50 protein-coding genes, 2 other RNA genes and 2 pseudogenes (1 of these 54 only partly in view) are annotated in these 57671 nt (G+C 66.0%); 32 read left to right on the top strand and 22 right to left on the bottom strand.

Annotated elements, in window-relative coordinates:
• The 9 genes from XCC_RS00495 to XCC_RS00455 form a co-directional block, all read left to right on the top strand.
• Positions 1–1316: the 3' portion of a TldD/PmbA family protein gene (locus XCC_RS00495; protein WP_029217041.1), read on the top strand. The gene continues 313 nt to the left of window position 1, outside the view; 1316 of the gene's 1629 nt are visible here — the last part of the coding sequence; its start codon lies beyond the left edge, outside the window; its stop codon occupies positions 1314–1316.
• An 848-nt stretch (positions 1317–2164) separates the two neighbouring features.
• Positions 2165–3799, top strand: a complete 1635-nt coding sequence (locus XCC_RS00490) for a TldD/PmbA family protein (RefSeq protein ID WP_016944725.1) — start codon at positions 2165–2167, stop codon at positions 3797–3799.
• A gap of 14 nt (positions 3800–3813) precedes the next feature.
• Positions 3814–5148: a TldD/PmbA family protein gene (locus tag XCC_RS00485; RefSeq protein WP_011035351.1), complete on the top strand. Its 1335-nt coding sequence runs from the start codon at positions 3814–3816 to the stop codon at positions 5146–5148.
• Positions 5145–5966: a DUF4159 domain-containing protein gene (locus XCC_RS00480; protein ID WP_011035350.1), complete on the top strand. Its 822-nt coding sequence runs from the start codon at positions 5145–5147 to the stop codon at positions 5964–5966. Before XCC_RS00485 ends, XCC_RS00480 begins: the two co-directional genes overlap by 4 nt.
• A gap of 286 nt (positions 5967–6252) precedes the next feature.
• Positions 6253–7245, top strand: coding sequence for an AAA family ATPase (locus XCC_RS00475; RefSeq protein WP_011035349.1), 993 nt, complete (start codon positions 6253–6255; stop codon positions 7243–7245).
• A gap of 13 nt (positions 7246–7258) precedes the next feature.
• Entirely contained in the window at positions 7259–8155 is an 897-nt protein-coding gene (locus XCC_RS00470) for a DUF58 domain-containing protein (protein WP_011035348.1), read from the top strand.
• A 148-nt stretch (positions 8156–8303) separates the two neighbouring features.
• Positions 8304–9485 carry a BatA domain-containing protein gene (locus tag XCC_RS00465; RefSeq protein WP_011035347.1) on the top strand — a complete coding sequence of 394 codons (1182 nt, stop codon included), beginning with the start codon at positions 8304–8306 and terminating at the stop codon, positions 9483–9485.
• A complete protein-coding gene (locus XCC_RS00460) occupies positions 9482–11746 on the top strand; it encodes a membrane protein (RefSeq protein WP_043877679.1) in 2265 nt (754 codons plus the stop codon). The genes XCC_RS00465 and XCC_RS00460 overlap by 4 nt, the downstream gene beginning before the upstream one ends.
• A 148-nt stretch (positions 11747–11894) precedes the next feature.
• Positions 11895–13649: a hypothetical protein gene (locus tag XCC_RS00455; RefSeq protein WP_011035345.1), complete on the top strand. Its 1755-nt coding sequence runs from the start codon at positions 11895–11897 to the stop codon at positions 13647–13649.
• 77 nt (positions 13650–13726) lie between these two features.
• On the opposite strand, the gene XCC_RS00450 is transcribed toward XCC_RS00455, so the two are convergent.
• Positions 13727–14365, bottom strand: a complete 639-nt coding sequence (locus XCC_RS00450) for a class I SAM-dependent methyltransferase (RefSeq protein ID WP_011035344.1) — start codon at positions 14363–14365, stop codon at positions 13727–13729.
• 196 nt (positions 14366–14561) lie between these two features.
• The gene (locus tag XCC_RS00445; RefSeq protein ID WP_162274428.1) at positions 14562–15380 is read right to left on the bottom strand and encodes an EcsC family protein; all 819 of its coding nucleotides are present in this window, start codon (positions 15378–15380) and stop codon (positions 14562–14564) included.
• Between the two features lie 147 nt (positions 15381–15527).
• Here XCC_RS00445 and XCC_RS00440 point away from each other — a divergent pair, with 147 nt between their 5' ends.
• Positions 15528–15986, top strand: coding sequence for an SRPBCC family protein (locus tag XCC_RS00440; protein WP_012436914.1), 459 nt, complete (start codon positions 15528–15530; stop codon positions 15984–15986).
• A gap of 15 nt (positions 15987–16001) precedes the next feature.
• Here XCC_RS00440 and proP read toward each other — a convergent pair whose 3' ends face one another.
• The 6 genes from proP to XCC_RS00410 all read right to left on the bottom strand — a co-directional run bounded on the left by proP (position 16002) and on the right by XCC_RS00410 (position 22456).
• Positions 16002–17492 (bottom strand): glycine betaine/L-proline transporter ProP, encoded by a 1491-nt coding sequence (gene proP, locus XCC_RS00435; protein WP_011035341.1) that lies wholly within the window; start codon positions 17490–17492, stop codon positions 16002–16004.
• Positions 17493–18307: 815 nt separating this feature from the next.
• On the bottom strand, positions 18308–18640 hold the full coding sequence (locus XCC_RS00430; RefSeq protein WP_011035340.1) for a thioredoxin family protein: 333 nt from the start codon (positions 18638–18640) through the stop codon (positions 18308–18310).
• Between the two features lie 15 nt (positions 18641–18655).
• On the bottom strand, positions 18656–19054 hold the full coding sequence (locus tag XCC_RS00425; RefSeq protein ID WP_011035339.1) for a host attachment family protein: 399 nt from the start codon (positions 19052–19054) through the stop codon (positions 18656–18658).
• 105 nt (positions 19055–19159) lie between these two features.
• Entirely contained in the window at positions 19160–20275 is a 1116-nt protein-coding gene (locus XCC_RS00420; protein WP_043877678.1) for an alpha/beta hydrolase, read from the bottom strand.
• A 218-nt stretch (positions 20276–20493) separates the two neighbouring features.
• A complete protein-coding gene (locus XCC_RS00415; protein ID WP_011035337.1) occupies positions 20494–21534 on the bottom strand; it encodes an AI-2E family transporter in 1041 nt (346 codons plus the stop codon).
• A 487-nt stretch (positions 21535–22021) separates the two neighbouring features.
• Positions 22022–22456: an NUDIX hydrolase gene (locus XCC_RS00410; RefSeq protein WP_011035336.1), complete on the bottom strand. Its 435-nt coding sequence runs from the start codon at positions 22454–22456 to the stop codon at positions 22022–22024.
• Positions 22457–22688: 232 nt separating this feature from the next.
• On the opposite strand from XCC_RS00410, the gene XCC_RS00405 reads away from it, so the two are divergent.
• The 3 genes from XCC_RS00405 to XCC_RS00395 all read left to right on the top strand — a co-directional run bounded on the left by XCC_RS00405 (position 22689) and on the right by XCC_RS00395 (position 24829).
• The gene (locus XCC_RS00405) at positions 22689–23345 is read left to right on the top strand and encodes an SDR family oxidoreductase (RefSeq protein WP_011035335.1); all 657 of its coding nucleotides are present in this window, start codon (positions 22689–22691) and stop codon (positions 23343–23345) included.
• A 111-nt stretch (positions 23346–23456) separates the two neighbouring features.
• The gene (locus tag XCC_RS00400) at positions 23457–24521 is read left to right on the top strand and encodes a M4 family metallopeptidase (RefSeq protein WP_043877677.1); all 1065 of its coding nucleotides are present in this window, start codon (positions 23457–23459) and stop codon (positions 24519–24521) included.
• Positions 24518–24829, top strand: coding sequence for a protealysin inhibitor emfourin (locus tag XCC_RS00395; protein WP_011035333.1), 312 nt, complete (start codon positions 24518–24520; stop codon positions 24827–24829). Before XCC_RS00400 ends, XCC_RS00395 begins: the two co-directional genes overlap by 4 nt.
• An 875-nt stretch (positions 24830–25704) precedes the next feature.
• Here XCC_RS00395 and XCC_RS00390 read toward each other — a convergent pair.
• Positions 25705–26145, bottom strand: a complete 441-nt coding sequence (locus tag XCC_RS00390) for an SRPBCC family protein (RefSeq protein WP_011035332.1) — start codon at positions 26143–26145, stop codon at positions 25705–25707.
• 157 nt (positions 26146–26302) lie between these two features.
• Here XCC_RS00390 and XCC_RS00385 point away from each other — a divergent pair, with 157 nt between their 5' ends.
• Positions 26303–27430: an HDOD domain-containing protein gene (locus tag XCC_RS00385; protein WP_012436907.1), complete on the top strand. Its 1128-nt coding sequence runs from the start codon at positions 26303–26305 to the stop codon at positions 27428–27430.
• 143 nt (positions 27431–27573) lie between these two features.
• On the opposite strand, the gene XCC_RS00380 is transcribed toward XCC_RS00385, so the two are convergent.
• Entirely contained in the window at positions 27574–28446 is an 873-nt protein-coding gene (locus tag XCC_RS00380; RefSeq protein WP_227971866.1) for a PIN domain-containing protein, read from the bottom strand.
• A gap of 561 nt (positions 28447–29007) precedes the next feature.
• On the opposite strand from XCC_RS00380, the gene XCC_RS00375 reads away from it, so the two are divergent.
• Positions 29008–29235 carry a response regulator transcription factor gene (locus XCC_RS00375; RefSeq protein ID WP_016944716.1) on the top strand — a complete coding sequence of 76 codons (228 nt, stop codon included), beginning with the start codon at positions 29008–29010 and terminating at the stop codon, positions 29233–29235.
• A gap of 134 nt (positions 29236–29369) precedes the next feature.
• On the top strand, positions 29370–29558 hold the full coding sequence (locus tag XCC_RS00370) for a CsbD family protein (RefSeq protein ID WP_011035328.1): 189 nt from the start codon (positions 29370–29372) through the stop codon (positions 29556–29558).
• Between the two features lie 397 nt (positions 29559–29955).
• Here XCC_RS00370 and XCC_RS00365 read toward each other — a convergent pair whose 3' ends face one another.
• The gene (locus XCC_RS00365) at positions 29956–30582 is read right to left on the bottom strand and encodes a dihydrofolate reductase family protein (RefSeq protein WP_011035327.1); all 627 of its coding nucleotides are present in this window, start codon (positions 30580–30582) and stop codon (positions 29956–29958) included.
• A gap of 164 nt (positions 30583–30746) precedes the next feature.
• Between XCC_RS00365 and XCC_RS22595 the strand changes: the two are divergent.
• The 6 genes and pseudogenes from XCC_RS22595 to XCC_RS00340 form a co-directional block, all read left to right on the top strand.
• Positions 30747–31108, top strand: a pseudogene (locus XCC_RS22595) (XVIPCD domain-containing protein); the annotation flags it as partial.
• A gap of 399 nt (positions 31109–31507) precedes the next feature.
• Positions 31508–31729: an XAC0095 family protein gene (locus XCC_RS00355; RefSeq protein ID WP_012436902.1), complete on the top strand. Its 222-nt coding sequence runs from the start codon at positions 31508–31510 to the stop codon at positions 31727–31729.
• Positions 31730–31750: 21 nt separating this feature from the next.
• Entirely contained in the window at positions 31751–32506 is a 756-nt protein-coding gene (locus XCC_RS00350) for a hypothetical protein (RefSeq protein WP_227971862.1), read from the top strand.
• A complete protein-coding gene (locus XCC_RS00345) occupies positions 32503–33951 on the top strand; it encodes an XVIPCD domain-containing protein (RefSeq protein WP_019237075.1) in 1449 nt (482 codons plus the stop codon). Before XCC_RS00350 ends, XCC_RS00345 begins: the two co-directional genes overlap by 4 nt.
• A gap of 177 nt (positions 33952–34128) precedes the next feature.
• Positions 34129–34575: a hypothetical protein gene (locus tag XCC_RS22300; RefSeq protein WP_040940284.1), complete on the top strand. Its 447-nt coding sequence runs from the start codon at positions 34129–34131 to the stop codon at positions 34573–34575.
• A gap of 98 nt (positions 34576–34673) precedes the next feature.
• Complete coding sequence (locus XCC_RS00340) at positions 34674–35513, top strand: XVIPCD domain-containing protein (protein WP_011035323.1); 840 nt, start codon at positions 34674–34676, stop codon at positions 35511–35513.
• 426 nt (positions 35514–35939) lie between these two features.
• Here the strand turns inward: XCC_RS00340 and XCC_RS00335 are convergent, their stop codons facing one another.
• The 4 genes from XCC_RS00335 to XCC_RS00320 all read right to left on the bottom strand — a co-directional run bounded on the left by XCC_RS00335 (position 35940) and on the right by XCC_RS00320 (position 39129).
• On the bottom strand, positions 35940–36854 hold the full coding sequence (locus XCC_RS00335; protein WP_138922015.1) for a hypothetical protein: 915 nt from the start codon (positions 36852–36854) through the stop codon (positions 35940–35942).
• 53 nt (positions 36855–36907) lie between these two features.
• Positions 36908–37912 (bottom strand): ParA family protein, encoded by a 1005-nt coding sequence (locus tag XCC_RS00330; protein ID WP_235439337.1) that lies wholly within the window; start codon positions 37910–37912, stop codon positions 36908–36910.
• 611 nt (positions 37913–38523) lie between these two features.
• Positions 38524–38874: a winged helix-turn-helix transcriptional regulator gene (locus XCC_RS00325; protein ID WP_011035320.1), complete on the bottom strand. Its 351-nt coding sequence runs from the start codon at positions 38872–38874 to the stop codon at positions 38524–38526.
• Between the two features lie 54 nt (positions 38875–38928).
• The gene (locus XCC_RS00320; RefSeq protein ID WP_162490372.1) at positions 38929–39129 is read right to left on the bottom strand and encodes a hypothetical protein; all 201 of its coding nucleotides are present in this window, start codon (positions 39127–39129) and stop codon (positions 38929–38931) included.
• Between the two features lie 62 nt (positions 39130–39191).
• Here XCC_RS00320 and XCC_RS00315 point away from each other — a divergent pair, with 62 nt between their 5' ends.
• The 3 genes and pseudogenes from XCC_RS00315 (at position 39192) to XCC_RS00310 (ending at position 40673) form a co-directional block, all read left to right on the top strand.
• Positions 39192–39791, top strand: coding sequence for an NAD(P)H-dependent oxidoreductase (locus XCC_RS00315; protein WP_043877675.1), 600 nt, complete (start codon positions 39192–39194; stop codon positions 39789–39791).
• A 5-nt stretch (positions 39792–39796) separates the two neighbouring features.
• Positions 39797–39892, top strand: a pseudogene (locus tag XCC_RS22715) (oxidoreductase); the annotation flags it as partial.
• A gap of 262 nt (positions 39893–40154) precedes the next feature.
• Positions 40155–40673, top strand: a complete 519-nt coding sequence (locus tag XCC_RS00310; RefSeq protein WP_228442240.1) for a hypothetical protein — start codon at positions 40155–40157, stop codon at positions 40671–40673.
• 70 nt (positions 40674–40743) lie between these two features.
• Here the strand turns inward: XCC_RS00310 and XCC_RS00305 are convergent.
• A non-coding RNA gene (locus XCC_RS00305) (sX9 sRNA) lies at positions 40744–40818 on the bottom strand.
• 180 nt (positions 40819–40998) lie between these two features.
• Here XCC_RS00305 and XCC_RS00300 point away from each other — a divergent pair.
• Complete coding sequence (locus tag XCC_RS00300) at positions 40999–41376, top strand: hypothetical protein (protein WP_011035316.1); 378 nt, start codon at positions 40999–41001, stop codon at positions 41374–41376.
• Positions 41373–41690 (top strand): hypothetical protein, encoded by a 318-nt coding sequence (locus XCC_RS00295; RefSeq protein WP_011035315.1) that lies wholly within the window; start codon positions 41373–41375, stop codon positions 41688–41690. Before XCC_RS00300 ends, XCC_RS00295 begins: the two co-directional genes overlap by 4 nt.
• Positions 41691–41756: 66 nt before the next feature.
• On the opposite strand, the gene trhA is transcribed toward XCC_RS00295, so the two are convergent.
• Positions 41757–42419, bottom strand: a complete 663-nt coding sequence (gene trhA / locus XCC_RS00290) for a PAQR family membrane homeostasis protein TrhA (RefSeq protein ID WP_029216929.1) — start codon at positions 42417–42419, stop codon at positions 41757–41759.
• A gap of 281 nt (positions 42420–42700) precedes the next feature.
• Between trhA and XCC_RS00285 the strand changes: the two genes are divergently transcribed.
• The 3 genes from XCC_RS00285 to XCC_RS00275 all read left to right on the top strand — a co-directional run bounded on the left by XCC_RS00285 (position 42701) and on the right by XCC_RS00275 (position 48054).
• The gene (locus tag XCC_RS00285; protein WP_011035313.1) at positions 42701–43849 is read left to right on the top strand and encodes a Fic family protein; all 1149 of its coding nucleotides are present in this window, start codon (positions 42701–42703) and stop codon (positions 43847–43849) included.
• Positions 43850–44071: 222 nt separating this feature from the next.
• Positions 44072–46567 carry a DEAD/DEAH box helicase gene (locus XCC_RS00280; RefSeq protein WP_019237057.1) on the top strand — a complete coding sequence of 832 codons (2496 nt, stop codon included), beginning with the start codon at positions 44072–44074 and terminating at the stop codon, positions 46565–46567.
• Positions 46564–48054, top strand: a complete 1491-nt coding sequence (locus XCC_RS00275) for a ribonuclease H-like domain-containing protein (RefSeq protein WP_011035311.1) — start codon at positions 46564–46566, stop codon at positions 48052–48054. The genes XCC_RS00280 and XCC_RS00275 overlap by 4 nt, the downstream gene beginning before the upstream one ends.
• A 184-nt stretch (positions 48055–48238) precedes the next feature.
• Here the strand turns inward: XCC_RS00275 and avrBs2 are convergent, their stop codons facing one another.
• Positions 48239–50395: a type III secretion system effector avirulence protein AvrBs2 gene (gene avrBs2 / locus XCC_RS00270; RefSeq protein ID WP_011035310.1), complete on the bottom strand. Its 2157-nt coding sequence runs from the start codon at positions 50393–50395 to the stop codon at positions 48239–48241.
• Positions 50396–50533: 138 nt separating this feature from the next.
• Entirely contained in the window at positions 50534–51691 is a 1158-nt protein-coding gene (locus XCC_RS00265; RefSeq protein ID WP_011035309.1) for an ROK family protein, read from the bottom strand.
• 105 nt (positions 51692–51796) lie between these two features.
• Between XCC_RS00265 and XCC_RS00260 the strand changes: the two genes are divergently transcribed.
• On the top strand, positions 51797–54460 hold the full coding sequence (locus tag XCC_RS00260) for a TonB-dependent receptor (protein WP_372357255.1): 2664 nt from the start codon (positions 51797–51799) through the stop codon (positions 54458–54460).
• 10 nt (positions 54461–54470) lie between these two features.
• Positions 54471–55259, top strand: coding sequence for a DUF1868 domain-containing protein (locus XCC_RS00255; RefSeq protein ID WP_011035307.1), 789 nt, complete (start codon positions 54471–54473; stop codon positions 55257–55259).
• Between the two features lie 418 nt (positions 55260–55677).
• Here the strand turns inward: XCC_RS00255 and XCC_RS00250 are convergent, their stop codons facing one another.
• From XCC_RS00250 to XCC_RS00240, 3 genes are all read right to left on the bottom strand, one after another.
• Entirely contained in the window at positions 55678–56808 is a 1131-nt protein-coding gene (locus XCC_RS00250) for a saccharopine dehydrogenase NADP-binding domain-containing protein (protein WP_011035306.1), read from the bottom strand.
• Between the two features lie 103 nt (positions 56809–56911).
• Positions 56912–56988: non-coding RNA, sX9 sRNA (locus XCC_RS00245), on the bottom strand.
• A gap of 61 nt (positions 56989–57049) precedes the next feature.
• On the bottom strand, positions 57050–57586 hold the full coding sequence (locus XCC_RS00240) for a hypothetical protein (RefSeq protein ID WP_029217089.1): 537 nt from the start codon (positions 57584–57586) through the stop codon (positions 57050–57052).
• Positions 57587–57671 lie beyond the last annotated feature (85 nt).

Below are 57671 nucleotides of genomic sequence, written 5' to 3'. Positions count from 1 at the left end.
CGCTCACCAGCGATGGCGTGGCCACCGCCACGCGGCAGGCAGTGGCGATCGCCAAGGCGAATGCGCGGCTGGGCGGTACGCCGGTGCAGCTGGCGCCGGTGACACCGGCCGGGCAGGTCAGCTGGAAGACACCGATCAAAAAGAACGCAATGGAAGTGCCGCTGCAAGACAAGGTGGCGCTGTTGATGGACGTCAACGCCGCTGCGTTGAATGCCGGCGCCACGTTCGTGGCTTCACGCATGTTTGCGATCAACGAGCAGAAGTACTTCGCCAGCAGCGATGGCTCCTATATCGACCAGGACGTGCACCGACTGTGGTTGCCGTTCACGGTGACCGCGGTGGACAAGGCCAGCGGCAAGTTCCGCACCCGCGATGGATTGTCCTCGCCGATGGGCATGGGCTACGAATACCTGGATGGCGCTGCAGGCGAGAAGCATCGCCTGCCTGGCGGGCTCATCGGCTACGGGCGCAGCTACGATGCGCGCGAAGATGCGATCGCTGCGGCCAAGCAGGCGCGCGAAAAGCTCACCGCGCCGTCGGTGAAGGCCGGCAAGTACGATCTGGTGATCGACCCGAGCAATTTGTTCCTCACCATCCACGAATCGGTGGGCCACCCGCTCGAGCTCGATCGCGTGCTGGGCTACGAGGCCAATTACGCGGGCACCAGCTTCGCCACGCTGGACAAGCGCGATGCCGGTTACCGCTGGGGCAGCGATGCGGTGACCTTCGTCGCCGACAAGACCCAGCCGGGCAGCCTGGGCGCGGTGGGCTACGACGATGAGGGCGTCAAGACCAAACAGTGGGACCTGGTGAAGGATGGCATCCTGGTCGACTACCAATGCACGCGCGACCAGGCGCATCTGCTCGGCAAGACCGCCTCCGACGGCTGCAGTTACGCCGATTCGTGGTCGAACGTGCAGTTCCAGCGCATGCCCAATGTGTCGCTGGCCCCGGGCAGGACGCCACTGGCGGTGGCGGACATGATCAAGAACGTCGAGCGTGGGTTGTACATACACGGGCGCGGTTCGTACTCGATCGATCAGCAGCGCTACAATGCGCAGTTCGGCGGTCAGCTGTTCTACGAGATCGAGAACGGCCAGGTCACGCGGCTGGTGGAAGACGGCGCGTATCAGATCCGCACGCCGGAGTTCTGGAACGCCTGCAGCGCAGTCTGCGATCAACGCGACTTCCGTTTGGGCGGCTCGTTCTTCGATGGCAAGGGCCAACCCAGCCAGGTCTCGGCGGTGTCGCATGGGTCATCCACCGCGCGCTTCGATGGCATCAACGTAATCAATACCGCGCGTTCGTTGGGCTGAGAGCTGCCAAAAAACGGCTTGTTAGGTCGCTTTGTTAGAGCTGTCCTGGTAGCAAGTAGACACACCCACAATCTCAGCAAGTCGTTGCGTCGTTTAGGTGCGATCAAAAGCTTGGTTGGTCGAGTGCGCGGTGCCCTCGCCGCTCGCGGGACACGCCGCAAGTACGTCCATGTAGACTCGGTGGCGGCATCCATGCCGCCACACGGTCCCGCAATCGGCGAGGACACCGCACCAGAAAGTGAGTCGGTTGCTTTGTTGAAAGCCTGCGTGTTACTCGGTTTGCCCTGCGACACTGATCGGACGCGCCGTTATCCGAACAACGCACGTCATGCACTGCTTGCACCACGCAAACCGACACTCTCCACTGGTCCTTGCCCGTTCACCGTCGCGGGACCTTACGCGGCGTGGATGCCGCGTAAGAGCTTACAGGGAGGTACTTGCAGCGTGTCCTGCGAGGGTGGCCGGGCAAGGGCCCTGCAGCCACGCGGCAGACGATCTCTTCATCTTTAGCCTCTCTGAGCTATAAGCAGCAGGCACTGCGCACGAGGGCGTGCGCGTCGCGCATTGCACGACCGCCAATAAGAGAATGCACGCCTTTCAGCGATCCCATCGCGTGCCGACACGATGGCGCATCAAGCGCACGCAACCAGCCCCGCTCACCACAGTTGCATGCAGGCAGCGCGTGCCGCTCGACTCATGCGAGCACAGCGATTGCCGCTACACCCCTGCCGAAAGTCATTTGACGCGGGATTCACCGTCCAGCAAGAATCGGGGTCGACACGCGTGGGCAGCGATCCGCGCGTCAAATGGATACCCGCGCACCGCGCGGGACTAGTGGGGAGTTGCCCGTGCAGCGACGTGATTTCCTGGCCCTGACCGGGCTGACCATGGGTGGGCTGATCGTGCCTGCCTACTTCGGCAAGGCCATTGCCGCCGAGCAGTTGTTGACACCCTTCGATGTGGGCCGCAAGAAGCGCCTGGCCGATGCCGGCCTCACCGCCGCGCGTCAGGGTGGTGCGAGCTATTGCGATGTGCGCATCGGCCGATATCTGCGCCAGTTCGTGATCACCCGCGAAGACAAGGTGCAGAACGTGGTCAACACCGAGTCCATCGGTGCCGGCATCCGCGTGATCGTGGCAGGCGCGTGGGGCTTTGCGGCCACCAACGATCTCACCGAGCAAGGCGTGGCCAAGGCCGCGCAGCAGGCGACCGCGATCGCCAAGGCCAATGCCAAGGTGCAGGGCACGCCGGTCCAGCTCGCTCCCACGCCCGGCGTGGGCGAAGTCAGCTGGAAGACGCCGATCAAGAAAAATGCGATGGAAGTGCCGATCAAGGACAAGGTGGACTTGCTGCTCGGCGTCAATGCCGCGGCCACCGCCGCTGGTGCCAACTTCGTCAACTCGATGCTGTTCGTGGTCAACGAACAGAAGTATTTCGCCAGCAGCGATGGCTCCTACATCGACCAGGACGTGCACCGCATCTGGGCACCAATGAGCGTGACCGCCATCGACAAGGCCAGCGGCAAGTTCCGCACCCGCGATGGGCTGTCTGCGCCGATGGGCCTGGGCTACGAGTATCTGGATGGTGCGGCCTCGGGCAAGTTCGTTTCGCCCAACGGCGTGGTGAATTACGGCTTGTCCTACGACATGAAGGAAGACGCCATCGCCGCGGCCAAGCAGGCGCAGGAAAAACTCAAGGCGCCGTCGGTGAAGCCGGGCAAATACGACCTGGTGCTGGATCCCTCGCACACCTGGCTCACCATCCACGAGTCGGTGGGCCACCCGCTGGAACTGGACCGCGTGCTCGGCTACGAGGCCAACTTCGCCGGCACCAGTTTCGCCACGCTCGACAAGCTCAAGGCCGGCTTCCAGTACGGCAGCGACAAGGTGCATATCCTGGCCGACAAGACCCGGCCCGGCAGCCTGGGCGCGGTGGGTTACGACGATGAAGGCGTCAAGACCAAGCAGTGGGATCTGATCCGCGACGGCAAGCTGGTGGACTACCAGGCCATCCGCGACCAGGCGCATATTCTCGGCAAGACCGCCTCTGATGGTTGCTGCTACGCCGACTCGTGGTCGAGCGTGCAGTTCCAGCGCATGGCCAATGTCTCGCTGGCGGCCGGCAAGACGCCACTGAGCGTCAGCGATTTGATCAAGAACGTGGAAAACGGCATCTACATCATCGGCGACGGTTCGTTCTCCATCGACCAGCAGCGCTACAACGCGCAGTTCGGCGGCCAGCTGTTTTACGAAATCAAGAACGGCGCCATCACCCGCATGCTCGAAGACGTGGCCTACCAGATCCGCACCCCGGAATTCTGGAATGCCTGCAGCGCCGTGGCCGATCAACGCGACTACCGCCTGGGCGGTTCGTTCTTCGACGGCAAGGGCCAGCCGAGCCAGTCGTCGGCGGTGTCGCATGGTTCGTCCACCGCCCGTTTCGACGGCATCAACGTCATCAACACCGCCCGCTCGCTCGGCTGACAGGAGAAAACTAGATGAGCATCCTTACCGAAGCGCAGGCCAAGGCCATCCTGGACAAGGTCATCAAACTGTCCAAGGCCGATGAGTGCACCGCACAGCTCACCGGCTCGATCGACGGCAACATCCGTTTTGCGCTCAATAACGTGTCCACCAGCGGCATCGTCGACAACACCGACCTGCAGGTGCAGGTGGCGTTCGGCAAGCGCGTGGGCGTGGCCACCATCAACGAGTTCGACGATGCCTCGCTGGAACGCGTGGTACGCCGCGCCGAAGACCTGGCACGGCTGGCACCGGAGAATCCGGAATTCATGCCGGCCGTCGACAAGCAGACCTACACCGCCAGCCCCACCTTCAGCGAATCCACCGCAGCCATCGACCCGGCGTTCCGCGCGCAGGTGGCCGCCGATTCGATCGCGCCGTGCAAAGGCAAGGGCCTGATCGCCGCCGGCTTTCTGGAAGATGGCCAGAGCTTCACCGCGTTCGCCAACAGCAAGGGCAACTTCGGGTATCAGCGCGGCGCCCGCTTCGACTACACCTGCACCGTGCGCACCGAAGACGGCCGCGGCTCGGGCTGGGTGGGGCGCAACCTGAAAGACGCCGCCGATTTCAAGGCCGAGCAGGACGTTCGTATTGCGATGCGCAAGGCCAGCGATTCGGCAGAGGCCAAGGCGCTGGAACCGGGCAAATACACGGTGATTCTCGAGCCCGCCGCGGCCGCTGGCCTGATTTCGTTCATGATGCGCTACTTCGATGCGCGCATGGCCGATGAAGGCCGCAGCTTCCTGTCCAAGAAGGGCGGCGGCAACAAGCTCGGCGAGCAGGTCTACGACCCGCGCGTGAACATCACCGCCGACCCGTGGGACCCGCGTGCGGCGGTACTGCCGTGGGATGAGGAAGGCCTGCCGCGCGAGAAGATGCCGATCGTGGAAAACGGCAAGATCGCCAACCTGCAGTATTCGCGCTTCTGGGCGCAGAAGAACGGCAAGCGTGCGATCGGCGAGCCGGGCAACCTGTTGATGGCCGGTGGCGAGAAGAACATTGCCGAGCTGGTGCGCGGCACCGAGAAGGGCATCCTGGTCACGCGCACCTGGTACATCCGCATGGTCGACCCGCAGACGGTGCTGCTCACCGGCTTGACCCGCGATGGCACGTTCTACATTGAGAACGGGCAGATCAAATACCCGGTGAAGAATTTCCGTTTCAACGAATCGCCGATCATCATGCTCAACAACATCGACGAGTTGGGCAAGCCGGTGCGCGTGGCCGGTGACGAGTCCAGCTACGTGATGATGATTCCGCCGATGCGGCTGCGTGATTTCACGTTTACCTCGTTGTCGGATGCGGTGTGAGTCGGAGCCGGGAATCGGGAGTGGGGATTCGGGAATCGAAGAGCAGAAGCCGCTCTTTGCAGACGGATACCTTGCAGGCGCGCGCGCCTGCGGCTCCCCTTCGCGGTCTCCCGGCTCCCATTTCGCGGCGCCACGTGCTCGGCCTGCTGCTCGGTAGCGTCGCCACCCTGGCGCTGCCGTTGCGCGCGCGCGCGGCGGGCAACTACGATTTCTGGTTTACACGTTTGCGCTACGACTCCGGTGACTGGGACGTGGATGCGCGCATGCCGTCCAACCTGATCACCTCGCTGATCGATTACACGCAGCTGCGTGTGGACCCGCAGGAACATGTGATCGCCTTGTCCGATCCGCGCATGTTGCAGGCGCCGTTCTGTTACCTGGCCGGGCACAAGTTGGTGGAGTTCAATCCGGCCGAGCGGCGCAATTTCGAACGCTATGTGCGCAATGGCGGGTTCGTGTTTGTGGACGACTGCAATCACGATATCGATGGTTTGTTCGCCACCTCGTTCGAAGCGCAGATGGCCTCGATCTTCGGCAAGAGTGCGCTGCAGAAACTGCCAAAGAACCACCGGCTGTACAACGCGTTCTTCACGTTTCCGGACGGCCCGCCGGCCACGAGCTTCGAGCTCAATGGCTGGGGCGACGACCTGGTGCACGACTACCTCAAGGGCATCGCCATCGACGGCCGGCTCGGGGTGCTCTACAGCAACAAGGACTATGGCTGCGAATGGGATTACGACTGGCGCAACAAACGCTTCCTGGCCGAAGACAACACCAAGTTTGCAGTGAACATCGTCATGTATGCATTGACCAATTGATAGAGCCAGGTGGGCGCGCGTTCGGGTGTATCGGTAAGGCATCGCGCACGAGTGCGCTCCTACCAAGTCAGAGAGGACATTGCAGAACCGAGTTGGAGATGCATAGCTTGATAAAGGCGATGAGCAGCCACCATCCCCGCAGGAGCGCTTGCGCGCGATGCGGCGTTACCGGTCACCCATCGCGCCCAAGCACGCTCCTGCATCGCCACATCCACACGCATCGCACCCTCGCCCTTGCAATGACACGCACCACGCTACGCACACCGCCCACGACGAGACTTCCCGCATGAGCTCCCCCAATGACGACCTCCTCACCGCACAGCTCTCCAAACTCGGCGCGCTGCGTGCAGCGTTGGCGCAGGCGGTGGTGGGCCAGCAGGCGGTGGTCGAACAACTGCTGATCGGCCTGCTGGCCGGCGGCCACTGCCTGCTCGAAGGCGCGCCCGGGTTGGGCAAGACGCTGCTGGTGCGCTCGTTGGGCCAGGCGTTGGAGCTGCAGTTCCGGCGTGTGCAGTTCACTCCGGACCTGATGCCCAGCGACATCCTGGGCACCGAGCTGCTGGAAGAAGATCACGGCACCGGACACCGGCATTTCCGCTTCCAGCAAGGCCCCATCTTCACCAACCTGCTGCTGGCCGACGAACTCAATCGCACCCCGCCCAAGACCCAGGCCGCGCTGCTGGAAGCGATGAGCGAGCGCACCGTCAGCTACGCCGGCACCACCTATGCATTGCCGGCGCCATTCTTCGTGCTGGCCACGCAGAATCCGATCGAACAGGCTGGCACCTATCCACTGCCGGAAGCGCAGCTGGACCGTTTTCTGCTGCATGTGCGCGTGGATTACCCCAGCGAGCAGGAAGAGCGCGACATCCTCACCCAGACCACCGGCACTGCCAGCGCGCAGGTGCCCAAGGTGATGGATGCGGCCAGCGTGCAGGCGCTGCAGCAGCATGTCCGCGAGGTGCACGTGGGCGCGGATCTGCTGACCTGGATCAACCGCCTGGTGCGCGCAAGCCGGCCCGGTCCGCAGGCCAGCGAGGAGGTGCGCCAGTGGATCAAGTGGGGCGCCGGCCCGCGCGCGGGACAGTCGCTGGTGCTCGCGTCCAAGGCGCGTGCGTTGCTGCACGGCCGCCTGGCGGCCAAGCGCGAGGACGTTACCGCACTGGCCGCGCCGGTGATGCGTCACCGCCTGCTGCTGTCGTTCGCCGCCGAGGCCGAACAACGCAGCGCCGACGATGTCATCGCCGCGCTGCTGCGCGCCGTGCCGTACCCCGCGTAAGGCATCCACACGCGTGAGCATCGACGTGCCGGCCCTGATTCCCGCCGCGCTGCGCAGCCGCCTGCGTGGCCTGCAGTTGCACGCGCGCAACGCGCAGGGCCAGCAGGGCATCGGCCAGCACGCCAGCCGCAGCCGCGGTGCCGGGCTGGAATTTGCCCAGTACCGCGCCTACGAACCCGGCGACGCGCTGCGCCAGATCGACTGGAAACTCTACGCACGCTCGGACCGTTTCTTTGTGCGCGAAGCCGAGCGCGAGAGCCCGCTCACGCTCTGGCTGTTGCTCGACGCCACCGCCTCCGCCGGCCAGGCCGATCAGGCGCGCCCGGGCAGCACGCGCCTGCAGGCGATGGCCACACTGGCCGCCTGCGCGGCCGAAGTGGCGCTGCGCCAGGGCGACCAGGTCGGCCTGTTTGCGGTGCATGGCGGCGGGCTGGTGGCGGTGCCGGCCGGCGGCGGGCCGCGTCAACGCGACCGGCTGTGGCTGGCCTTGCACGGGCTGCGGGCCGGCGGCGCCTGGCCGGGCATGGACGCGCTGCGCCCGCTGTGGGAACGCATCGCCGCGCATGCGCTGGTGCTGTCGATCGGCGATGGCTTCGACGATGCCTTGCTGGAGGCACTGGAAAAACTCGCCGCCGCACGCCGCGACGTGCTGCAGCTGCAGGTGCTGACCTGCGACGAGCGCGACTTCCCCTTCGACGGCGGGCACCGCTTCCGCGACCCGGAGACCGGCGAGGAACTGCTGGGCGATGGCGCGGCCATGCGCGCGGACTACCTGCAGCGCTTCGATCAGGCACAGCGCGCGCGGCAGGCGCGCTGGCACGCCGCCGGCATTGCACACGCCGTGCATTACCTGGATGCGCCGCCGGACATGGCCCTGCGGCAGCTGTTCGCGCGCGAGGCGCGGCGATGAGGCACGGCTGCGTTCTCGCCAGTGCAATGCGGCGGCGTGGTGCGGCATGCGTCAACGCTGCCGGTGCGCATGACATGCATGACGTCCGCACGCCATCGGCGCGCATGCAGGCATCGCCGCATCCATCCGCACGCACGGCAGCGGCGCGATGATGCTGTTGCTCTTTCCCGCCGGCCTGGCCGCCCTCGCCGCCCTGGTGCTGCCGTTGCTGATCCATCTGGCGCGGCGCAGCGAGCACCGCCCCACCGACTTCGCTGCGCTGCGTTGGTTGCGTGCCCTGCCGCGCCCGCGTCACCGCGTGCGTTTCGACGAATGGCCGCTGCTGCTGGTGCGCCTGGTGTTGCTGGCGGCGCTGGCCGTGCTGTTGGCCGAGCCGGCGCTGCGTGACCACGACGATGCACGCCCGCGCATTGCGGTGAGCCCGGGGGTGGATCTGGCCACCGTGCGCCTGCGCGCGCGCGCAGCCGATGCGCAGTGGGTGTGGCTGGCGCCTGGCTTCCCGCCGATCGATGCGCAGACGCCCGCGCCTGCGGTGCGGGCCGGCAGCACGGCCACGGCCACCAGCCTGCTGCGCGAGCTCGACGCCAGCCTGCCCGCCGCCAGCACGCTTGGCGTGATCGTGCCGGCGCAGTGGGGCCGGCTGGATGCGCAGCGCCTGCAGCTGGGTCGCCATGTGGAGTGGCAGGTGGCGCCCGGGCGCTCGCCCGTGCCGGCGGACACGCCCCCCGCACCACTGCGCCTGCAGGTGATTGCCGATGCCGCCGCCGCACCGGCACTGCGCTATCTGCGCGCGGTGCATGCCGCCTGGGCCACCCCCGGGGCGTTGCCGGTCAGCACGCCGGAGACGGCGGTGCCCAGCCGCTGGGCACCGGGCACGCTGGTGGTGTGGTTGCCGCAGCGCGCGCCGCCGGCGTCGGTCATTGCCTGGGCTGCGGCTGGCGGCCAGCTGCTGCTCGCTGCCGGCACGCCGTTGCCGTCCTCGCTCAGCGCGCCGCTGCAGCCGCTGTTGCGTGATGCCCAGGGCGCCCGCGTACTGGACGCCGCCGCGCTCGGGCGCGGCCAGGTGCTGCGCTGGGCCGCACCGCTGCAACCACAGCCGCTGCCGGTGCTGCTGGACGCCGACTTCCCCACCCGCCTGCAGGAGGCCCTGCAACCGCGTCCCACCCCGCAGCGCGCGGTGGCGCAGGCCGTGCGCCCCCTGCGTGGCCCGGCCATCCGCCTGAGCATCGACCCACAGCCGCTGGCGCCGTGGCTGATCGGCCTGGTGCTGCTGCTGTTCGGTATCGAACGCTGGCTGGCCACCGGCCCGCGCCGGGGGAGGGCGGCATGAGCACGCCCGCACTGCAACGCGCTTGGCAGGCGGCACGGAGGCGGCGCGCGGCAGCGGTGCTGCTGTTCTGGTTGCCGTTGGCGCTGCTGCCGGCGCTGCTGAGCTGGCGGCTGGGCGCCGGCACAGCTGCTTGGCTGGTGCTGCTGGCGAGCGTGGCCGCGCTGGCCGTGGCGGCCTGGCAAGCCGCGCGGCGGCTGGACCAGGCCTGGCTGATCCGCCGCCTGAACCAGGCGCCGGACCTGGACGACAGCAGCGACCTGCTATTCGCCACGCCCGCCGCGCTGGGCCCCTTGCAGACCTTGCAACGCCAGCGCCTGGAGCAGCGCCTGCACGCCCGCCCGCGCGACCTGCGCCCGGCCTGGCCCTGGCATTGGTGGCCGTGGGCCCTGCTCGGCGTGCTGGCCGGCGTCGCGGTGCTGGTGTGGCCACAGCCCAGCGCGCCCGCCGCGCCCACCACCGACCCAGTCGCCACCGCGCGCGCCGCAGCCGGCAAACCCGCCCTGCGCCAGGCCCGGCTGCGCAGCACGCCGCCGGCCTACACCGGGTTGCCGCCGGCCGAGCTGCCGGAGCTGGATGGCCGCGTCCCGGCCGGCACCCGGCTGCAATGGCAGCTGCAGGTGCAGCCGGCGCCGCGCACGGTGGCGCTGCGGCTCAACGACGGCCGCGTGCTCCCGCTGACCCGGCAGCCAGACGGCGACCACTGGCACGGCCAGCTGCTGGCCGAGCGCCCCACGCTGTACCGCATCCTCATCGACGGCCAGCCGGCCGACCGCCGCCTGCACCGGCTCGACGTGGTACCCGACCGCCCACCGCAGGTGCGCGTGCTGGCGCCCGAACAGAGCCTGGTGCTGTGGACGCCGGCCAATGGTGCCTGGACGCTGCGCTTCGAGGCCAGCGACGACTACGCCGTGGCTGCCGGCGCCGAGTTGCGCCTGACCCTGGCGCAGGGCAGCGGCGAGAACATCACCTTCCGCACCGAGCGCCGCCCGCTCACCGGCAGCGGCCCGGCCACCCGGCGCAGCTTCGTGGCCACGCTGCAGCCGCAGGCGCTGGGCATGGCCGCCGGCGATGACCTGATCGCCCAGTTGGTGGTGCGCGACACCCGCCAACCCGCCCCGCAGGAAGGCCGCAGCGCCAGCGTGATCCTGCGCTGGCCGCCGCCCCAGCAGACCCAGGCCGCCGGGCTGGAGGCCAGCGTCAAGCAGACCTTGCCCGCGTATTTCCGCAGCCAGCGCCAGATCATCATCGACGCCGAGGCGCTGCTGAAAGACAAACCCCGCCTGGATGCGGCCACCTACCTCAAGCGTTCAGACGCCATCGGCGTGGACCAGCGCCTGCTGCGGCTGCGCTACGGCCAGTTCCTGGGCGAAGAGAGCGAAGGCGCGCCCAAGGGGCCACCCACTGCCGATGAGCCGCCCACCAGCGACGCGCCAGCCGACGACCTGCCTACGGCCGACATGCCCACCGCCGATGCACCGGCACCGCCCGTCGAGCACGCACATGCCGAGCACACAGCCAAGGCCACCGCTGAGGCTCACGATGATCACGACCATCCACCCGGCGCAGCCGCGCTGGACCCACACGATCATGACCACGACGACGCGCAGCCGGCGCGCGGCGGGTTTGGTCAGGAACAGGACGTGCTGACCGAGTTCGGCCACACCCACGACCACGCCGAAGCAGCCACCCTGCTGGACCCGCAGACCCGCGCCCTGCTGCGCGCCGCGCTGGACCAGATGTGGCAATCCGAAGGCGAGCTGCGCCAGGGCCACCCCGAGCGCGCGCTGCCGTACGCCAACAAGGCATTGGGTTTCATCAAGCAGGTGCAGCAGGCCGAGCGCATCTACCTGGCGCGGGTGGGCCCGGAGCTGCCGCCGATCGACCCGAGCCGGCGCATGACCGGCAAGCGCGATGGCCTGGGCGACCGCCCCGCCGCGCTCGACACCCGCCCGCCAACGGACCCCACCGCGTTGGCACTGTGGAGCGCCTTGGACGAAGACGGCGCGGTGCCCGACGCGCTGCTCGACCGTTACGCGCGCTGGCTGCAGACCGCACAGGACCAGTTGCCCGACCCGCTCAGCCTGGCCGCCGCGGTGGAGACCCTGCGCAGCGAACCGGCCTGCCGCGCGTGCCGGGCGCAGCTGCGCGCCCTGGTGTGGCGCACGGTCACCGCGCCGCCGGCCCAGGTGCACCGCCGCCCGGCCGCGGACGCGCGCGGCCAGCGGTACCTGGATGCCCTGCGCGAGGCGCCACAGCCATGACCGCTGCCGTGCCGCCGATGATTGCCGCATCCCGTTCCCGCAGGTCCTGGTTCTGCCGAGCACACGGCAGCATTCCGCCGCGCGGGTTGCACCGCTCGTGGCGTCCGCCAGCATCGGTGCTTCGTGATGCGGCTCAGAGGGGGCAGTCATGAACGTCGCCCTGCCCTGGATCGTCGGCGCGGCCTTGCTGCTGGTCGTGGTGCTGGGCTGGCTGCGGTTGCTGCGCGCGCACGCACGCCACCCGCTGCCGCGCGGCAGGCTATGGCTGTTGCTTGCGGCCCAACCCGTGCTGGCTGCCCTGCTCTACCCGGTGCTGTTGCCGCCGCCGCGTCTGCAGGACGGCGGCCCGCTGCACGTGGCCACCGCCGGCACCCAAGCGGCGCAGTTGGGCCAGGCCACGCAGTGGGTGGCGTTGCCGGAAGCCCCGCGCTTGCCGGGTGTCGCCCGCATGCCGGACCTGGCCACCGCGCTGCGCCGCGCGCTCGGCACCACCGTCGTGATCGTGCATGGCGACGGCCTGCCCGCGCGCGACCGCGACGCCCTGCGTGTGCCGGTGCGGGTGCAGCCGAGCCCGGCACCGGCCGGCCTGGTCGCCGCCTGGGCACCGCCGTCGGTGGCGCCCGGTGAAGCGCTGACCATCGCCGCGCAGGTGCAGGGCCTGCCGGGTGCGCAAGTCGAACTGCTCGACCCGGCCGGTCAACGCGTCGACCGCGCCCCGCCGGATGCGCGCGGCCAGGTGCACCTGCGCGGCCTGGCGCGCGCGCCCGGGCAGGTGCTGTTCGGCCTGCGCCTGCGCGATGCAGCCGGCGCCGAGCGCGGGCATCTGGCGGTGCCTGTGCAGGTGGTCCCGGTGCCGCCGGTCCGGCTGCTGTTGCTGGCCGGCGCCCCGCAGCCGGAGGTCAAATACCTGCGCCGCTGGGCCAGCGATGCCGGCCTGACCGTACGTAGCCAGGTGACCGTGAGCGCCGGCCTGCAGCTGGGCGATACGGCCAGCCTGGACGCCGCCAGCCTGGACCAGCTGGATGTGCTGGTGCTCGACACCCGCCGCCTGCTGGGCTTGAGCGCAGCACAACGCCAGCTGCTGGGCGCCGCCATCGCACGCGGCCTGGGCGTGCTGGTGCGGGTGACCGGCCCGGTGGATGCGGCCACCCGCAGCGCGCTCGCCGCGCTCGGCCTGCCGGTGAGCGGCGGCGACACCAGCACCGCGGTTGCCGTGGCAGCGGCGCCGGCCGACACCGGCATCGACACCGGCAGCACAACCACCGACACCGCCGTGCCGCCCCTGCAACGCCGCACGCTGCAGCCACAGGTGCAAGACGCCATCGTCGCCGCACGCGCCAACGATGGCACCGCGCTGGGCTGGTGGCGCAGCGCCGGCCGCGGACGCATCGGCGTGAGCGTGGTCGACGACAGCTACGCGCTGGTACTGGCGGGCCGCAGCGACCTGCATGCACAGCTGTGGGCGCAACTGCTCGGCGCGGTGGCACGCCCAGGCGCCGCACTTCCCGCACCAGTGCAGGACGGCTGGGTGCAGCAACGCATGACCTTGTGCGATGTCGGCGCAGACGCCCACGTGATAGCGCCCGATGGCAGCCGCCACCCGCTGCTGCCCGAACGCAGCGGCAGCGCGCCGCCCTGCGCCGGCTACTGGCCGGCCGCCACCGGCTGGCATCGCCTGCAGACCGGCACCACCCAACGCTGGCTGTTTGTGCGCGCGCCCACCGACGCGCCCGCGCTGTATCGCCAACAGCTGCGCGAGGCCACCGCCGCACTGGCGGCCAGCGGCTCCAGCCGCGCGAGCGCTGCCACACCAACAGCGCACCCCGGCGCACGCTGGCCATGGCTGCTCGCCTGGCTCACCGTGGCTGCGGGGTTGTGGTGGTTGGAACGGCGGCGCACCTGACAGGACAGTGCCGCGTTGCCAACGGCGCGAACGATTTCCTTCCAACGCAAAAGCGCGGCGTCATCGTCACCGAAGGATCAAGCGCGCTGCCACACCCGGCAGCGGTTGTTCGCCGGCATGTCCACATCGTCCACCAGCTGCAAACCCACCTGCGCGGCCAGTGCATCCACCTCCGCGGCATCGCGGATACCCGATGCCGCATCGCGCGCTCTCAACATCGCATCGAAGTCGCGATTGCTGTCGCTGGTGAATTCACCATCGCGGTTGAACGGCCCATAGATCACCAGTACCGCCTGCGGCGCCATCACCGCAGGCAAGCCGGCAAACAACGCCTGCACCTGTGGCCACCCCATGATGTGCAAGGTGTTGGCGCTGTAGATGGCGTCATACCCGGCCGGCGTGCCTGCCTGCACCGGCGGCAATGGTGGCGCCGGTGCCAGACCCGGCGCGGGCGTCAACACCGCCTGCAGTGCAACCGGCGGCGGCGTATTGGGCAACGCGGCTTCGTCCAGCCACTGCCGCATCCCCGGCAGATGGTCCGGGTGGTCGCTGGCCTGCCAGCGCAGCCACGGCATCGCTGCAGCGAAGTGCACCGCATGCTGCCCGGTGCCCGCACCGATCTCCAGCACGTGCTGCCGGTCAGCGAAGTACCGCTGCAGCACGCTCAGAATCGGATCGCGGTTGCGTGCGGAGGCGGGGGCAAAGGGTTTGGTCATGGAGACTTCCAAAGAGGGCGAATCGCCGAGTGCGCGTGGTGATGATGGAGCAAGCGCGAAGCAGCGGCATTGCTCTACACGGCGCCGGGCACTATGCCTGAGCAGATGCGTCAGCGCGGGGCGCCCGGTCCGATGTGTCTTACGAACGTGGTGCAGGCTGCTGCTACGCATGCGGTATGCACATGCCACCGTGTGATCAGCGTGGCGCAGGCAACGCGTCATACGCGCGGCGCACGGCCTCGGCGCCGAAGCGGCGTTCCAGCCGGCGCACGATGAAGTGCCCGCGTGCCATCGCCTGAAAGTGGCGCATGAACAAGGTGTTGAGCGTGGCGCCGCTCACCGCGCCCACCAGCGGTACGGCCTGCACGGCGAGTTTTTCGCCCACGTTGACCGAGAACTTGGCGGCGATGCGCGAGACCAGCGACACCAATGCCGGCGCGCCCTTGCTGGCGAAGCCGTGCGCGGCCACGTAGTGCGCGGCGGCGCTGAGCTGCTGCGCCATCGCAGTGCGCACCGCGAAGTAGCCCGATTCGGCGCCGTCGTCGCTGACGCTGCGGCCGCCGTGCGCCAGCACTTCCAGACAGGCCAGCGCGGTCTCCGGGTCGTGCAGGGACTCGCCTTCCGAGCGCGCAATGTCGGCGATGGAGCGCAGCATCACCGTGGTGGTCACCGGCAGTTCCACCATCAGCCCAGGCAGGCCGAAGAATCCGCCAGCGCCGCCGGCCACAGCCACCGCCAGGGTGTGCCGCGCGGTGGCGGCCGGCGCGTGCGCCACGGTCTTGCCGCGTAGGCTCAGCAGCGCGGATTTCATCGCCACCTGCAGCGCGCGGCGGGTGACGCCATCGATGCTGCGCGTCACCACCTTGGGCAGCCGCTTGGCCACCAGGCTTTCGATGGGCGCGCCGAGTGTATTGGCGATCTGTGCGGCCACACCGGGGTTTTCCAGCAGCGCATGCGCTGTGGCCAGATCGTGCTGCGCTGCGGCATCCATTACCGGGATCGGGAGCGTCGTCATGGCGGTCGTCATCGTCTTGGGGCCTGTGGCGATGGTACTCAGCCGCATGTGAGCGGCGCACAAGCGGGCGCAACCTTCGCGGCGAAAACTGCATGTTGCGCGCAAGATGCGCGATCATCGGCCTCCGCGCAGGCAACACCGTGACCGATGAACCGCGAGATCCGCCATCGCTTCGTCATTGCCGCCGCCCCGGAGGTGGTCTCCGCCGCGTTGTCCGAGCCCGCCCAGCTGGCGCGCTGGTGGACGCGCGAGGTGCGGCAAGTGGGCGAGCGCGTGTGCCTGGACTGGAGCGGCCACGGCTGGCAGGTGGAGCTGCGCATTGATGGCGGTGCCGACCACCGGCAGGTGTGCTGGCGCTGCGAGCGCTCCAACATGCTCGACACCACCGCGTGGGAGGGCACGGTGATGCGCTTCGATCTGCTGTCCACCAGCGATGGCACGCGGCTGGACTTCGTGCAGTCCGGTTACCGCGACTCGCCGTGCTTCGAGGTCTGTGCGCAGGGCTGGCAGTTCTTCCTGGGCAGCAGCCTCAAACGCTACGTGGAAACCGGGCAGGGCATGCCCTACCCGGACATGCCCGACACCCGCGACCCGGCCTTGCGCTGAGCGCACCGCCCGGCCTTACGCCGGGCGCGGCTGACCGATCGACGGCGTGCCGCTCAACGGCAACTGCGCATCCACTGTGACCGGGCTGTCGCCCTGCAGCAGCGCGCGCGCTTCGGCGTCGCTGGCCACTGCCGGCGGCGAGCCACGCAGCGGCAGCCCGGCGGTTTCGCGCACGAACAGCATCGTCACCAGGCCGATCGCCGCCGCGCCCATCAGGTAATACGCCGGCACCAATGGGTCGCCGGTGCGCTCCACCAGCCACGCGGTGACCAACGGCGTGGTGCCACCAAACAACGACACTGAGACGTTGAAGGCGATCGACAGCGCGCTGTAGCGCACCGGGGTGTAGAACAGCGCCGGCAGTGTCGAAGGCATCGAGCTGGTGAAACACACCAGCGCCAGGCCAAGCAGCATCAACCCGGTGAAGATCAGCACGTCCGAGCCGCTGCCGATCAGCAACAGGCACGGGATGGCCAGTGCGAATAACGCCGCGCACGCGCCGATGATCATCGGGCGCCGGCCCAGCTTGTCGCTGAACATGCCACCGACCACGTTGAGCGGCATCATCACCAGCATCACCAGGATGATCAGCAGCAAGCCCTTGCTCTCGGCGTAGCCCATGGTGACGCTGAGATAGCTGGGCATGTAGGTCAGCAGCATGTAGTCGGTGACGTTGAACACCAGCACCAGGCCCACGCATTTGAGCAGCTGCGGCCAGTGCAGGCGCAGCAGGGTCATCAGGCCCTGGCCTGCGGTTTCGCGTTCGCGCTGTTCGGATTGTTCGGTATAGGCGCGAAACGCCGGGGTTTCTTCCAGCTTCATGCGCATGTACAGGCCGAGCAACCCCAGCGGCCCGGCCACCAGGAATGGCACCCGCCAGCCCCAGTCCAGCATCTGCGCCTGGCTCAGCGCCATGTGCAGCGCGGTAACGGTGGCCGCACCGGCGATATAGCCGCCCAACGTGCCAAATTCCAGCCAACTGCCCATCAAGCCGCGATTGCGGTCGGTGGCGTATTCGGCAATGAAGGTCGCCGCGCCGCCGTATTCGCCGCCGGTGGAAAACCCTTGCAGCAACCGCGCCAGCAACAACAGCGCCGGCGCCCACAGGCCGATCTGCGCGTAGGAGGGAATCAGGCCGATGCTGAAGGTGCCCAGCGCCATCAGGATCATGGTGGCCGCCAGCACCTTTTGCCGGCCATAGCGATCACCAAGCGGGCCGAATACCATGCCGCCGATCGGCCGCACCAAAAACGCCACGGTGAAGGTCGCAAAGGTGGCGATCAACTGCGCGGTGGGACTGCTGGACGGAAAGAACACCTGGCCCAGCGTCACTGCCAGATAGCCATAGACGCCGAAGTCGAACCATTCCATTGCATTGCCCAGCGCGGCCGCGCCCACGGCCTTGCGCAGCATGCCGCGGTCCACCACGGTGACCTCGTCGAGTTGCAATTGGCGGCGGCGTTTGAACCAACCGAAATGCGAGCGGATCGCGCGCGTGTCGTGCATATGCGGAAGTCTCCTGGTGCGGCCATCGCTGCCTGCTCGCCCTGGCACTACGCTAGGCACGGCACATCACGCGCTGCACGGCTAAGGCACATGCAGTGGACGACGCCGGAGGCATTCCCGGACGGCCGCGTAAACTCAGCGACGCTGCGGGACAGACGACCAAGGGGTGGGCAGTGCCCAAGGGCTTGATCAGCTCGACATGTTACACCAGCGTGCACAGCGTTGCAGGCGCGAGCGTGGGACGCTGCGGGAGATGACCTGATTTCAGGGGTTTTCCTGAATGTGTCTTCAGCAAGTGCGTGGTTTTGCAGGCATGAGTCATCCGCACCCGCTTGTCGTAGGGGCGTGCTTGCGCGCGATGAGGCGTTACCGGTAGAGCCCCATCGCGCGCAAGCGCGCTCCTACGGAGCTATCGATTTCTGCATGGTGCGGGCTTGCGTTATTGATGCCGCAAACACCCTCACTCTGTAGGCGTAACGACTTCTGCACAACCTGCTTTTAGTAGGAGCGCGCTCGCGCGCGATGAAGCCTTTCCGGTAACGCCTCATCGCGCGCAAGCGCGCTCCTACGGAGCTATCGATCTCTGCATGGTGCGCGCTTGCGTTATTGATGCTGCAAACACCCTCGCTCTGGAGGCGCAACGACTTCTGCACAACCTGCTTTTGGTAGGAGCGCGCTCGCGCGCGATGAAGCCTTCCCGGTAACGCCTCATCGCGCGCAAGCGCGCTCCTACATGGTTTGCCTGATGTGCCAGGGTGCTGCAGCGGTGCTTCATACCAGCAGAACAGCTGACCGCCCGAAACACACCAGCGGCTTCACCCCACCGCCTCCAACGCCGATAACACGGCCTGCAAATCCTCACGCGTCTGCGGCCTGACGGCGCGGGCGACTTCTTCGCCATCGCGCAGCAGGATGATGGTGGGCCACAGCTTCACGCGAAACGAGCGGCCCAAGGGCCGCCCTTTTCCATCTTCGATCTTGCGGTACTCGATGTTCGCATAACCGCCCAGCAGCTTCTGCAACAGCGGTTGCGCGGCCATGCAGTGGCCGCACCAGTCGGTGCCGAACTCCAGCACCTGCAGCCCCGGTTGCGCATCGACCGCACTACGGTCCGGCGCCTGCGCCGCGTACTCCCGCACGAACGCCATGGCTGCGTGCGCTCCTTACGACAGCGCGCGCTGGATATCTTCCAGCGGCAGGTTGGTGAAGTCCTTCGCCAAATCGCCCACTAGGCGCTGCTGGGTTTCCTTGTGCAGCAGCGGGCGCACCCGGCCCAGTGTGGTCGGGTCGGCCACCAGTACCAAGTGGTTGTACTCGTGCTTGAGCGCTCCGTCGTTCAAAGCCTGCGACAGCTGCTTGGCGAAGGTCATTTCGTCCAGTTCCGCCTCTGCGGTGCGGGGCGGAATCTTGCCGGCCGGGCCTTCGTCATCGACGTTCTGCACATCGGTGCGGGCATGCTGGCGCAGCACCACCTTGGCTTCGTCGCCGGTATTGGTGAACCACCGCGCTTCGCCGCCATCGGCCACCACCACCAACGCACCCTGGGGAATTTGCAGACTCATCCGTCGTTTCTCCTGTTTCAGTGTCAGCGATGCAATTACAGCGCCGTCGACCTCAACCTAAGCAAGCCGATGTAAGCACCGCGGGTAGCCGGTGTGTGTGCCGCGTTAGCGTGACGCTGGTAGTGGCGGCGGCGGCAGGCCCAGATGCTTGCTGAAAAAGCGCGCCATCACCCGCAAGGCCTGCTGGCTCTCGGGCAGCGTGTCGGTGAGATGGAAGGCGTGGCCCAAGCCGTCCCAGACATGCAGGTCCGACTCGCGCCCCAGATCCACCAGCCGCGCGTGCGTATAGGACGCATTGCTCAACTCTGCTGCGCGTGTGGCGGTGATCAGCAAGGTGGGCGGGAACTGGCGCAGCACCGCATCGGAGAACACCGGCGATACCAGCGGGTCGCGGAAATCCACATCCGGCCCGTAGTACAGGTCTTCCATGATCGGCAGGGTGCCTGCCACATCAGGTAGCAGGGCATCGTTCACCGCCGCGACCACGCGCTGCGAATCGCCGCGGTAACGTGCGTCGCCCGCAGCGCAGAACAGGCCTGCCGCCGCCGGCATTGGCAACTGTTCCTTGGCAAACCACGCCAGCGCCTCGCCGGTGAGCACGCCACCGGCCGAACAGCCAAACAGGCCCACCTGCGCCGGGGTGTAGGTCTTGAGAGCGGCGCGATACACCGCGGCCACGTCCTCGCTGGCCGCGGGGAACTGGTGCTCCGGGCCCATGCGGTAGTCCACCGCCACCACGGTGATGCCGGTCATCGCCGCCACCGGAATGGCTTCCATCAGCCCGAACGAGGCCGCACTGCCCATCACAAAGCCGCCACCATGCAATTCGATCAGCAGCCGCTTGGCCTGCTCGGGCGTGCGCGTGCGCGGCTGTACACGCAGCACCGGTACACCGTTCCACTGCTCGGGCGTGATCTCCACCGCGTAGCGCGTGCGCATCTGCGCGATGACGCCTGCGGCCCAACGTTCGGTATCGGCGCGGATGGTGGGCAGCTGGCGCAGCAGCGTGGCGTTGTCGGCCTTGGCCAGCGGGTCGCCGCGGTCCACGTCGCCACTGACCTGCGCACGTGCCGCAGGGCTCAGGTACTCAGACACCGGCAGATCGAACGCGGGTACATGCCGAACGCCCTGCGTTGCCGCCGGCCTCGATGCGGCTGCAACTGCAGGCGCAGCCGCACTCGCGCTCGCCGCGCTTAGCAGCGCCAGGCACCCCAGCAGCATGCGTCGTGTCCATCGATGGTGTGTCATGCAATGCCCTCCCAGGCCTCGATCAACACACGAGCATAGCCTGCGCGCTGCGGCGCGCCGTGTGCGCGGCTGCCATGGGAGACGGCGCTGCAGTGATCGCGTCGTAGGCGATGCGCAGCGCACAAGCAGGCACATCCATTCCTGGACAACACGCTTGCATTGCAGCGTTGCCGCTTACGCAGACGCCTTACTCAGTGGTGCTTCTGCCCGGGGATGGAGGTGGGCGTGTGCAGTGCTTCCTGCACATACAGGCGCTTGACCAGCACGAACGCCACCACCGTCAACGGTGCAGCGAGCAAGACACCTGCGGGCCCCAGCAACGTGCCGATGCCGAATAGCGAAAACAGCAGCAACACCGGCGGTAGATCCACAGTGCGTTGCTGGATCAACGGCAGCAGAATGTTGCCTTCGATCTGCTGCACGACGACGAACAACGCCGCCGTGGCCAGCGCCATCTGCGGGCTCACCGTAAAGCCCAGCAGGATGGCCGGAATGGCGGCCAGGATCGGCCCGACGATCGGCACGAAATCCAGCAAGCCGGCGATGATGCCCAGGGCCAGTGCGCCGGGAATGCCCAGGGCCCACAGGCCCAGCCCGGTGAGTGCGCCCACCACCACCATCGCCAGCAATTGCCCGCGCAGCCATAGCCGCAACGCGGTGCCGCTGGCACGCACGGCGTCGTCCATGGTGGCGCGCACCTGCACGGGAAACAGCAACAGCACACCGCGCCGATACAGCTGCGGTTGCGCGGCCAGATAGACCGCACCGGCCAGCACCAGGAACAGGTTCGCCACCCCACCGGTGATGCTGAGCGCGAAGGCGCCGGCACGCGGCGCCAGATTGGACACGCGCGCCGGTGCCTGGCGGGTGAGTTCTTCCAGCGCTGGCCCCAACGGCCCGGCCGCAACCCAATCATGGAAGCGCGCCCAGGCCTGCGGCAAGGTGCGCTGCAGGGCGCCGAGCTCTGTTGCCAGTTGCGAGCCGAACAACCACAGCAACGCCGTGAATCCCACCGCCACCACGACCACCACCAGCCCCAATGCCATGCCATCCGACAGCGGCGTATAGCGGGTGACCCAACTGGCCAGCGCGCGCAGCAGCACCGCCACCACCACCGCACCGAATACCATCAGCAGCAGGCCCGACAGCGCCCACAGCAACCACGCGTAGGCCACCAGGGCCAGCACGATGACCACACGGACGACGAAGGCACGCAGATCGGAGGACGGCATGGACAACAGCTCGCAAAGCGGAAACAGCACTCAGCCTAGCGAGGCTTGCGAGAAGATTCTGTGCCCGTGCTGGCGGGGCTGCATCCGTTGCGCTTGCTGTATGCGACACGCGCAATCGCTGAAGCGTCCTCCAGGCCACACACGCAAGCAGGCGTTGCGCACCGTTACTTGCCGTTACTTGGCGCGCCTCAAACAGCAACACCGCTTGGCGGCAGCGTACCAAATGCCGGAGGTGTCTCACTGCGTTCCTGATCAGGCCACACGTCTGCATCGAGCGCGCCGGTCGAGCCACGTGAGCTAACGACGCCGGTCGCGCCGCCGCACCGTCTCTTCAAGCAGGGGCCACCGCTTGGCGGCAACCTGCCGCAATGCCGGGGTGTATCCCCGCGCCCGCTTCGGTGTACACACCTCTGGATCCAACGTGGCAAGCGTGTCGCGCCGTTGCACCGCTACCCCGTGCAGCACTCACACTATGTGGATGTCCCGCTCAAGCCGCCGCCTCACGCACCAGCTGCTGTACCGCCAGCGTTGCCGAGCGGGTCAGCGGCGTGGGCAACGCATCCAATGCGAACCAGCCCAGGTCATGTAGTGCTTCCGGTTCGCGCAGCACGGCGGTTTCACTGCCGTCGATCGCGGCCAGGTACACCGGTGCCACCCAGTGCTGCGGCGGCGACAGCGCCCGCTCGAACTGGCTCACCACGCACAGCACGCGCTGCAGGTGAATGTGCAGACCGGTTTCTTCCAGGGTTTCTCGCACTACCGCGTCTTCCACTGTCTCCATCCAGTCCACCTTGCCGCCGGGCAATCCCCAGTGGCCTTGTTCGGGCGCGCGTGCCCGCAGCACCAGCAACAGGCGGCCGTCGCTGCGGCGGATAAAGGCGCCGCAACCAACGCGGGCGTGGGAATCAGACGGTGCGGTCATCGGTGGGCCCGGTACGCCACGGTGCGTGGCGGGCGCATTGTCCGGCAGCGCTGCGGCCGCGGGCAAACTGCGGAAATGCCGTGGCCGCCCTGCGTCACCGCGGCGGCGGCGTCAGGGCATCGCATGCATTTGTTGCCAACGCATTGCGAACGCAACCAATGACATCGCCTTAGCGCTGCAGCCGTCACGCTAGGTCATCACGCCTCGCAGCAGGCGCATTGGCTGGAACTCCATGTCTCGCATTCTGTTGATCGGCGGCCACGGCAAGGTGGCGCGTCTGCTCACCCCGCTGCTGCTGGCCGGTGGCCACCACGTCACCGCGCTATTCCGTAATCCCGACCACGCAAGCGATGTGATCGCCGATGGCGCCACACCCGCGCTATTCGATATCGAACATGCCGACACCGCGGCGATCGCCGCGCACATCACCGGCCACGATGCAGTTGTTTGGTCGGCCGGTGCCGGCGGTGGCGATGCCGCACGCACCTATGCGGTGGACCGCGATGCCGCGATCCGCTCGATGCACGCGGCCGAGCAGGCGCGGGTGCGGCGCTACGTGATGGTGTCCTACCTGGGCGCGGGGCTGGAGCACGGGGTGAGCCCGGAGGATGGCTTCTTCGCTTATGCGCAGGCCAAGGCCGCTGCCGATGCGCACCTGCGCGGCACCACGCTGGACTGGACCGTGCTTGGGCCCGGCCGGCTCACCCTGGACCCACCCAGCGGCTGCATCGCCCGCGACCCGGGCAGCGACACCACCGAGGGCGTATCGCGCGCCAATGTCGCGCAGGTGATCGCCGCCACCCTGGCCACGCCGGCCACCATCGGCAAGACCGTGGGATTCGTGGATGGGCCCACCCCCATCACGCAGGCGCTCGCGCAGCTGGCATGAACGCCAGCCGGTCCGCAGCGCGCTGCCATGGCAAGGGCCGCTGGCAGCTAACGATTTCCTAAAGTCGCACCGCGCATAGTCGCCGGCGCAGCCCCCACTGTGGAGATCGCTATGTCTGCGTTTGTTGCGCCCCGCCGCGCCGGCATCCTGCCGCCGTATCTGCTGGACCACGTGGCGCAGGCCGCACCGGAGCGCGCACGGCACTGCGCGCAGCTCACCCGCCACATCACCGCGCAGCTGCGCCAGCGCCGCGCGCAGGGGTTGCTGGCGCGCGACAGCGCCGACGATGCGCCCACCGCCACCACTGACACCGCGGTGCGGCGGCATCTCTACGACGCCCGGCAAGGCACCGCCCTGCCTGGCGTGCTGGTGCGCGAGGAAGGTGCGCCGCCCACCGACGATGTCGCCGTGACCGAGGCTTACGATTACCTCGGCGCCACCCATGCCTTCTTCCAGCAGGTGTATGCGCGCAACTCGATCGACGATGCCGGCATGCCGCTGCTTGGTACCGTGCACTACGAGCGCAACTACGACAACGCGTTCTGGACCGGCGAGCAGATGGTGTTCGGCGATGGCGACGGCGAGATCTTCACCCGCTTCACCATCGCCATCGACGTGGTGGCCCACGAGCTCACCCACGGTGTCATCGAGCGCACCGCCAACCTGATCTACCAGGGCCAGTCCGGTGCCTTGAACGAATCGGTCTCCGACGTGTTCGGCGTGCTCGTCAAGCAATACGCGCTGCGCCAGGACGCCGCGCAGGCCGATTGGCTGGTGGGTGCCGGCATGTTCCTGCCCGGCGTGCAGGGCGTGGCGCTACGCTCGATGCAGGCGCCGGGCACCGCCTACGATGACCCGGCATTGGGCAAGGACCCGCAACCGGCGCATATGGACGCCTACGTGGACACGCAAGAAGACGACGGCGGCGTGCACTACAACTCCGGTATTCCCAACCGCGCCTTCCAGCGCGCCGCGGTTGCCATCGGCGGTTACGCCTGGGAAAAGGCCGGGCGCATCTGGTACCGCGCCCTCACCGGTGGCGCGCTGTCGGCCAGTGCGGACTTCGCCACCTTCGCCGCACTCACCGTGCGCGTGGCCAGCACCGATTACGGCGCGGGCAGTGCCGAGGCCAGTGCGGTGGAACAGGCCTGGCGCGACGTGGGCGTGCTCGCATGACCGTGCAACTGCCGCCCTTGCAACCGGGTGTCGTGTTGCGGTTGGCACGCGAAGGTGGCGTGGCCGCGTTCCCGGCCATGCGCCGCGAGCGCCAGCTGCTGCTGGAAGAGCTGGACGAGGTGCAACGCCAACACCTGGGCGCGCTGCTGGATCAGTGCCTGGCGCATGCACTCCCCGCCCCGCAAGCCGGCGGCGGCGACCGCCGCTACTTCAGCATCATCTGGGATGGCGCCAGCGAACCGCTGCGCATCCCCGAAGAACACGCCCCGGCGGAAATCGTACGGCTGTGGAAGCAGGGCACGTTGTAGATGGCTTGCGCGCGAGCGCGGCACGCGGAGACGCAGAGACGCCGGTCAACGTCGCGCGCGATCGACGCCTCGTAGGAGCGCGCTTGCGCGCGATGAAGCGTTACCCACAACGCCTCATCGCGCGCAAGCGCGCTCCTACAAAGGCGGCCTGGTCGCGGGTGCCGCAGGGGCGGCCCAAAATCATTACGCCAGGGCGACAAGCTCCGCCACATTCGACGTTGGAACAGAACGCACGGCTCAGGACAGATGTTGTAGCGGCGATGACGTGCAAGCGATCGCAGCACGTGACGCGCCAAGCAAATGCAACGTAGGAGCGCGCTTGCGCGCGATGAGGCTTTGCCGATAACGCCCCATCGCGCACAAGCGCGCTCCTACAAAGGCAGCTTGGTCGCGGTTGCCAAAGCATCAACGTAGACAAGACTGGTGCGCTTATTCGGCGTACAGCCGCCACAGAGCGTGCGACTACAGCTCGAAAACCTTGGAGCGGCCAGCACGCAAACGATCAGAATACGTAACCGCGCAAGCAGCCGCGTAGGAGCGCGCTCGCGCGCGAAGAAGCTCTACCGGTAACGCCACATCGCGCGCAAGCGCGCTCCTACGAAAAAGGCAAACCGCACCGACACCGCCTGATCCAGCAAACGCCACACACGGCGCGACAGACCTCCATGCCTGCACGGGGTCTGTCGAAGAAAGTGGTCCAACTGCGGATGCCTGCACCCTTTAAGCTGCCTAGATGCTCTAGGGCTGCACAGCTGGTGACGCATAGTCGCGATGTCCCCGTTAGCACCGCGTGCAGCGCAGCGGTCAACCTGAAGACAGCCCGCTCATCGCTGCACCGCCGCATCGATCGTGCAGCAGTCGCTGTGGCGCCAGGTTCACTCCGCGCGCTGCGCTTCCACCAACAACGCCAGCAGCGTCAACGACTCCTGCCAGCCCAGGTAGCAGGCGTGCAGCGGGATCTGTTCGGGAATCCCCTCCTGCACCACGTGCAGGTCGGTGCCGCACGGCAACGGCAGCAACCGTACCGTGGTCAGCAGCGTGCCGGGCAGTGACGGGTCGTCGAAGACATCGTCGTAGCGCAGCAGCGCGTTGGGCACCAGCTCACGGTAGGTGCCGCCGAACGCGTGCCGCTGGCCGCTGCCAAACTGGGTGAACGCCATGCGGAAGGTACCGCCGACGCGGGCATCCAGATGCTCCACCGTGTTGGTAAAGCCATGCGGCGGCAACCACTTGCTCAACGCAGCGGCATCCAGGAAGGCGCGGTAGACCCGCTCGGGGCTGGCACGCAGAACACGGTGCAGGGTGACGGTGGACATGGCGCTCGCAGCTGGCAGAGGACGACCCTCTGCCCTACGACGCACCAGGCCGCCGGAAATCGACATGACCGCGCCAGGCCGCGCCCGCGCGCGTGCCACGTTGCCGGCACGGCCCGCTTCGCGGATAGTCGCGCCACTGATCAAACGATTTCCCAAGATGCTTGTGATTGTGCTGTTGGCTGTTGTGGGGGTGCTTGCCATCGTGCTCGGCGTGGTCGCCGCCTCGCGTCGTGGGGACCCGCCCGCCGTCTCCACCGCCGACCCCGCGCCGGTGTCCGAGTCCGCGCCAGCGGCACCCGATGGCGCTGCCACCGCCATGCCCGCAAGCACAGCCGAGCCGCGCGCGGTGATGGCCGAGCCGCCGCCGATGCGCCCGTTGTTGCGGCGCATGTATGCCGCGGTGATGGATACCCCTTCGCTGGCCGATGCCGACACCGCCATCGACCCCGCCCAGGCCACCGTGCTGGCCAGTGCGGTCAGCGCGCTCGACCACGTGGACATGCGCCCGCAGCTGCTGCCGCGGCGCCCGCACCTGTTGCCGCAGCTGATGCGTGCGGTCAACGACCCGGATGCGTCCGGCCGCGGCATCGCCGCGATCATCGCGCAGGACCCGGCGCTGGCCGCCAACCTGCTGCGCATCGCCAACAGTGCCCTGTACCGCCCGCAAGGCGGCCCGCTGGAAAGCCTGGAGCGCGCGGTGGTGCACATCGGCACCGAAGGCGTGCGCCAGATCGTGGCCGCCGCGGTGATGCAACCAGTGCTCAGCCTTGAAGGTGGCCTGTACGCCCGCCTGCCGGCGGCGGTCTGGGACTACGCGCTGCGCACCGCCACCGCCGCGGCCGCCTATGTGCGCGAGCGCGGTGGCGACACCTTGTCGGCGCAACTGGCCGGCCTGCTGCAAGGCCTGGGCGCGGTGGTGATCCTGCGCGTGCTGCGCGACGCCTACGCCGAGCAGCCGTCGGTGCCGTACAGCCTGGAGGTGGCCGCCCACCTGGTCGACCGCCACACCGCCGCGGTGGCCAAGACCATCGCCACGGCCTGGGAGCTGCCCGCCCAACTCGGCACCGCGCTGGACGAACAACGCCCCGAGCACGACAGCACCTTGCTGGCCACATCGCTCGGGCGCGCATTGCGCTACGGGCGCCTGGCCGCCGCCCTGGCCATGCTCGCCCGCCACGGCGCCGAAACCGAAACCCACGCCCTGAGCGTGCTTGCCACGCTGGAACCGGACGAGGCGGCCAATGCCGCGCTGTGGCAGCGGCTGGTGGCGGCGAGCGTGGAGTGACTGGCATCAGCAGCGCACGGTAAGCGCGCCAGATCTACGACGTACCTGTGCAGCCTGATCTTCGCCACTCCCATGACCGGCAGCGCACGCGCGCGCAGTTGCGCGCAGCCATGTGCAGCCGAGCCAGCCCGCGCACTGCGCGATCAGCAGTAGCGCACCTTGCTTTCGCTGACCTGCAACACGCCGGCCTTCTGCAGCCCGGCGATCACGGCGCTGACCTCTGCAGCGCTGATGGCTTTCTGGAAATGCGCGGCGATGTGATTCTGCAGCGAGGTCAATTTGATGGGGCGCGCACGCGCCGGCATCTTGGCCAACGAGGCGCGGATCTTCTGCAGACGCTCGGCCGCTGTTGGCGGCTTGGTGCCTTTGGCCGGATGTGTAGCGGCGGTGGATTTGACCGGTGGTGCCGGTGTGTTCGCGCTGGCTGGCGTGGTCGAGGTCTGCGCAGGGCACAGCGTTACTGGGGCTAGTTGGTTGGCCGCCGCAGGCGCCGATGCCTTGGAGGCAGGAACCGAAATCAGCGCGCGCGGCATCAACGGCAGCGGCGTTGCAGAGGCAGGCAGTGGCGGCGGTGCGGCAGCTGCCGTATGCACCGATGCGGCCATCGACTTGAACAGCGGCATCTGCGAGATGCTGGCAGCACGTGCGCCGAAGATCTTCTGCTGTTTCAGGTAAGCGATCAGCGGATCGAAGCCGGTGTCTTTCGAGATGATATGGAAGAAGCCGGCCGGGTCGTCGCGAGAGAGTTGCCCCAGCACATACGCGATATGGAAATCCAGCGCGTTGGAGCCGTTGCCGGAGCAACGCTCATACCTGGCGCGCGTGCCCAGCACCTGCAGCTCGGTGACCAGATCGGTCAAGACGCTTTTCTGGTTTGCGCCCACGAACACCCACACCCGCACATCATCGCGATTGAGCAAGCGTGCGTCGGTGGGTTGCACGTTTTCGTAGTCGATCAAGACGTAGTTGGTGCGCGCACCATACGCGCCTGTTGCAGCGTCCGCTTGCATTGCCATTCCCTGGAATCCCCGCTCCAGATCATCGCCGGAAGCACGCCACAGGTGCCAGCCCCGCAGCTGCCGCTCGTCTGAAGGCAACGCGCACCGCGCAGAGCTGTCAACCTCACCCGCAGCGCTTCACCGCTGGCACATGCACGACCTAGCGCATACGTGAGGTCTGCGGCCCACTGCCGGCGTTTCTGCACGCCAGCATCCGATGACCCACAGTACCGAACGCCCGTCGTTGCTCGCCGCGCATCACAGCACCCCGCCACGCAACACGCCGTGCGGCGGGAGGTACAACAAAAAGCCGGGCCACCCCTAGATGGCCCGGCTCGCACGCGCATGCCGTCAGTGCCGGTCGGCAGGTGACGTCATCGCCGCCAACGGCTCACCCCTCCACCACCGGATCGGTACGCCGGCCCACCCGGCCGGCGGCGAACGACACGGCGGCGCCCAATAGCAGCAGCACCAGCGTGGTCCAGGCAGCGCGCGAGACACCGCGTGCGGCGGTGTCGCCGGCTTCGCATGCCTTCTGCTCGGCGGTGCGCTTGAGCGCGTCAGGCGCACGGCTGCGGCGTGGCCGACCTCACGGGCCGCGAGCGCGATGTGCTGGGCCTGCTCGCCGAAGGCCTGGCCGACAAGGAGATCGCGCAGCAACTGGGTGTGTCGCCCAACACGGTGCGCAACCATGTGGCCGCGCTGTATTCCAAGATCGACGTGCATAGCCGCGGCGAAGCCATTGTCTGGGCGCGTGAGCGTGGTTTTGCCGGCCGCCCGGCAAAGAAACCTGCACGCAAGCCGTGAGCGCGGGGTAGATGACGCGAATGCACCAGCCCAGCTAGTGCATTCGCATGTGTGCATCGCAGCAACAGACGCACACCATGCTCACACCGGCCCAGACAGACTGGACCGGTTCCCCAAACTACGAGAAACGTCCCATGGATAAGAACCGTATCGAAGGCGCCGCCAAGCAGGTCAAGGGCTCGGTGAAGGAAGCCATCGGCCGTGTCACCGGCGACAAGAGCACCGAACTGGAAGGCGCCGCCGAAAAGAATATCGGCAAGGTGCAGCGCAAGGCCGGCGAACTCGCCGACGACGTGCGCGACGCGACCAAGTCCACCAGGTAACTCCTTCGCTTCAGCGCTGCTGTTGCAGGTTTGGCAGGTGGTGCGCATGTCAGGTTGGTTTGGTGCGCAGTGCTGCAGCCTGCGGGTAGTGCACAGCCGATGGAAGGCGGGATGCGTTGAGGGCCATCGCCGTTTGAATGGTTCACGCGCACTACGCCAATGAGTTAAACGCCAAACGCCCCGGCTTGTCCGGGGCGTTTGGCGTTTAAGGCTCTGCGCACGCATTTTGTGCACAACGCCCCGCTCACACGTATCAATGCCGCGTCGGCATGATCACCTGCCTGCATGCAAGACGGCGCGTGGATGATGTCGGGAAGGCAGGCCCTGCTATGCACGACGCAGCTGTCTTGTGTCCAGCAGCCACCGCGCTGCTGACAACACACGGCACCAGGCACTTCTACGCAGGCCGATACGTTTGCGCCATGAAGCCGCTGGGGAAGGTGTGGGTGCTCACCAGCGTGAGCGGCCTGGGGGCCGGCAGGTCGTTGAAGATCGGCACGCCCTTGCCCAGCAGGATCGGGTAAACGCCCAACACATATTCGTCTGCGAGGTTGTGGGCGATGAGGCTGCGCGCGAAGGCGGCGCCGCCGTGGGCAATGATCGGTTTGCCGTCCTGGGTCCTGAGCGCGGCGATTGCATCGGCCAACGGGCCGCTGGCGACCGTGGCATTGGCCCAGCTGTCCGCGCCGGCCTGCAGCTGCGCGCCCGGCAGGGTACTCAGTTGCGCGCGCGCAGCGGCGAGTGATGCGCGGGCCACCTCCAGCACCGCCGGGCCCTGTGCCGAACACACGGCTTTGGGGATCTGGTTCATCGGCGCGGCAAACGGCGAGGTGGCCGTCGGCCAGAAGCTGGCCATGCCCTGGAATGTCCGGCTGCCCATCAGATGCAAGCTGGCATTCCAGGCGGTTTCCACCTTCCAGGCAATGGCCGCCTGGTCGCCACTGAACATCCAGTCGATCTCGCCCGCCGGACCGCTGACAAACCCATCCAGCGACACCGACATCATCAATTTCAGCTCACGCATTGCGGGTTCCTTGTGCGCCCCGGCAGGAGCACGACGGCGGCAGGCGGAATGCCGGCCTTCGCAACAACGACGAATGGGCCAAGCGGAATTCGACAGGCGCCTGCACGGCGTTACCGGCAAGCAGCAAAGGCCCATCAACAACGAACCCGGCCGCACCTCGTGCGGGCAAGCCGTACGACGCCATGAGCGAACGAATCAGCCGGAGTCTGTTGGCCGTGTGCAAGGACAACCGCGATGCGTATCCGGGCGCCGGTGACCGGTCGCTGGCAGAGACGCACTGACGCCGGTGGACCACGGAGTGATGGGCAAAACCGGCAATGTGTTCGCAGTGGAGGGCCGCCTGGATGACCCTGCCCACAAGCGTGTGCATGTGGACGTGGACCAGGCCATCCAGACACCGGTCGAACAGTCCGACCAGCAACTGCTGGCCGCCAATCAGACGCTGGCGCAGGAACGCGTGCTCACCCAGCAGCACGAGGTGTCGCGGAGCAGGAACGAGCCAAGCCAGGCGGCGCCTGTCCGATAAGTCCTGCAGCCGCGGCGTGCATGCATGGCGACCACGCCAGCATTGCGGCGGAAGAGTACGTCCTCTGCCTTTTTTTTCATGCAGGCCGTCTTACATGAGCACAAGCCATCCTTGGCCAATCGCACGCGTGCTGCATCTGGCTTGACCCTGAGAAGCCCTAGCAGCACACTCCCGAACGGAGCCTAGAAACTCCACACACAGCGGCACCCACCTCCGTCAATTTGGTGGGTTTTTTGTGTCCGGTCGCAAGATCGGGCATGGCTCGGCGTTCCTGCGCCGGGAGGGCGGCGAATACAACACCCGCAAGGGGAATAAGCCCGCCGGCTGTGTGCGGTTTCTAGCCTCCCGGCATCCCGCTGCGTTGTGCAGCGGGAGCTGCCTCACGGCAAGGAGAGCGGCATGCACAACGAACCCGGTTACTGGATGTCCGAAGGCACGCAATACCACCTGCTGCGCGTGCGCGACCAACTGCGCCTGCTGGCCGCCCTGGCCAGCCCACGTACACGCAACGAAAGCGCCATAGGCGTGCCCGCCATTCCCCTGCAGCAATGGGCGCACTGCCTGCAGCATCTGGCCGAGCAGGTGGAGGATGTGCTGGAGGATCTGGGTGGTGCGCGGTAGGGGCGTGTGTCTGGTTCGTGCGTGAGCTGCCTGGCCGGCGGACTGGCCGGTTGGAGCGAGGGCGAGTACCTTCCCTCGTATCACCGCGCCGCGCTGGCTCATACGACATCAATGACACGCTTTCGCTCATTTACGCTGTTTCTTTTCTTGGTGCTCATCTCGATGCTGCCGAGCGCGTGCGCCCGGCCGTCTGAGAACGCTAGCGCCCTGTCCGCTACTACATCGCCGCTACCTGCCGTAGATTCTGAGCCGGCCGGGCTGAGTCAGAACGCATCCCTCAGCATCCAGGACATTGAGACCAATCTGTTGAGATTTGCGGCGTCGCTAAAACAGCCAAGCGACATGAGTTACAGGCGGGTGGAAGAGATCCTGGGCATCCGATTCGAGCCGCCAAAGGATCTGGCGGTGTCTCGGCGCGTGTTAAAAAGCCTTCCGCTCGCGCACGGCTATACGCTGTATGTCTCGCACAGCCCGCAGAAGAAGGGCTATTCCTTTATCAACCTGCTAATTGGCCTACCCGATCAGCAAGATCCCGCGCTGTCGCTAAATGCACAATGCGTGTGGAACGCAGCTGAATTTTCCAAGAAACTCGAGGCTATGGGCTACACGCGTGGCGGGCAGCGCCCATTCCAGGGCGGTATGCTTCGGCAGCATTGGCGCCCTGTCCAGAACGGAGCGCAAGGTTTCTCGGTGGCCTTGATGATTTACGAAACCAACGACGGCGGCGCAAAACGCGAGTGCGTGTATGGCGCACAGATCGATGGAGGTGATGCGTGACGCCAGTTGATCCAAGAATTGAGCCCCTGCTCTTGCAGATGAGGAAAGACCCCAGCCTTCCCAAGGAGGCTGAAGCTTCCATCCGGCAGGCCATCTCCGAATCGCCATATCTGTCCAACCTATTGGGGAACGCCATCGAGAAAGGGCAGATTGGTGCTATCGCTGTCTCCCATGACCAAAACAATGCTGGTCACTTTCAGGATGGCAAGGATGGAAAGGCAGGCACGCTCAACATCAGTGGGTCGCTCTTTCAGGATTGGCAGGGCCGCGCACGCATCGATCACCTGACAGAAGTACTGGGCCACGAGACGATGCATGGTGTTTTGGCAGAACATCGAGCCAATGCGTTGGCGGAGTTCGGCAGGACCATGGGCGAGAAGATGCAGGACGCGCACTCTCAGCGCGAAAGTCAGGTAGATCTGACAGAGCCGACCCGTGCATATCTGGACAAGACACGGCAGGACGAAGCATTAGCAGAGATCTCGGCCTTGCGTGCACTCAACAGCCGTATCAAGCATGAAAACCCTGGCGTATCTGCAGAGGATGCCGAAGGCATGCTGTTGGACCGCTCTGTCACCCGCTGCGTTGACAAGCATGTGACACCCCCAGCGTTTGCCCGGGGCCTTAGCTATGAGGCGCTGACCACACACGACCAAGCGCGTGGAAAGCCGCTGACGCGTGCTGTAGAGCAGTGCTTCTACGACAGCAGAGGCACGCTTGGGCCGCACAGTGACTCCGACTACCGCAACTATTACGGCGTCGGCCCGATCAGCCATATTGCGAGAAACTACGATCATCTAGCCCATGATCGCCAGCCTCCGGAGGTGCGCATCGACCTCAAGTCGTTGGGGCTGGAGCCAGAGCAACTGGAGCGCAATGGGCTGGACCTGGGTTCTGCAAAAACGTTCAACATCGTAGACCTCGGCAAAGACGGCTACGGGATGGTCCAGCTGAAGAACACGGGCGCGCGTGACATCAACCCGCAAGCCATGGCAACACCTGCCCCATCAAGCCAGCTATTAACGCCTGCAGATGCAGGCCACCCGGACCACGCAATGCATCAGCAGATTCGCGGCAAGGTGGAGCAGCTGGATGCGGCCAGCGGCCGCACGTTCGATGCGACCAGTGAGCGTATGACCGCAAGTCTCCTGACGTTGGCCAAGGACAATGGCTTGACCCGTGTGGACCATGTGCTGCTCAGTGACAAGACAAGAGAACTGACCGCCGCACAGAACGTATTCGTGGTGCAGGGTGGCCCGCAAGATCCCGCAAAGCTACGCACACACATGCCGACAGCGGAGGCTGCACAACGACCCGTGCAGGAAAGCTTTACGCAGCTTGAGACGGTGAACCAACGGCTGGCGCAGGAACGCGTGCAAGAGCAGGTGTTGGATCAGCAGCGGTCGCAGGAACAGCAGCAGCGTGGACAGCTGCACTCGCTTTAGACCGAGGGGCGCGTCAGCGTGTTACTTAACTCAGTGCGCCCTGTGCTCAAGGTGATCTACAGCGATCCACCGCATCTGAGCGAGGTGAGCACCTCGGTACGCACGACCCTTCAAGCGGGCTGAACCACCCGCGCGCGTGACACGTGGGCTAGGATCCGTGCGTACAGGGGGAACACCATGGACAGGATCACCACAGCGCGCCGCGGCGCGCTGACATTGGCCGCGCTGTGCCTGCTTGCGTGCGCATACGGCGCAGCAGCACAAAGCATGCGCTCGGCCACGGGTAAGGCCACGCACTTGTACATCCCGCCGGTGCGGCAGCCGCACAACTCCATGGCGCGTGACACCACGCCGTTCAATTGCGAGCAATACCGCACGCACCCGCATCCGGGCATGGTGCGTTACTGCCAGGGCATCGAAAACATGACCCTGCGCAACGAAGCACAACGCCAAGGGCGCCCCGCGCCGTCAGATTCCATCATCGCGCTACCTGGCCTAGGCACCGCCGAAGCCAAACAACTGGGTTACGCGTGTGTGGGCGGGCAAGCGATGAAGCGGCTGCACAATGGGTGGGAGCAGGTGTCTGCTGCTGCGGGTGGGTGGCAGCGGTGTCAAGATAGATAGGTCAGATGGCCTAGACATCGTCGCCTCATCCACGGGAAGATTGAAGCCAGATAAGTCAGCCTGACCCCATTAGCTTCAATGCCGACGGATCGCTGCCGATGACGCCGCAGAATGTTGCCGCCCAAGAGGCTTACTATTTCAACAAACAACCGCGAGGAACTCCAGGCCTACCCACAGCTCAGACCACCGGCATCGGATTTCATGGCGACTCGGATTACCCAAACTACTATGGTGCAGGGGCAGTCAGTCGGGCCATCTATATCGAGAGGACGCACGCTCATCCGGTGGGCGGCATTGCACCCCAGATGCATCTTGATATGCAGCGCCTCCGCTTCAAGGAACCGTTGCTGGAACATAACGGGATTGATCTTTCCCAAACCGGCGCGGCTAACCCTCAGCCATACTGGGATACGAGCACGAACCCACCCACACGTGGGCTATTCCAGCATACGCAGGGTACGCACCAACATGTCAGCCCGGCGCTTGATCTTGCTGCTCCAAACGATGAAAGAAGCGGCCGCAGTCAACATCCGTCCATCGACAGTGCCTTGCTTGAAAAAGTACGCCAAGGCGTCAGTGAGCTAGACCGCCAGGCCCGAAAGCCCTGGGATGACAATAGTGAGCGGCTCAGTGCCAGCTTGATGCTGATGGCAGCTGAGAAAGGCTTCACTGCGAAAGACGACTTGAAGTTTGCATTCAACACACCTACTCCAAATCTGGGCAGCGGCGAAGTGTTGCATATGTGGCGCGCGAGCAATGCTTCCCCTGATCCAGCTGCGAATAGGGCGCACATGCCGACGCAGGAAGCCCTGTCTGTTCCGGCGGAGCAACGTCTAACGCAGGTGGAGGCACTGCAGCAGGCGAAAGCTGAGGAAATACAGAGAAGCCAGCAACAGGATGTTGTGCAGCAGCAATTGGGGCAGGCCCGCTCGCTCTGAGGGTTACATCTCGGCAGCGGGCGGCTCAGCAAACTCAGTGCTTCGGGAAACCACGCCCTTCAGCTAGGAGCAGTAGCGCGCGCACCAACATCCGGGATTGGTGCGTTACTGCTAGGGCAGCGAGAACATGACCCTGCGCAGCGAAGCAAAGCGCCAAGGGCGCCCCGCGCCGTCAGATTCCATCGTCGCGCTACCTGGCCTGGGCACCGCTGAAGCCAAACAGCTGGGTTACGCCCGTGTGGGCGAGCAAGCGATGAAGGGGCTGCGCAATGGATGGGAGCAGGTGTCTGCTGCTGCGGGTGGGTGGCAGCGGTGTCGGCTTGGAGAGGTTGGGCCGCCTAGACATCGTCGCTGCATCCATGAGGACGATGGAGCCAGATAATTAAACCTGACCCCATTAGCTTCCATATCTGTATCAATCTAATTCTAGTCAGATGTTTCGGATCGTCCCTCAGGTATTGCAATTGGATCGCTAGAGGAATGAACTTCTGTAGTTGGGATCTCTCCCCCTCGAAAGTTTGAATGTAAATTCAGATCGTCCGCGGCAAGCCTTAGTGTTGGCATATGTAGACTATTGGCTTCTGAGGTTTCGGATGCACACAAAACTCCATCCGCATGAAATTCCTGAGCCACGGGGGGAGTAATGGCAATATTGGTAGCTGGAATTTCAGGTATCTGAATAGCAATGGCGGGCGAAGTAGGCACTGCTTGCAGCCCCTCCACACATGTGGCAAGAGATTGCGCTGCGCTTTGCGCGCGATCGTAATCCCCGACCACTACCTCTATAGCATTTACGAGTTTATATAAGAAGCAAGTAACGGTCTCCAATTGCGCTACATCGATGAACCAAACTTCTCTGGGCATACTTGGTTGAAGATCGCCTTCATGAGCAATCTTGTTTCGACGTTCGATTATGGCTGTCAAATCATCCTTAAGGCCCTTAGTCAAATTTTTATAGTTAGAGGGATGCTCGTTCGGATACAAATACTTTGCTAACGAACCCCATAATTCGATTTCACTAGTAAGTCGAATACCATCAGCAATTTTATCAGGCATCTGGAATGTGGAGTAGGCAAGCTGCGTTCTTACATCCAGATCGAATCCCCCATCTCTGTCCATAGGAGACGCTGTGGCCAACCGAATCGCAGTTTCTGCTTTTAGCCGGAGATTACTAAATCCTTTAGGCGAATGAAGACCTCCCTGAAAAATCCTTACTAAACGATTTGATATCAATTCGTGTATGTAAAGATCGAGGGCACTGACGCGCATCACCCACTCAGCTCTCAGTGCCTCGTCTGGATACACTGAGTCCAGATCTGCGCCTACAATATAGGAGTGCATAAGCCGCAGTTGGTCTGCGCGAACCCATACCTCGTTGAAGAGCTGAAGGGGAGTCATATTGCAAGAGCGATGACTTTCTCAGCACACTCCTCGAACGCTTTGCCAAAAACACCCATATTCTTCTGGGTTTGCGTCCAGACTGCCCCCTGCTGATCAACCTGCTCGGCAGTCAAAGCATAAACCGGAACTTGATGATCTTGTGATAAAGCGATCAGACTGTTGAAGTCAGCAACTTCCATAATAGGCTGCCAAGGCGGCGAGCCTGCCCGCGCTTGGTACTGAGCTATATCGAGCATTCCGACGCTTGCTAAAGCAGGGACCAGTTCTTTTTCCAACGCAACCTTCAGTCGATCAATCCAACTCTGGAAAGCAGATGAGGCCTTGCCCAACCGCGGCCTATATTTCTGGACTATTGCACCGATAAATTTAGCGTGAGGAGAAGGAAACGGATAGTCGGCTGTCAGCAAAGTTTCGATGCCTGCGGCAGTTTTCGCCCACCGTTGCCACCTAGGCAATACATTTGACAAAGAATTCAGCGCCATAGAAGAAAAGTAGTCAGGCTGCAATGGAACAATGAAATAATCACAAGTGGTCAGAAGATTTTGATTAAGCGCGCCCACACTGGGACTCATATCAATGAGAACATAATCCGCGTTGTATTTTTCCGCAGTGGCATCCAACATGAAGCGAAGAGATCCCGGCAAATTTCGAAGAGGCAACAGCGAGCCACTTAATTCTTGTGCGACACCAAGGGTAGTCTCATATTCCGCAAGGCCAATGTGACCAGCCAGCAACATTAAGTTAGGCACTTGATCATTTACAGTAAAGCAAGTCGCGCCTTCCACTCTGCGAGGTTGCGATTCGAATGCAGGGGACAATGCGTCGCGCACGTTATTTGGCCATGCGGCTGAGTAAAGCCCAGCAAGATCATCCAACTTACGGAATCCTGCAACCATTCCAGTTAAATTACATTGGGGATCAAAATCGGCTAAAATGACTCTTTTACCCTTTAATGAGAGCATCCAACCCAGATTGAATGCCGTAGTGGTCTTACTCACCCCACCCTTATGATTAAATAAGCAAATTAATTTGGCCACTTTGGCTACCACGCGGGATGATGATTGCTGAGTATAGCCAAACAAGCTACAAAGCAAAGCATACGGACCCACTTAAGCCATTCTCTCGAGCAGGCCATACCTCACGCACGACACTGATGCCTACTTGCTGGATTTCCATGTTTGCACCATGCCAGTCCAAGGCGACATCTTCATGCGGGATCACACCGATGACGCCATCGGCAATAGCTTAGGCCGGTTATTGCTAAGGCATATCCTTGGCAGCGGACGCTCAACGAACACTCGAACGGCCGCCAATCATTCATAGTAGAACTCTCCAGCATGGCTCGGGTGTCCAGCGGCTTGCCGTACAAACAGCCTCGGGCAAACGAAACGTGGTCCTCGTTGGTCGCCATGTATGTGACCTCCTCGCCACCCCGTGGTGGCGAGGTGAAACTAGGCCGATCATGTTGGCCGCACAAGGCTGGTTGCAGCGCGCGATACGGCAGATACTCCAAGACCACCGAAGCGCTATTTGTGCCAGTTATCTGGCGACATGCGTCGCGCTACGTGCCTGATGTTTTAAGGCCGGCGTGCCACAGCGGCGTGCCGAGTCATGACTGCGGCGAGGGTTCGTGCAACAGCTGCCGCGCCTGGCCCCAAGTGAGCATGGCATCCAGTGCGGGGCACAGGGCCTGGCCCCAGGGCGTGAGGCGGTAGTCCACCTGCGGCGGTACCTGCGCGTAGACGGTGCGTAATACCAGGCCGTCGCGTTCAAGCTGGCGCAACTGTTGGGCCAGCATCTTCTGCGAGATGGCGGGAATCAGCCGTTCCAGGTCCGAGTAGCGCTGCACCTTGCCGTCGAACAGGTGGAACAGCAGCAGCAGTTTCCAGCGGCCTTCGATGAGGTTGAGCAGGGCTTCGACATCGCACGCGGCGGTGTCCGGGGTGTGCGGCTTTCCCATGGGTGCGTGACTTACCTTTGCGTGCGTTCTTGCGGCAGGTGATGCCGCTGCCGATCATGGCATACACGTTTCGCACCGGACATCGCTGCCATGTCGCTTGCCCTGCCCCACGCCATCGCCTGCTTTTTTGCCGCCAGCAACACCGGCGATGCCGCCGTGCTGCTGCCGCACCTGGTCAATGATGCAGTGGTGCACGACGAGCTCCAACGTCACCGTGGCGCTGCGGCCATTGCGGCATGGCTGGTACAGACGCAAGCCAGCACGCCGTATCGTGCGGTGCCGCTTGGCGTGCACACCCAATTGGAGTTACCCAGCCTATGCATGCCCTTATCGTTGTCGCACACCCCGAGCAGCGCTCGCACACCCACGCGGTGGCGGCGCAGATTGGCGAGGCGCTGTTGGCCTCGGGTGGGGCCCATACCTTTGAAGTAGCTGACCTGGCAAAGGAAGGCTTCGATCCGCGCTTCAACCAGGCCGACATTGCGCTGTATTCCCGGCGGGCCGGTCCTGCGCCGGATGTGGCGGCCGAACATGCGCGGCTGGATCGTGCCGATGCGGTGGTCCTGGTGTTCCCGATTTATTGGTGGGGCATGCCGGCGCTACTCAAGGGCTGGATCGACCGGGTGTTTACGCTGGGCTGGGCGTTCGATGAAGACGCCGACAGCGGCAGGATCGTCAAGAAGCTGGGGCGGTTGGACGTACATCTGGTGGCCATTGGCGGTGCGGACGAGCGCACCTATGCGCGGCATGGCTACTTCGGTGCGATGAAGACGCAGATCAACCACGGCATCTTCGACTTCTGCGGTGCACCGGTGCGCACTGCCGAACTGCTGTTGTTGCCGGATGCCGAGTTTCCGGAGTCGCACTACGCCACAGCGCGCGCGGTGGGTGAGCAGGTGTTTGCCGCCAAGGCGTAAACCGTGCCGACGTGGGCTTCGGCGTGCTCGATCGCCTGCGTGCGGAGATGCTGCGCCGGGTGGGATTGGGCGATCTGTTGGCACCGCGCGTGGTGGGCTGATGGAAGCGGCAGGCGTTTTGCGCGCCTGCCGGCTATGCTGTTGTGCTGACTGCGCGGGTACATACGCGTGGTGCTGGTTGGGAGGCCGCGTGGTGGTGTTAGCGCCACGCAGGTATTCACGCAGCAGCGTTGTGGTGCGCTTGCTGTTGCATGCACCGGCTTTTGGCCATGCAGGCCTGACGTTAGGCCGCGCCCAGGTGCGCTCCTACGCACTGGTCCAAACTTGGTATGTGTTTCCTCAACTCTTACAAGGACGTCGCCGTTGTTGACCGTTTCCTTCCGCATCCTCTGGCCCATGACCCTGGTTGGCCTGATGGCGTCCTGCAACGGCAGCCATACCGCTGACCCGCCGCGCCCGGAGTCCGAGCACTTCACACTGGCCGAGCTGCAACAGCTTGGCTGCACCGTCAAGGCAACGCCCAAGCGCAGCCAGAGCAGCATCCCGTTGGTGGGCACCGTCGATGGCTATGGCATGACCAGCGCCACGCCGTGTGCCACGCAATTGGTGAGCCTGCTGCAGCCCATCAACTATGAAGATGCCGTCTGGGAAGGCGCGCGCTCGGCCGCCAAGAACTTCGCCAAGGAGCACGGCTACACGCAGGAACGCTTCGAGGGCGAGATCGGCGAGTACAGCGAGATCGAGGTGTTCAGCCGCAACGGCAAGCAGGTGGGCTTCGAATACAGCGTGCAGGCGCGGGGCACGCTGCATTCGGTGATCGTGCTTTCAGACAGCCTTGAGCCGGATGCGGCGTTCGAGGCGGTGCTGAAGACCAAGCTGTGAGGGTGCGAGCCTGACCGACAGCCGTTAGCTGGCGCCCCTGATCAAGGGCAAGGTGATTGCCATTTAGAGCGGCTAACAAAACGTAGCGAGCAGCCGTCAGGTGGGTGCGGGCGGCGCGGAGGAACCGGAGTGTACGTGGGTACATGAGGATTCCGAGCACCGGCCGCGCCCGCCTGGCGGCTGCGCAGTAGTTTTGATAGCTGCTCTTAATCGTTAACTGGACAGCGCCACGACCAATCTGGTCAAGCTGGCGACCGCACGCGCCCTGGTCGACGCCAGTGCGGTCAGGCAGGCGTCGGTCATCGGGGAAGCCGGTGCCTGGACCGTGCAGTTGCAGACCCATAACCAGACCCGTGTGCTGGCAACCAAGGCGAACGCGCCGCGCCGGTTTGGCAGCTTCGAAAGTGCGTTGAAGGTCTTGCGCGAGATGGGCATGCCATTGGACGTGCTTCATGTGGACGCTGCGCGGTGGGACGCCGAGGGCGGCAAGACGAAGCGCCGGCCTGAACGCTCCGAGGCGATGAATGTCAAGGAGTTGGACGCACGCTATGCGGTGTCGCTACGCACCCAGACTGAGCATGCCCTGGCCGACCCCCGCCCCGCACTCTCCAGCGCACAGGCGAAGCAGCAGATGGAGACGCTCAAGACGCAACAACGTGCGGCGCTTGAGGCAGCACTGGCTGCAAAGGGCACGCGTGCGTGAGCGTGGCCTGGAAGCAGAGCGCGCTGGATGCGCGCACCGCATTGCTCACCTCAGCACTGGCGCGCGCGATCGAAATCCCCGACCCGCAGATGTATTCCGCCGCATGTGAACAGGACGACCGGATCGAAACCGAGGGCGACGCGCTGGATGGTGCCGCCATCTATCACTCTGGGCCGCTGCCGGGAACGCGTTTGACCACCTGCCAGGACGGCAGATATCTCTTGATCTACACACGCGACGGCGACGATGTGCTGATCCTTGTGCTTGTACCTGCGCGCTCTGATGGGAAGCCGACGTCGTCAGGCGATCAATAGATCCATGACGTGTCGATGCTAGCGAGCCAGGAGCATACGCGACTGCTCGACGACATCGACAGCGCGCTACACCTCGCCCATCGGCCGCAGGCACAGCCAGATGGCGCACCAGTGCGACAGTGCGCCGCCCAGCACGTGGGCGTGCCAGATGGCGCGGTTGTAGACCATGGACTTGCGCACGTAGAAGCCCACGCCCACCGTGTAGAACGCGCCACCGGCGGCGATGAGCCACAGCACGGTGCTGTCCAGCCCGGCGACGATCTGCTTGATCACCACGATGCCGGCCCAGCCCAGCAGCAGGTAGATGGCCACCCAGAAGCCCTTGGCGATGCCGGGCAGGAATAATTTGGCGAACACACCGAACGAGGCCACACCCCACACGCTCAGGATCATGGCCCAGCGCCAGCTGCCATCCAGCGCCAGCAGGAAGAACGGCGTGTAGGAGCCGGCGATCATCACGAAGATGCCGGCGTGGTCGAACTTGCGCAGCATCGGCTGGCGCTGCGGCGGGGCGAAGTTGTAGGCCGCCGAGCAGGCAAACATCACCAGCAGCCCCAGCGCGTAGACGCAGGTGGCCAGCACCATCGTGCCGTTGGCATGCGCGCGCCAGATCATCCAGGCGCCGCCAACGATGGCCAGGAACAACCCGGCGGCGTGCACCACAACGTCGGCACGGCGGGCGGAAGGGGTCTTGTAGTGCGGGGCGAGAGCGCTGGGGGGCACGGGCACGGCAGGTCTTCGAGGTGGGGGAGCCCGCCGGCGCCGCATGGCGCGGCCCGGTGGGGCCCGACAGGATACCCGCTTGCTGAATCCGCTCAGTGACACAGGCTCGCCGGTTTGGCGCTGATGTCACGTGTGCCCAGTTGCCATCGCCGCGACGATGCGGCACCTGGCCGAACCTGCAGCACGCTCCGGCTGACCCTCCATCGCTTAGCAACGAGGTGTTTCACAACGCTCGGTCTTATTAAGGCATTCTTTAATAGCCAGCACTGCTAGGAAAGGATCCTTGAATGGCCCGTGTCACCGGCTCCTATGCCGTCATCAAGACCCATGACGAGACCGTGCGCGCGTTTGTTCCAGCGCCGCTGCCGCCGGCTGCCCCTGCGCTGGATCAGGCCGCGTATCTGGAGCGTAATCGCCTTGCCGAGGTCGCCCTTGCGCGGCTGACAGGCATGGCCGGCTTGGTGGCCTCGAGCGAGTGGCTGATCTACAGCGCGGTCCGGCAAGAGGCGCTGCTGACCTCACAACTGGAGGGAACCCAGGCCACCCTGACCGACGTCTTCGACGAGGAGGCAGGGCTGACAGTGGCCAACGCAGACGATGTGGAAGAGGTCACCAACTACCTGCAGGCGTTCAAGTTCGTCCGTGAGCAGTTACAGGCGCCCACCGGATTGCCCATCTCGCTGCGCCTGCTTGCCGAGGCGCACAGGATTCTCCTGGCTGGCGTCCGTGGCGCGCACGCACTGCCAGGCAGCATGCGCACCAGTCAAAACTGGATCGGCGGCACCCGGCCCGGGAATGCGGCATTCGTGCCGCCGCCGGCCGAGCGCCTGGCCGAGGTGTTTGGTGATCTGGAGCGCTTCATCCATGACACGCGCCCGACGTTGCCGCCTCTGGTCCGCATTGCGCTGGTGCATGCGCAGTTCGAAACCATCCATCCGTTTCTGGATGGCAACGGCCGGATCGGGCGATTGTTGATTGCCGCGCTGCTGGAGCACTGGCAGTTGCTGCCCGAACCGTTGCTGTACCTGTCCGGCTACCTCAAAGCCAGGCAAAACGACTACTACCGGCACCTGTCGGCCATTCGAACGCATGGCGATTGGGAAGCATGGGTGGCCTTCTTCCTTGAGGGCGTGGAAGCCTCTGCCGAACAGGCCCAGCGCAGCATCGTGGCGATTGCGGCGTTGATCGCGGCCGATCGCAAGCGCGTGCTGGGAACCGGCAGCAGCACGCTGCAGGCGCTGCGGCTGTTCGAGTTCCTGCCGACCATGCCGAAGCTGACCGTTGATCGCGCGCAGCAGGCGCTGGAGGTCTCTTATCCCACAGCGCGCGCGGCGGTGACCACGCTGCAGGACATCGGTGTGCTGGTGGAAACCACCGGACGTGCACGCGGCCAGAGCTTCAGCTACCAGGCTTACGTGAACCTGTTGCGCGCCTAGCGCACGTTCGGCAACCACGCACGCTGCACACCACGGAACGCTGCTGCAACGCCACCAGTTCCTGCGTGATTCGGTGCCAACGCGGCGCTGCCGATGACATCTGCGGCGGCGCAGGATACCCGCTTGCTGAATCCGCTCAGTGACACAGGCTCGCCGGTTTGGCCGCGGTCTCATACCCTGAGACACCTCCCCTGTCTCATGCCCCTCTTTGGGAGCCGCCGTATGCCTCCGTTTGCCCTCGCTCCCCGCACCGAAACCGCCGAACGCGCCCTGGCCACCACTGATGGCCGGCCCAGCCGCGACGGCGCATTGCTCACCGAGCGCCTGGAGCGGCGCTACCACGACCGCATCACCGGCAGCTTCACCATCCCCGGGCGCGAAGGCCATTACGCGCCCATTCCCGACGACGTGCCGGCGGCCCTGGCCGATGCGCTGCGCGCGCGCGGCATCAGCCAGCTCTACAGCCACCAGGCCGATGCCTGGGCGGCGAGCCAGCGCGGCGAGCATGTGGCGATTGTGACGCCCACCGCCTCAGGCAAGTCGCTGTGCTACACGCTGCCGGTGGTAAGCGCGGCGATGACCGCCGGCGCCAAGGCGCTGTACCTGTTCCCGACCAAGGCGCTGGCGCAGGACCAGGTGGCCGAGTTGCTGGAGCTCAACCGCGCCGGCGAGCTGGGCGTGAAAGCCTTCACCTTCGATGGCGATACGCCCGGCGATGCGCGCCAGGCGATCCGCCTGCATGGCGACATCGTGGTGAGCAACCCGGACATGCTGCACCAGGCGATCCTGCCGCATCACACCAAGTGGGCGCAGTTCTTCGAGAACCTGCGCTATGTGGTGATCGATGAGATCCACACCTACCGCGGTGTGTTCGGCAGCCACGTCACCAACGTGCTGCGCCGGCTCAAGCGCATCTGCGCGTTCTATGGCGCCAACCCGCAGTTCATCCTGTGCTCGGCCACCATCGGCAACCCGCATGCGCACGCGCAGGCCTTGATCGAAGAACGCGTGCATGCCATCACCGAATCCGGCGCGCCTACCGGTGACAAGCACGTGCTGCTGTGGAACCCGCCGGTGGTCAATGCCGACCTGGGCCTGCGCGCATCGGCACGCTCGCAGAGCAACCGTATCGCGCGCATCGCGATCAAGAGCGGGCTGAAGACGCTGGTGTTCGCGCAGACGCGGCTGATGGTGGAAGTGCTGACCAAGTATCTCAAGGACATCTTCGACCACGACCCGCGCAAGCCCGCGCGCATCCGGGCATACCGCGGTGGCTATCTGCCCACCGAGCGCCGCGAAGTGGAGCGTGCGATGCGCGCGGGCACCATCGACGGCATCGTGTCCACGTCTGCGCTGGAACTGGGCGTGGATATCGGCGCGCTGGACGTGGTGATCCTCAATGGCTACCCCGGCAGCGTGGCGGCCACCTGGCAGCGGTTTGGCCGCGCCGGGCGGCGCCAACAACCGGCACTGGGTGTGCTGGTGGCCAGCTCGCAGCCGCTGGACCAGTACGTGGTGCGGCACCCGGATTTTTTCGCCGATGCCTCGCCCGAACATGCACGCATTGCGCCGGATCAGCCGCTGATTTTGTTCGACCACATCCGCTGCGCGGCGTTCGAGCTGCCGTTCATTGCCAGCGAGCCGTTCGGGCCGATCGACCCGCTGGTGTTCCTGGAAGCCTTGGCCGAGAGCGAAGTGATCCACCAGGAAGGCGACCGCTGGGAGTGGATCGCCGACAGCTACCCGGCCAATGCGGTGAGCCTGCGCTCGGTGGCCGACGGCAACTTCGTGGTGGTGGACAAGAGCGACGGCAAGCAGCAGATCATCGCCGAGGTGGATTATTCGGCCGCGGCACTGACCTTGTACGAAGGCGCCATCCACATGGTGCAGAGCACGCCGTACCAGGTGGAGCGGCTGGACTGGGAAGGCCGCAAGGCCTATGTCACGCGCACGCATGTGGACTACTACACCGACAGCATCGACTACACCAAGCTGAAGGTGCTGGACCGCTTCGACGGCGGCGTGGCCGGGCGCGGCGACTCGCATCACGGCGAGGTGCATGTGGTGCGGCGCGTGTCCGGCTACAAGAAGATCCGCTACTACACGCACGAGAACATCGGCTACGGGCCGGTCAATCTGCCCGACCAGGAACTGCACACCACCGCGGTGTGGTGGCAGCTGCCGCAGGCCACGCTGGGCAAGGCGTTCGCGTCCAAGCAGGATGCGCTGGATGGTTTCCTGGGTGCGGCCTATGCGCTGCACGTGGTGGCCACGGTGGCGGTGATGGCCGATGCGCGCGACCTGCAAAAAGCCGTGGGCAATGGCGACGGCGCGTGGTTTGCGGTGGCCGACCAGACCGGGCGCGGGCAGCTGCGCGGCGTGGACGAGGGCGAAGAAGGCGCGGTGGAATTGCAGCAGGCCTTCGTGCCCACGGTGTATCTGTACGACAACTTCCCCGGCGGCGTGGGCCTGAGCGAGCCGCTGTGGCTGCGCCAGGCCGAGCTGCTGCAGCGCGCCGACGAGCTGGTGCGGCGTTGCGACTGCAGCGCCGGCTGCCCGGCCTGCGTGGGCCCGGTGCTGGCCGCGCATGAGGAAGGCAAGGGCGAGTCGCCCAAGTCGCTGGCCTTGACGGTGCTGGCGCTGTTGTTCGATGCGGACGCGCCGTTGCGGCATGCCACCCAGGTGGACGATGACCTGGCGCTGGATGTGCTTGCATGAGCGTGAGTGCGGACCGGTTGCGCTTGTTGCGGCGTCAGGCCGGGCATGCCGATGTGCCTGCGCCGGCGGCGCTTGCAGATGGCGCTGCAGTGGATGGTGCGGATGTTTCCGCTGCGGTCGATGCGCAGGCGGATGCACACCCGCTGCGCGCGGCAGCGGTGGCGCGCACCTCGGGTGATGCAGTCGGTGCGGATGCAGTGGCAGGCGATGCGCACACGCGTGCCGCAGGTGACATGCCTGCGGCGGTGCAGCCAACGCGTGCGCCGGCAGCGCCGGTGCCTGGCAGCGATCCTGGGGTGAGCGCAGAACGTTTGCGCCTGCTACGCCGCCAGGTCGGCGGGCTGACACCCACGGCGCGCAAGGACGATGCGGTGATGCCCACGCGTGCGCAACGCCAGCCTGCGCCGGGTGCTGCTGCGTCTGCGTCACGCGCTTTGCCGCGCGATGCGGCGGTGCGAAGCGCGCAGCCCGGCAGCGCAGAGGCTGCCGGTGCACCGCGTGCCCAGCCCAGCGCACCGGCCATGACGCGCCGCGCCCTGCAGGCACCGGTTGCTGCAGCGGCTGCGCGCGATAGCTCGGCGTTTGCCTGGGTGGACCACGATGTGCGCCACAAGCCGGCAGGTGCGGCGGCCGATGCGGCGGCGCGCGTGCCGGCTGCGCCCATATCCAACCCGCCACCGCAGCGACGTACCGATATCGCCGGCCTGCGCAAGATGATCGGCCTGCGCGAGCGCGCGGTCTCGACGCACGCGCCGGTACGCGCGGCGTCCACCGACCGGCATCTGCCCGGCAACGAGATCGCGCCCGGCCTGCACCTGATCGAAGCCTTCCTGCCGCAGGCGATCCCACGCCAGGCGCTGTCGCTGGCGTTCGCCAAGCGCGAGGACGCGGTGGACCCGATGGATCTATTGTTCTTCGACACCGAAACCACCGGCCTGGCCGGCGGCACCGGCACGCGCGCCTTCATGATCGGCGTGGCCGATTGGTACACCGACGTTACGCAGGGTAGCGGGCTGCGCGTGCGCCAGTTGATGATGTCCACGATGGCGGCCGAAAGCGCGATGCTGGATCTGTTCCGCAGCTGGCTGTCGCCGCAGACGGTGCTGTCCAGCTACAACGGCCGCTGCTACGACGCGCCGTTGTTGAAGACGCGCTACCGGCTGGCGCGGCGCGGCGACCCGATCTCTGCGCTGGATCATGTGGACCTGCTGTTCCCCACCCGGCGCCGTTATCGCGGCACCTGGGAGAACTGCAAGCTGGCCACCATCGAACGGCAGCTGCTGCGCGTGGTGCGCGAAGACGACCTGCCCGGCTCCGAAGCCCCGGCCGCCTGGTTGAGTTACCTGCGCGGCGGCAGCGCGCGCAACCTGCGCCGCGTGGCCGAGCACAATCACCAGGACGTGGTGACCTTGTCGCTGCTGATGCAGCGCCTGGTGGCGGTGGACGCGCAGGACCGTGAAGTGATTCCGATGCTGGAGACGCCGTAGCGCAGGAGCGGCGGACCACGCGCAGTGGTGGCGCAATGCGGGCATCCTGGGTGCGCGCGCCAGTGCAGTTTGCCGGCAGAGGCGATGTCCACCGGCAACACTGCAAGGCCGCCCCCCATTGGCGAGCACCTGAGCGGTCATGCCGCCAAGTCACGCGCACCGGCGCAGCATCAGTGCGCCGGCATCACTCGCCCGGCTCGATCTGTCTGGCCTGCTCGTTGAGGTAATGGGTGACCGGTGCGCCACGGTACTGATCGGTCAGCAGCCCCAGCGCGTCGGCGCGTGCATCCACCGCCTGCCTGGCGGCGGCATCGTGCGAATGGTCTGCCGAGCGATCCAGCAGCCGGCCTTCGCGCACAGCCGCAACATGCGCCGGGTCGGCAGGCCTGGACGCGGCGCGGAATTCGCTGGTGCGCTGCTCCACGATCGCCGCATCGCGTGCGCTGTCGATGGGCGTCTCTGGCGGCAGGTCCAGTTCCATGCCGGTGTGGCCACGCGCCAGGGTGCGGTTTTCCAGCAGCGCGAGCAGTTCTTCTTCGGGCTGGTCGGTCAGCAGGCTTTCACCGGCGTCGCGAAAGGCACCGGCGGTGGTGCGCTGGATGCCGAAGGCTTCGCCGCTGAGCTTCTGCATCTCGCCGAAGTTGCGCCAGACGTAATAGTCCTTGTCGTGGTTGGCGCGCGGCAGCGAGAAATCCTCATAGCGGTAGCCGGACGAGAATGCCGCCTGCGCGTAGGACGAGTCGGGCTGGCGCAGGCGTGTGCGTGTCAGCTCCATGGCCTTGCCCGCAGCGCTTTGCTGGTCGGTGGCCACCGCCTCCACGATGACCGGGCGCATCCGGTTCCAGCTTTCCAGCCACTGCACCGCCGTGTCGGCCAGCCCCTCCGGGCCATCATCCTTGCCCGGGAAGAAATCGCGCAACTGCGCGTCGGCGAGCATGCCCTGGCTGAAGACCGGCACCACGTTGATCTTGGCCAGCAGGCGATCGAGCGCGGCACGGCGGGGCGCGTCCTGCGAGTGCAGCGGATTGATCTGGTAGTGCTTGTAGAGATTGGACAGAAACTGATCGAAGCCGCCTGTGTAGTACTTGGCATACAGCTTGATCGCGGCGCCCTGGCGCAGGTCCGGCCGACGCATCAGCAGCATCGCCACCGCCTCGCCGGTATCTTCCTTGCAATCCAGCGCCACCGACATCGCCTCCGGCTTCTGCAACGCGTGCTCCAGCGCCTGCTCCACGGCGGCAATGCTCTGATCGGTCTTGATGAAGTTGCCGTCGACCGGGTTGCGGATCACCAGCGGCATCTCGCGCAACTGCGCGAACGGGACCTGCGAGACCAATCTGTTCTGCGGGTCGTCGGTCATGCGGCCAATGCTGAAGTCGTGCATCAGCACCGGCACGCCGTCGGCGCTGACCTCGACATCCAGTTCCAGGTTGCGATAGCCGTGTTCGTAAGCGCGATCGATGGCGGCCAGCGAGTTTTCCGGGATGCCGGCGTGGTTGTCGAACAGGCCCCGGTGCACCATCACGTCCTTGCCCAGCGCGCGCGTGCTGGGCGCCTGGAAATACGCGTCGTGGACGAGCTCCTTGCGGTGCTTGCGCAGCAGCGCGTCCTTGCCGGCCACCAGATGGTGGTCGTTGGGCTTGAAGAACGCTGCGCCGCCGTCGCGCGCCGGCACCTCGTGGCCGTGGTAGCGCGCGGCCTGCTGCAACTTGCGCCGCGGCTGCGCGGGCGTGGGCGCGGCGGGCTTTAGCCAGCCCGGTGTTTCCAACCCATGGGCGCGCAGATCCAGCGCCTTGCGCAATGCCGTGCGTGCGGCATCGCTGAAGGTATCGCCAGGCGCAAACGCGTGGCCCAGATCGAAGACGATGCGGCCTTGCTGCGCATCGACCAGCACCGGGCCGGCCGCTGCACGCGAGTGCTCGGGCAAGCTGGCGGTCATTTCGTCGAACGCGGCGGTGTCCAGATACACCGGCTGCAGCGTTCCGGCGGCAAAGCGTGCCGCGATGCTGTCGGGCCTGGGTGCGGGAGTGGCCTGTGGCAGCTGCTTGGCCAGCGCGCTTTGCGCGGCCTGCAAGGTGATCTGGTGCGCCTGCACTTCGGCCAGGCGCTGCTCGGAGAACTCGCCGTCCAGCGCCACCAATGCCTGCTTGCCGGTCATCGCGCTGTCGTCCAATGGCACCAGCGGCGGTAGCACGGCGGCCTGGCGACGCGGGCGTGCGCGCAACGGCGGGTTGCCGCCTGGCGGCTGCGGCACCTCCATCGGGGTGATCGCGCTGGTGTGCGCCGGTGTGGCCAGCGCGGTGGTGGGCGTAGCGGCGGGTTGCAAGAGAGCAATACGCATGACGACCTCAAGAGCACTGCGGCCAGTAAACCGCTTGGCAGATGACAATGCGCAACCGAGGCGAACTATGCCGCCGCGATGCGAAACGATGCTCCGCCGCAATGCCGGCGCAGCGCGTCGGCTGCTCCATCGCCTGCGCTAGAACAGCGTTTCCTTGAACGGCAGCATGGCCGCGCCCAGCACCGTGGCGTGTGCCTGCACCTGCCCGACCAGCAATGCCGGATACGGCGATGCGACGCCGCGCCGTGGCGCCGGCTCGAAGGCGACGCGGGCGATCAGCCGCTGCGCAAGATCTGCCGGCAGGCGCGCGCCAAAGACGATGACGCGCGGGTCGATCAACGCGATGATCGCCGCCACCGCCAGGGTCACGGTGGGTTGCACCGCATCCAGCCAGGCCTCGATCTGCGGCCATGCCGGATCGTAGTGCTGCAGCATGGTGTGCAGGTCCGGCAGCGCATGCCCATCGGCGACCAGCGCCTGGCGCAGGCTTTCCAGCGTGGGCCGCGCGCTGCCGGTGATGGCCGAGATGCGCCCCAGTTCGCCCACGTTGCCGTGCGCGCCGCGGTGCACGCTGCCAGCGGCGATCACGCCTGCGGCAAACCCGTCGGCGATGGTCAGATAGACCAGATCCGGCGACTGGCGGCCGACCCCGTACAAGGCTTCGGCCAGCGCGGCGCAATGGGCGTCGTTGTCCATCCAAACCGGCAACTGCAGGCGTTCGGCGATGAAGCGGTCCAGCTCGACCTGCATCCATTCGGCGGCCAGCGTGAGCGGCGGATTGACCCGCGTGCCATCGCCGATGCGCGGGCCGGTCATGCTGACGCCCACCCCGAACAGCCGCTGCCGGTCGACACCGGCCGCCTGCAGCAACTGCTCCACCAGTTCCGGCAACTGCGCCGCGACCAGGTCCAGCGTCAGCGGGAACGCCGTGAGCTGGCGCATGCCGCGCACCTGCCCGGCGAAGTCGATCAGCACCACCGCGATGCCATCGACCATCAACGAGACGCCCACGCTGAATGCATAGTCGGGCACCAGGCTCAGCTCGACGCTGGGTTGGCCGCGGCCGCGCCGCAGCGACGGGCCGAGCTGGAGCAGGCCGTGTGCAACCAGCGGGTCGATGATGCCCTTGGTGCCGGGGACGCTGAGCCCGCTGGCGCGCGGCAGATCCGCGCGCGCCAGCTGGCCGGCACTGCGGATCAGATCCAGCAGCGCGCGCTCGCTGGAACCGGCGGCCTGGCCATCGCTGCGGCGGCGGTAATGCGAACGAATGGCCGCGTGGGCGAAGAAGGAAGACATGGAAGGCAAAAGAACCGGTGGTGTCACATAAGCTTAAATTAAGCAGATTAATTTAATCGGCTTGCGGCCACCACGTTGGGGCTGCCCGACAGTGCGGATCGTGCCATGCGTCTGTTTCATCGCTCTCCTTCTGGCTTCCTGTGTCTGCCCGGCCCGGCCTGCATCGCGCAGCGTCGCACATTGTCGCTCGCGCTGGGCATGGCCGTGGCGGGCTGGATGCAGGCGCCGGCGCAGGCCGCCGAGGCGCCCGCCGATGCCTCGCCGCAGACCCTGGATGCGGTGCAGGTGCGCACCTCGTTCCAGTCGCAGAACACGCGCGCCATCGCCACCAAACAGGCCGCGCCCACCGTCGTGGACTCGGTCGCCGCCGACAGCATCGGGCAGCTGGCGGACTTCAATGTGGGCGATGCGCTGCGCCGGGTCACCGGCGTCAGCACCGTGGAGTACCAGGGCGAGCCGCGCTACGTGACGGTGCGTGGCCTCAACGGCAACTACAACAGCATGCTGATCGACGGCTTTGCCTTTGCCAGTAACGACATCGGCAGCCGCCAGGCGATGATGGATGTGCTGCCGGCCAACTTTGTCGACCGCATCGATGTGGTGAAGTCGTTCCTGCCGGAAAACGATGGCGGCGCGATCGGCGGTGTTACCAACCTGGTCACCGCCACCGGCTTCGGCCGCCCGGATGGCCTGCTCACCTTCTCGGCCAAGGGCGGCGCCAACTTGATGGGCAGCCGCTACGGCGGCCGCTCGCCGGTTGGCGAGGGCGATCTGAAATGGGGCAAGCGCTTCGGTCGCGACGGGCAGTTCGCCTTCCTGGGCGCTGCGAGCCAATGGCGGCGCGAGATCTCGGTGCCGCAGCAGGAAAACGGCGGCGGCTTGAACTGGTACGCCGCCGACGGTACGCGCGACCCGGTGCCGTACGGGGGCACCGGCGCTGCGGTTCCCGGCGAACGGCGCTGGTACAACTACGCCAACACCCGCGAACGGCGCGGCCTGACCGCACGCGTGGACTGGCAGCCGGAGGGTCCGCTCAGCGGCCATGTGTCCGGCTACAGCTTCCGCCAGCGTGAGGCCTCGGACCGCAATACCCAGAACGCCCAGGTGCAGAACAGCGCACGCCTGACCCGCACCGGCGCGCAGAGCGGCACGCTCGACAACCTCAATCAATACGTCGAACTGGGGCAGTTGCGCTGGAAGCGCGCGCTGACGGGCATCAACGGCGAGCTGCTGGCCGAATTGCCGGCGCAGTGGCGCGCCGCGCTGCGCGCGAGCACCTCGCGCGCCACGGTGGACAACCCGCAGACCTGGGACCGCTTCCAGCAAAATCGGCTGGGGTACGGGTTCGACTGGAGCGGCACGCTGCCCGCTTTCACGCCCCTGGACCCGGCCCTGGCCGACGACCCGGCGCGCTACCCCAATGCCTATCACCAGCAGGAGCGCACCGGCTACGCCGAACGGGTCGGCGACCTGCAGCTGGAGCTGCGGCGCAACACGGACGAGGACAGCCGCGGGCTGGGGCTGGCCGTGGGCGCGCGGCAGGTCCGCACGCATATGCGCACCACGGTGCAGCGCACCACCTGGAACGGGCTGCCTGACACATTGGCCGACGTGCTGGGCCGCCCGACCTGCGCCCTGGGCTGCAACAGGGAGATGATGACCATCGAGCCGGCATTGGCCGATGCACGCTGGGATGCCCTGGCCGGCCAGGCGCGCGGGGTGGTGGACACCACCGCGCAGAACAGCGGCAGCTATGGGGTCGACGAACAGGTGCGCGCCGGCTTTGCCCAGGCGCAATGGCGCGGCGAGCGCTGGCTGCTGGCTGGCGGCATCCGTCTGGAACAGACACGCTTTGCCAGCGCCGGCCAGCAGCTCAGCGGAACCACCTGGACACCGGTCAGCGCGGTGCGCACCTACCGCAACTGGTTGCCTTCGCTCAGCGGGCAACTACAGACCAGCGCCAACGGCACGCTGCGCGTTGGCGTCTCGCGCTCGATCGGGCGCCCGCGCCTGGACCAGATGGCCTTGAACGGCGGCGTGCTCACGCTGGGCAGCACACCGCCCACGCTCAACCAGGGCAACCCGGACCTGCAGCCGCGCCGCTCGCAGAACCTGGACCTTGGCCACGACTGGAGCTTTGACGACGGCGGCAGCCTGCTGTCGATCGCGCTGTTCCACAAGACCATCGACGATGAAATCTTCCGCTACGGCCAGATGGACAGCATCGACGGCGAGCAGGTGCTGGTCACCCAGCCGCGCAATGTGGACCGACCGGTACGCCTGCGCGGCGCCGAGCTGGGGGCCATCAAGGAGCTGGGGCCGTGGCTGCCCGTGCTGGCCGGCTTGTCGGTGACCGCCAATGTCACGTTCCTGGACGTGGACTACCCGGTGGTGCTCGGCGATGGCACCCGCACCACCCTGGACGTGCTGCCGCAGCAGCCCAAACAGTTGTGGAATCTGACCCTGAATTACGCCCGTGGGCCGCTGCGCGCCACGCTGGCCTGGAGCCGCACCGGCGAGCTGTGGGATGACCGCTTTCCCAATTACAGCAGCCTGCAGGAGTTCTATCGCAACCGTTACCAGCAACCGCTGGACCGCATCGATCTGAAACTGGGCTGGGACGTGTCCCCGGCAGTGTCGCTGAGCCTGGACGTGCTCAACCTGGCTGGCCAGGGCTACCAATACCGCATCGGCCGCGATCAGGAGTATGTGCAATCGGCCTGGAAGATGGCCCCCACCGTGATGGTCGGCGTCAACGTCAAACTTTGAGGAGCTAAGCATGTCGTCATGTCTGGATACCACCTTCAGCCGCCGTCGCCTGCTCACCGGCGCCGCCGGCGCCTCGTTGCTGGCAACCGCACTACCCTCGCTTGCCGGTGCAGCGCCGCCTGCGGATGTGGGCCGCAAGTTCCTGCGCTCCAGGCGGCCGATGCCGTTTGCCGGCAACACGTTTGTCGGCCATCTCGAGCAGCAGGGCGATGGCTACGCCAGCTTCGACCGGGTGCTGGACATCTACCGCGAGCTGCCCGAGCACGGCTTTGCCAACAAGCTCGCCGTGCTGCCGCCCAGCAGCTATCACGTGACCTTGCTGGGCGGGGTCAATGAAACCGACCGCGCGCACGGGCCGTGGCCGAGCGATCTGGCGCGCGATGCTGCGCTGGCCGACATCAACGCCAGCTTCCTGTCGCGGTTGCAGCAGCGCAACACCACGCCGCTGGGGGCGTGCCGGTTTGTGGTCGACCCCACCGCGGCCATGACCGGCAGCAACGACAATCTGCTGATTCCGTTGCTGCCTGCCGATGCGGCCACCGCGCAGCGGCTGGAGACGGCGCGCAAGGGCCTGATGGCGCTGACGCTGCTGCAGCGCCCGGACTACAGCCACTACCGGTTCCACATCTCGCTGGCCTATCTGTGCGAAACGCTCGATGCCGACGAACAGGCGGACTACCACGCTGCGGTGGGCGTGTGGCTGAAGCGCCTGGCTGCCGCCGGCCCGATCACTGTGCCGCGTTTCCACTTCTGCACGTTCAACGACATGTATGCGTTTCGTACGCTCCGCGAGGTGTGAAGTTGAGTGCGTAGGGCCATCTGTTGTGCGTGTAACGACACCTGCTGCGGCGCTGCAAGCTGATCATTGGCCGTGTGTATGGACGCGCAGCGCCCTAAAGCCCCTCTCTCCTCGGGAGAGGGGTTGGGGTGAGGGTACGTACCCTCGCCCATTCGCAATCGCCGGCGCATCTGCAATAGCGCCAAACCATACTATTTCGTTTGTACAGTCGTCTGCAGCGCGTTACATGCTGCATGTGATGGCAACAACGTTGCGCGTGGTTGATGGAGGACGTTGAGATCTTTAGCGGCCCTACCCTCACCCCGCTCCCGTGGGGAGAGGGGCTCTACTCGCTTGCACGTTGGTTGTGACCTACTGGTGCTAGGTGTTGCGCACAGTGGTGATTCGTGCGTCTGCAGCGCTCGTGCACAGCGTGTCCTCAGACACGCACGTCCGACACCTCGGTCTCCATCTGCCACGCTGCAAACTCCTGCTCGAATTCGGCCAGGGTCAACAAGCCCATGCAGGCATGCGCGCCGATCGGTAACGCCTGCCCTTCGGCAAGTTTGCGTACCAGCAGGATCGCGGCGAAACACGGGATTTCCGGGCCGTGCAGCATCGGGGCGGTGAGGTCCCACTGCAGTTGCAGCGGCCGGGGATCGCCGGTCCGGGGATGGCTTGTGCCACGCAGCTCCACGCGCATGCCACCCAGGTCGGTGCCGAAGCGATCAAACCAGCGTGCCACACGTGCAAACACCTCGGCCAGGCGCGCCATCGGCAATGGCACACCGTGATGACGCAGCCAGGCGACAACGGCCAGGCAGCGCTGCAGGAATGGCACCTCCAACGCTGCGCGAAACTGCACGCTCTGCACGCCGGGATAGCGCAGCGGCAGCAGATCGTGATCGGGCACATCGCATGGCGACGCAAGCCGCGGCGCGAGCTGCGCGAACTGCACGGGCGTGGGTCTGGCCCAGCCCACCACCGTTTGCCAGCGGCCGTCGTGCCACCAGTCGAACGGCGTGCCGCAGTACGACAACACCGCACGCACGGTGGCCAGGCCAAGCGGTGTGCCTTGCGCGGGCGCGATCACCATGCGGATGCCATGCAACGCCGAAAAACGCGGCAGCAAGGCATCGATGACGGCACTCGACAGCGCGGGCAAGGTGCTGGCGCCACTGATGGCCACACGCTGCGCTTGCCTTGCCACTGCATCCATTGCCGCGGGGAAATCGCGAACGAACGCGCGGCCGTCGGCCAGGTCGATGTAGTGCATGCCGGCCTGCAGGCAGGTGTGCGCCACGGCGTAATCCTGGCCCTGGAACGGGCCTGCGGTATGCACTACCGCATCGGCGGCAGTGGCCGCCAATTGCGCGGCAAAATCGCTTGCGTCGATATCCAGGCGACAGCACGCGATGCGACCGGGCGCCACATCCGGCCACCGGGCCGCCACATCGCCGGGATGCCGTCCCGCCGCGATCACCTGCAGTTGCGCCGTTGCCGCCAGCGCCCGCACGATGCGTGCGCCGAAATGCCCGAAGCCCCCCAACACCACCACCCGGTACGTCATTGTCCGCTCGCCGTCTGCGCCTGTTGCACAGTATCGGCGAGCAGACCGGCACCAGCGCGTCCGGCTTGCCCACGCACGATGGCGAGACGGTGCGACCAGGCGCGGCTGACACAACGTAGCGAGCGGTCGTCAGGCGGGTGTGGGCGGCGCGCTCAGAACCGGCGTGTGCGAGGGGTACATGCCGATTCCGAGCACCGACTGCGCCCGCCTGGCGGTGAGCGCAGTTTTTTTATTAGCTGCTCTAACCGGAAACCCGTGTGACCAGACCACGGGCCAATGCCTCGCGCAGCACCTTTAGCGCTTCGCGTGTGGCGAGCTTGGAGGCACCGGCCTGCTTGGTCGCCAACGCGGCCTGCCTGTCGGCCAATGCACGCTGCTCCTTTACCAACGCCTGCAGCGCGTCGGGCATTGCGCCCTGCTGCGAGGATGCGGACGCAGCGGCCGGGGGCATGCGTGTCGAGGCCTGAAGCGCGCGCGGCTCGGTCTGCGCAGAGAGCTGCGCGGCCAGTGCGGCCTGGCGCTCGCCCACTTCCTGCTGACGCGCCGCCAAGGTGGCCTGGGCGTCGGCCAGTTGCCGGCTGCGGACGTGTGCCGCGCTCAGCCGATGCATCAGCGCCGGATCACGCACCAGGTATTGCACGCCATCGGCGCGGAACCACAACACGCGCTGGCCATTACCGGCGTAGGCACGTGCGGTCTGCAGATCGCTGCGTGAGCCATGCATGACCTGCTGCTCGCCGTGCACCAACACATAGGCATCGCCCTCGTCCTGGGTGATTGCGGCGGTTTTGCCGCACGCTGCGTTTGCGCTGGCACGCGGTGTTGCCGGGGCTGCTGCACTGGGCCCGGTGGGTGCGACAGGT

This window comes from Xanthomonas campestris pv. campestris str. ATCC 33913 (genome assembly GCF_000007145.1).
Classification (GTDB): Bacteria; Pseudomonadota; Gammaproteobacteria; order Xanthomonadales; family Xanthomonadaceae; genus Xanthomonas; species Xanthomonas campestris.
Note: the sequence above shows the minus strand (reverse complement) of the source record. Positions and strands in the feature narration are given on the sequence as shown.

Coding starts and splice junctions, on each gene's coding strand:
- XCC_RS00485 (WP_011035351.1), top strand. CDS start 3,814: ATGAGCATCCTTACCGAAGCGCAGGCCAAGGCCATCCTGGACAAGGTC.
- XCC_RS00475 (WP_011035349.1), top strand. CDS start 6,253: ATGAGCTCCCCCAATGACGACCTCCTCACCGCACAGCTCTCCAAACTC.
- XCC_RS00465 (WP_011035347.1), top strand. CDS start 8,304: ATGATGCTGTTGCTCTTTCCCGCCGGCCTGGCCGCCCTCGCCGCCCTG.
- XCC_RS00460 (WP_043877679.1), top strand. CDS start 9,482: ATGAGCACGCCCGCACTGCAACGCGCTTGGCAGGCGGCACGGAGGCGG.
- XCC_RS00455 (WP_011035345.1), top strand. CDS start 11,895: ATGAACGTCGCCCTGCCCTGGATCGTCGGCGCGGCCTTGCTGCTGGTC.
- XCC_RS00450 (WP_011035344.1), bottom strand. CDS start 14,365: ATGACCAAACCCTTTGCCCCCGCCTCCGCACGCAACCGCGATCCGATT.
- XCC_RS00445 (WP_162274428.1), bottom strand. CDS start 15,380: ATGACGACGCTCCCGATCCCGGTAATGGATGCCGCAGCGCAGCACGAT.
- XCC_RS00440 (WP_012436914.1), top strand. CDS start 15,528: ATGAACCGCGAGATCCGCCATCGCTTCGTCATTGCCGCCGCCCCGGAG.
- proP (WP_011035341.1), bottom strand. CDS start 17,492: ATGCACGACACGCGCGCGATCCGCTCGCATTTCGGTTGGTTCAAACGC.
- XCC_RS00430 (WP_011035340.1), bottom strand. CDS start 18,640: ATGGCGTTCGTGCGGGAGTACGCGGCGCAGGCGCCGGACCGTAGTGCG.
- XCC_RS00425 (WP_011035339.1), bottom strand. CDS start 19,054: ATGAGTCTGCAAATTCCCCAGGGTGCGTTGGTGGTGGTGGCCGATGGC.
- XCC_RS00420 (WP_043877678.1), bottom strand. CDS start 20,275: ATGCTGCTGGGGTGCCTGGCGCTGCTAAGCGCGGCGAGCGCGAGTGCG.
- XCC_RS00415 (WP_011035337.1), bottom strand. CDS start 21,534: ATGCCGTCCTCCGATCTGCGTGCCTTCGTCGTCCGTGTGGTCATCGTG.
- XCC_RS00410 (WP_011035336.1), bottom strand. CDS start 22,456: ATGACCGCACCGTCTGATTCCCACGCCCGCGTTGGTTGCGGCGCCTTT.
- XCC_RS00405 (WP_011035335.1), top strand. CDS start 22,689: ATGTCTCGCATTCTGTTGATCGGCGGCCACGGCAAGGTGGCGCGTCTG.
- XCC_RS00400 (WP_043877677.1), top strand. CDS start 23,457: ATGTCTGCGTTTGTTGCGCCCCGCCGCGCCGGCATCCTGCCGCCGTAT.
- XCC_RS00395 (WP_011035333.1), top strand. CDS start 24,518: ATGACCGTGCAACTGCCGCCCTTGCAACCGGGTGTCGTGTTGCGGTTG.
- XCC_RS00390 (WP_011035332.1), bottom strand. CDS start 26,145: ATGTCCACCGTCACCCTGCACCGTGTTCTGCGTGCCAGCCCCGAGCGG.
- XCC_RS00385 (WP_012436907.1), top strand. CDS start 26,303: ATGCTTGTGATTGTGCTGTTGGCTGTTGTGGGGGTGCTTGCCATCGTG.
- XCC_RS00380 (WP_227971866.1), bottom strand. CDS start 28,446: ATGGCAATGCAAGCGGACGCTGCAACAGGCGCGTATGGTGCGCGCACC.
- XCC_RS00370 (WP_011035328.1), top strand. CDS start 29,370: ATGGATAAGAACCGTATCGAAGGCGCCGCCAAGCAGGTCAAGGGCTCG.
- XCC_RS00365 (WP_011035327.1), bottom strand. CDS start 30,582: ATGCGTGAGCTGAAATTGATGATGTCGGTGTCGCTGGATGGGTTTGTC.
- XCC_RS00355 (WP_012436902.1), top strand. CDS start 31,508: ATGCACAACGAACCCGGTTACTGGATGTCCGAAGGCACGCAATACCAC.
- XCC_RS22300 (WP_040940284.1), top strand. CDS start 34,129: ATGGACAGGATCACCACAGCGCGCCGCGGCGCGCTGACATTGGCCGCG.
- XCC_RS00340 (WP_011035323.1), top strand. CDS start 34,674: ATGACGCCGCAGAATGTTGCCGCCCAAGAGGCTTACTATTTCAACAAA.
- XCC_RS00335 (WP_138922015.1), bottom strand. CDS start 36,854: ATGCACTCCTATATTGTAGGCGCAGATCTGGACTCAGTGTATCCAGAC.
- XCC_RS00325 (WP_011035320.1), bottom strand. CDS start 38,874: ATGGGAAAGCCGCACACCCCGGACACCGCCGCGTGCGATGTCGAAGCC.
- XCC_RS00315 (WP_043877675.1), top strand. CDS start 39,192: ATGCATGCCCTTATCGTTGTCGCACACCCCGAGCAGCGCTCGCACACC.
- XCC_RS00285 (WP_011035313.1), top strand. CDS start 42,701: ATGGCCCGTGTCACCGGCTCCTATGCCGTCATCAAGACCCATGACGAG.
- XCC_RS00280 (WP_019237057.1), top strand. CDS start 44,072: ATGCCTCCGTTTGCCCTCGCTCCCCGCACCGAAACCGCCGAACGCGCC.
- XCC_RS00275 (WP_011035311.1), top strand. CDS start 46,564: ATGAGCGTGAGTGCGGACCGGTTGCGCTTGTTGCGGCGTCAGGCCGGG.
- avrBs2 (WP_011035310.1), bottom strand. CDS start 50,395: ATGCGTATTGCTCTCTTGCAACCCGCCGCTACGCCCACCACCGCGCTG.
- XCC_RS00265 (WP_011035309.1), bottom strand. CDS start 51,691: ATGTCTTCCTTCTTCGCCCACGCGGCCATTCGTTCGCATTACCGCCGC.
- XCC_RS00260 (WP_372357255.1), top strand. CDS start 51,797: ATGCGTCTGTTTCATCGCTCTCCTTCTGGCTTCCTGTGTCTGCCCGGC.
- XCC_RS00255 (WP_011035307.1), top strand. CDS start 54,471: ATGTCGTCATGTCTGGATACCACCTTCAGCCGCCGTCGCCTGCTCACC.
- XCC_RS00250 (WP_011035306.1), bottom strand. CDS start 56,808: ATGACGTACCGGGTGGTGGTGTTGGGGGGCTTCGGGCATTTCGGCGCA.